This window comes from Leptospira weilii, from assembly GCF_006874765.1.
In the GTDB taxonomy this organism is placed as follows: Bacteria; Spirochaetota; Leptospiria; order Leptospirales; family Leptospiraceae; genus Leptospira; species Leptospira weilii.
The window spans coordinates 180,001-235,000 of the sequence record NZ_CP040840.1; the positions used below are offsets into that span (position 1 = coordinate 180,001).

A 55,000-nucleotide genomic window follows, 5' to 3' on the forward strand; every position below is an offset into this window, starting at 1 on the left:
ATCAGAAAATCATACTTCTCGCAAGTAAAAAGCCTCATTCTTGTCGGAACACTTGAAAAATATCAGTTTTTGATCTTTCTGATTCTAAAAACCTTTTCAATTTGTGGGTAACGTTATGGATAAATACAGAGTGCAAAAACAGAAGTTCATTTTTGTATGGAAGGAATGAGTTCTTATAAAAATCGGATAAAGGATTTCCGATTATGAGTTCTAAATCGGAAGAACGGCCAAAGATTGCAGTCATAGGAGGAGGGGCGGCGGGATTTTTCGGAGCGATTCAAATTGCTTCCGAAGGGAATTGCGATGTCACTCTTTTGGAAAAAGGAAAACAATTTCTTTCCAAGGTGAAAATTTCCGGCGGTGGAAGATGTAACGTTACGCATCATTGTTTTGATCCGGAAATCTTGAGTAAAAATTATCCTAGAGGTGAAAGAGAACTCCGTTGGGCTTTTGAAATTTTCGGGCCTGAAGACACGATCCGATGGTACGAACAACGGGGAGTCCTATTAAAACCCGAAGCCGACGGAAGAATGTTTCCGATCACGGATTCTTCAGAAACAGTAATTCAAGCGTTAATGCAAGAGGCAAGAAAGACTGGAGTAAAGCTGAAAATAGGGGTGGAGATCCATTCCGTGAAACCGGTACCCGATTCCAAATTTCAAATTAAACTCAAGAGCGAAGATACATTAGAATTTAATAAAATATTATTTGCGACCGGCTCCGGAAGAAAAGCGTGGAATTGGCTCCAGGCACTAGGACATACCATATCGGATCCGGTTCCTTCTTTGTTCACATTTAAGATCGTCGACTCCCGTCTCGAAGATTTGTCTGGGCTTACCTTTGAGAAAACGGAGTGTTCTCTTGTCGAATTCGGTTATTCTCAAATCGGTCCTTTGCTTATCACACACTGGGGAATCAGCGGGCCTGCGATCTTAAAACTTTCCGCAAAAGGCGCAAGGGAATTATTCAACAAAGAATACGAAACAATTCTAAAAGTCGACTTCGTTCCCGGAATGAAAAAAGACGAGGTTCGAAAAAGGATCGAAAAGGAAAAAAAACTTCATCCCTCCAAACTCATTTCGAGCACACCCGTTTTAGGAGTTCCAAGAAGGTATTGGGAAAGAATATTAAAAATTCATTCTATGGATCCGTCTAAAAAATGGTCCGACTTATCCTCTAGAGATTTACATGAAATCACCGAAGAGCTTACAGATGCAAGATTTAAGATTTTCGGAAAAGGGGAATTTAAGGAAGAGTTTGTGACTTGTGGAGGAGTCAGTCGTAAAGAAGTGAATTTTAAAACTATGGAGAGTAAGATCGTTCCTGGAATTTATTTTGCCGGAGAGGTTTTGGATGTGGATGGGGTTACAGGAGGGTTTAACTTTCAGAGCGCATGGACCACGTCTTATATTGCGGCTCGCGGAATTCTCGATTCCGTTTAAAACGGCCAAGGGTTCGGATAGGAAGAATATCCCAGAAGATTGCCGTCCGGGTCCTTAAAGTATTTTGTATATTCACTTTCTTGAATCCATTTCGGAAGATTTTTTAGATCTGTGGGTTTCAAACAAGAAGTGGAGAGAATCAAAGCCTTGGGACCTTTTGTGTTCGTATCGATTTCGATCATCAGAATCGTATCACCCGCCCGAAACCAAACCGAACGAAGAGACTGGTCCGAATTTTTATTCTCTCTTATTTTTTCCAAACCGGGAAGCGATTCGTAGAATTTTTCGAGAATGTTTATATTTGGAGAACCAATCGCGATATGATGTATCATCTTACGACCAGATCGTTATAATTCGGATGCCTATTTAAAAAAGTTACGATATACGGACAACTTGGAATGATTTTTTTATTCAGGGAACGAGCCTTATCCAAGGCGGTTCGTACAAGATCTGCGGCAAGACCTTTGCCGCGAAGCTCGGAGGGAACATAAGTCGAAACTAAGTCCCAAATATCGCCTTCTTCTTTGTATAATAGATAAGATTCACGATCGCCCAAAGAAGTGTAAAACTTGAATTCTAGCTCGGAATGAATGATTCTCGTATTCATTCTTCAACTCTAAGGATTTGAAAGGAATTCATCAAGCTGAAAGAAGAACAAAAATTAAAAATCAAGATTAAACGTTCCTTTCGGTTTGAAGATAACCTATTTTACTTTGAAAAAATCGATTCGAAGAATTTTGGCTTTTCATTTATGGGAAATAAAAGACTTTAAGCCACTAAAAAAACTTCGATAGGACTGACTGCCAATGAGTTTAGATTCGACTTTAAAAAGGAAAGAAATTCTTTACGACTACGATTATATCGTAGTCGGCTCAGGTTTTGGAGGAAGTGTCTCTGCACTTCGGCTTTCGCAAAAAGGATATAAAGTGGCCGTTTTAGAATCGGGTAAACGATGGAACAGCTCCGAATTTCCTAAAACTAACTGGAACTTACGCAAGTTCCTTTGGTTTCCTAAACTTTTTTGCTTTGGAATTCAGAGAATCAACTTTCTAAACGACGTAATGGTTTTGAGCGGCGCAGGAGTGGGCGGCGGAAGTCTTGTCTACGCAAATACGTTATATATTCCTCCCGAACCATTCTGGAAAAAAGAGATCGTCCAAAAAATGGGAGGAAAAAAAGGAATCCTTCCTTTCTACGAACTTGCGAAGAGGATGTTGGGCGTTGTGGAAAATCCGAAGACTTGGGAATCAGATCGATATATGCAGGAAACCGCAAAAACTTTCGGAATTGAGAATACGTTTAACAAAACTCCGGTAGGAGTTCACTTCGGTAAAAGCGGCATCGATCCTTTTTTCGGAGGAGAAGGGCCGGAGAGAAATTCCTGCAACGATTGCGGCGGTTGTATGGTCGGTTGTCGTTATAACGCAAAGAATACCCTTGATAAGAATTATCTTTATTTTGCGGAAAAAGCGGGAGCAATTGTTCTTCCGGAAACGAAAGTTTCCAAGCTGATACCGTTAGGTGAAGACGGTTCGGAAGGTTACGAAGTTTATACTGAGAGAACGACTTCTTTTTTTGGTTACCCCAAAAAAATCTATAGAGTAAAATCCGTTGTTCTTTCCGCCGGTGTCTTGGGGACCTTGGGTCTTCTTTTAAAGATGAAAGAGGAAGGAATTCTTCCTAAACTTTCCAAACAGCTGGGACAAGTCGTTCGAACCAACAGTGAATCGTTAATCGGAGTAACACTCAAAAATAAGAAAGCGGATCTATCTCACGGGATTGCGATCACTTCCAGCGTTTTTCCGGACGAACATACTCACATAGAGCCGGTTCGTTATTCGGACGGGGCCGACGCGATGAACAGTTTAGCCGCGGGGGTTCTCGTGGACGGAGGAGGGAGTATTCCGAGACAACTTCGATTTTTGATTGAAGTACTCAAACATCCGATTCATAGTATCAGTTTGTTGAATCCTATCGGGTTTGCAAGAAGGACAATCATTCTTCTTGTAATGCAAACGGTGGACAATGGTATCGAGATCGTTCGTAAGAGAAGATGGATCTGGCCGTTCAAGAGAACTCTTTCTTCCACTCAGGAAAGTGGGGAAAAAATTCCCACTTATATCCCGATTGCAAACGAGTTTGCGAGAAGATTGGCTAAAATTTCGGGAGGGATCGCGAGAAGTAGTATCAACGAAGCTTTGTTGGATATTCCCGCTACCGCACATATATTAGGGGGATGTAATATAGGAGAGACTTCCGAAACAGGTGTGATCGATCTTCAAAACAAGGTTTACGGCTACCAGAATCTTAGGATTTGTGATGGCTCCATGATTCCAGCCAATTTAGGCGTAAATCCGAGTCTTACGATCACGGCTCTTACAGAAAGAGCGATGTCCTTCGTGCCTCCGAAAGAGAAAGAGATATTCAACTTTAAATTCGAAAAAAAGTGGGGTGTTATCGGTCTTTTCGGTAAGGTAAAAAATGCTGCAACTACGACTGGGGCCCGTAAGAATAAACTGACCCCAAGAGCAAAAAGCAAAAAGTGATTAAAATATTCTAAAATTCAAATGTTTTCGGAAAGCCGTGGATTTGTTTTCCGCGGATTTCCAAAATAAATTCGGATCTTATTTGAGTTTCTCTTCGATTAGAGAATCCACGGAAGCTTTTCCGCCGCCCTTGATAAAAAGAACTACGGAAATTGCAATGTAAAGAAGGTGGAATTCGAATCCTTCTCCTTGTTGATTCGCGAACCAATTCATAAAGAATCCGTATGGCGAATGAATTACGGCCGCTCCTATCATGATAATTCCGATTCCGAACGCGGATAATCTTGTAAGAAAACCGAAGATCAGTCCGAGCGCTCCGAGAAATTCTCCGATGATTATGAGAAATGCGATCGGTGAAGGAATCCCTAACCCGACGAAAAAGCCCATAGTTCCGGTAAAACCAAAACCGCCAAACCAGCCTAAAAGTTTTTGTGCTCCGTGCGGGAACATTACAACTCCTGCAACTACTCTGAGAATCAGAGATCCGAGATCTGAATCTGTTTTAAAAAATTTTTGAAGCATTTGTTTCCTCCTAAATGATTCCAAAATGTTCATTCATTATTTTTTTTGATAGTGAATGACTGCAATTTACTGCATTGAAAACGGTTTTTACGCATCTGAATTTTCCAATGAGTTTGTTAAAATGTGAGGCTTCCTTTGGTAACTTTAGGTTGTATTTTGATGTTAAATAGTTTATATTCAAAGTATTGGCTTGAAAGAAAAAATTCATACTGCTTTCAATCCGACTTCCTTACAATAATCACCAAGGTCTAAAAGTTGATTTTCCGACAAAGAATCGAACTTGTGAATCAGAGAAACCAAAAGATCAGGAAATGCTTCTTGTACGAGTTTTCGTCCTTTGGGGGTTAAGTGAATGATGATATAACGTCTGTCTTCTTTGCTCCGAACTCTTTGAACGAGTTTTCTCTTTTCGAGATTATCAATTATTTGAGTGATGTTTCCTTCGCAGGAAAATAACTTTTGTCCAATTTCCTTTTGGCACATCGGACCTAAATGGATAAGCGTTTCCAAACAACCAAATTGCCCCGTTGTCAATCCGTATTTCGAGAAAACCTTTTCTTCCAACTGACGAATCGAGTCGGAACAACGGCTAAGCTTGATAAATGCATTCAGGACCGCCGTTTCCCGATTGTTTCCTTTGTAGTGGGTTCCCATAAATACTTTAAATTTAAACTACTATTTTAAAACGTGTCTTGTGGTCAATGAACTTTTTAATTCAAGATTTTTCTTGTGAGAAAGTTCCCATATTTTGAAGTTGTGACAAGTCATCCGTTGTGGCATAACGTTACCCACAAATAATGGGATCTCAAGATCAATTTGTCGGAATTCCGACAAATCCTCTGTGAAACTTAGTTCCCACAACGCGCCCCTTAGGAAGCGTTGTGCCTGAGTTTCCCTTATTTTTGGGTGGAGGCGGAAAGACTCGGGAGATTTTTCTCTATCAGAAAATCATACTTTTTGCAAGTAAAAAGTCTCATTCTTGTCGGAACACTTGAAAAATATCAGTTTTTGATCCTTATTATCCTAAAAATTTTCTTAATTTGTGAATAAGGTTATGGTTCTGTGGGTTTTTAGTTTATGATTTGAAACAGAATCCGGGAGATTTTCGAGTCGAGGAAATTTTCCGTTTCGGCTTTATATAAAAATCGGAAAAATGAACGATATTCCAACTTCATAAATCCGGTTGCTCTTTTGAAAATTTCTAAGGAATCTAAGGTTTTCTATCTCCGAGACTGCAGGTAAGAAGGATCGGCACACGGCAACTCTCAATATTTGTTGTAAAGTCCTAACCACTGATCTCTAGAACGTTCCCACATCCTAAAGTTTTAAGACGGGTTTTCATTAAAAGCTATCTCAAAAATATCTTAGAATCGGCGTTTTAAACAAAGATAAAGTATTTTTGAAATAGCTTCTACAGTTTTCGAATCATTACTCATCTACATAATAGAGTGTCCAAAATTCTCCGTCTAACGCGGGATTTGTGCTCAAATTAAAGATATTCTATTTTATCAGGATCAGTAATAGAGTTGTCGAAAAAATTCAATAGCCGATATGAACAAACTCCTTGGATCGCTATTTCAACGAAACAAAAACAAATGAGAATTAATTTTTCAAAAACTCTAATAGAAAACTTTGTTCTTGTATGCAAGATAAGTTTCGATCGCTAAACGACTTCGGAAGGATCCCAACAAGTTCTGAAATTTTCATTCAAAGAATTCAGAATTTTCATATCTTCTTCGGAAATTTTAAAGTCGAAAACTTTTGAGTTCTCAACAATTCTTTCTTTTTTTGCGGATTTTGGGATCACCACAATCTTTTGCTCAATTGCCCAGCGGATCAAAATCTGCGCCGACGTTTTGTGGTATTTTTTTGCGATTTCTACGATTTTCGGATCTTCGACTTTTTGTCCGTGAGCGAGGGGACTATAAGCCTCGAGTTGAATCTTATGCTTTTTACAATATTCAAATAGATCGGCCTGGTTTAAAAAAGGATGAAACTCCACTTGATTGACTGCGGGAGTGATCTGAGAATTTTTTAATAACTCCGTAAGATGAGAAATCGTGTAGTTACTAACTCCGATCGATTTACAGAGTTTATCGTGATACGCTTTTTCCAATTCTTTCCAAGAATCCATTCTTTGGGAAGTTACCGGAAAATGAATGAGATAAAGATCTATTTGATCGATTCCTAATTTTTCGAGACTGGTTTCAAGAGCTTTTCTTGTTTTGTCCGACCCTTGATCCGCATTCCAAAGTTTTGTAGTGATGAAAATCTCTTTTCTTGAAATTCCACTTTCTCGGATCGCTTTACCTACGTCTTCTTCGTTGGAATAAATTTTCGCAGTATCGATATGGCGATAACCCGCTTCCAAAGCATTTAAGACTGCCTCTCTGCATTCCTTACCGGATTTGGTTTTCCAAACTCCAAGTCCTAAGATGGGCATTGAAAGTCCATTGTTGAGTGTAACTGTTTGGTTTAACACATTTTGCATCGTAGAATTTCCCATGATATTAGGGCGATTCTGAAACTAAACCAAAACTTTTAAAGATAAAAACGACAAAATAATTCTATGATATCGTGAATAAAAGAATATTCTAAAGACTTGGAACTCTTGGCGGATTCTTCGAAAGTGTTGCACTTAGTTTTACTTATCTCTATATAATAGAATGTCTAAAATTCTGCGTCTAAACGTTGTATTTGTGCTCACATTAACGGTACTCTATTTTATAGGGATCAGTGACGAGATTACGTAAATTCATTTTGGATTATCCGAAGAAATCTCCTCGTAAATTCAATTCGATTGAAAGTGCATTATTTTTGTTTTATCTGATATCCTCTATAATTAAAACGAAGTTGTTATTTGCGGTGTTTTTGTTTCCGTCTTCTCATTCCTTTTTTAGTTCTTCAATTTTATATTTTGCATCTTTTTTAGGCTTATCGTATTCGGCTGGCGCGGTATCAATAAATTTCTGATAACTTTCAATCGCTTGCTTTTTATTTCCCATACGAGTATAAATAATTCCTAAATTAAAATATGCTTCTGTAATGGAGTTATCTATATTAACTGTCTTTAGATAGTTTTGAAGAGCTTTTTCATTGTTCTGCTGCTTTTGATGAACGACACCGAGGTTGTAAAAAGCTCTTGCATAAGAGGGATTTCTTTCGGTTGATTGCGTAAAATAAATGATTGCTTGATCTAATTTACCCTCATTCAAATAAGTAACGCCGATATTATTCATATATTCAGGATATTGGGGGTGTAGCTTCGAGGCTTTTTCGAAAAAAGAACGCGCTTGGATAAAATCTCCCTTACTCAGTAAGGCAATACCTTGTTGATTGAATTGAAATGCTTTTGACTGTTCTTCCATTGTCGGTAAGGCGTCTCCAAAGTAATTTGTGGAAATTCCGAAAATAACCACAAAAAGAATAATGAACTTTCTTTGATTCATAAATAATTTTTAATTTTCCTATTTAACCAACACTGTCGGAGGGATATTGATTTTCTAATCAATTTTTCAAAAAAATAATTTTATAAATTTAAGTCTTCTATAAATTTTTCGTTGAAATTTAAAATAAAAGTCGAACCGCAATCCATAGCGCATGAAATATTTTCCCTAAGTTGCAATATTTAACGTGAGCAGGGTCGTAAGAAAGTTTGAGCGAATAAGAAACTAAAGTGTTACTCTAACAGAATCAACCCCACAACGCGCCCCTTAGGAAGCGTTGTGTTGAGTTCCTTCAACGCGCCCCTTAGGAAGCGTTGTGTTGAGTTCCTTCAACGCGCCCCTTAGGAAGCGTTGTGTTGAGTTCCTTCAACGCGCCCCTTAGGAAGCGTTGTGTTGAGTTCCTTCAACGCGCCCCTTAGGAAGCGTTGTGCCTGAGCTCCTTCAACGCGCCCCTTAGGAAGCGTTGTGCCTGAGCTCCTTCAACGCGCCCCTTAGGAAGCGTTGTGCCTGAGCTCCTTCAACGCGCCCCTTAGGAAGCGTTGTGCCTGAGCTCCTTCAACGCGCCCCTTAGGAAGCGTTGTGCCTGAGTTCCTTCAACGCGCCCCTTAGGAAGCGTTGTGCCTGAGTTCCTTCAACGCGCCCCTTAGGAAGCGTTGTGCCTGAGTTCCTTCAACGCGCCCCTTAGGAAGCCATAACCTTACCCACAAGTACTTGGATCCGAAGATAAATCCGTCGGAATTCCGACAAATCCCGTGAAACTTAGTTCCCACCCTTATTTTTGGGTGGGGGTGGAGGCGGAAAGACTCGGGAAATTTTTCTCTATCAGAAAATCATATTTTTTGCAAGTAAAAAGCCTCATTCTTGTCGGAACACTTGAAAAATATCAGTTTTTGATCCTTATTATACCAAAAGCCCTCTTAATTTGTGGGTAAGGTGATGTTAGGAAGCGTTGTGCCTGAGTTTCCCTGATTTTTGGGAGGGGGTGGAAAGACTTCGGAGAATTTTTCTCTATCAGAAAATCATACTTTTTACAAGTACAAAGTATGATTCTTGTCGGAACACTTAAAAAATATCAGTTTTTGATCCTTATGATCCCAAGAGCCTTCTGCATTTGTGGGGTTGGTTACGGCTCTCTGTGGATCGCAACATAATAATCGCTTTCGCATTTGTTATACCGAATTCACGTTATTTAAGATGAAAATTGTAGTTTTGAGTCTTTCTTATAGTAGTAAATCTGAATTTTAGAACAAGTCGTAGGGATTTTTCTTCGCTTTAAACAATTTAAACGTTAAAGTGAATCAATTCTAATTTTCGGGAAAGAATAAAATCGGAGTGAAACGGGATAAAAAGACTTTGAAAAAAAAGTAGGAAAATCCCATTTATCCAATCGCATCTCTTTAATATCCAACATGGGAAAATAACGAACATGAAAAAGATCCGAACTCTCATACAAATACGAAAACTTGGGCCGATTTGTTTTGTCTTCATTCTTCTTGGTTTCAACTTCGGTTTACTGCAAGCCGAAGAGGAACAAGATACAAGATACGTTCTTACTTTGGAAGGAAAATTGGACGTAAGGGAAAAACCAATGGATGGAAAAGTGATCTTTCAATTGGAAAGAGGAGAATCCGTAATAGCCAAAGAAAACTCACAATTGGTAGGATGGCAGGAAGTAATCGCTAAGTCTGGTTCAAAAGGATTCGTGTCTTCGGAATTTTTAAGTAAAACGAAACCGGAAGATCTTGAAGACGTCAAGCTTTTCGGTTCCATATCGTCCAACACGGAAGGTTCCCGGTTCCGTTCTTTAGCGATTCGAATTCAAAACCAATGGCTTTCCGCAAACGATTATTTGGCGGAAGCGTATTATCTTGAAAAGAAAGTGCTACAAACAAAAGAAAAAGCCTTCGCCTATGAAAGAACGGATATCGCAGGAGAATTTTCCCCCGAAACAATAGAGGTCACCGGCTGCCAGGAAGTTAGAGTTGTTAAAGGGAGTTTAGCTGCATTCAAAAAAATAAATACTCTTCGAAATTCCGTTTTTGCGATTTTTGGTTCCAAAATCGGGAACAAAGTCCGATCGGATCTATACAACCCTTCCGAAAAAATTTCCCAATTATTGGATATTTCCACAAAATCCATTTTTAAGAAAAAACATTTTCAACAGCCCGAACTGAAATTTTTAAGCCGGGAAGACTTTTATACCATCAAGACTCCGGCAAAGGATTATCTGTTTATTCGATATGCGATCAAGGTTGGATCCGAAGAAAAATCCTATTATGTGGCGATTCGCGAATTTAACAACGAGGTCCTGGGAAAAACAATATTCGAAAAATTTGATATTCTTATGAACGAACAAGCGATTTACGGCGGACAATACTATTTTTTAGACGCTTTCGATTTGGATGAAAACGGAGCTCCGATTTTTATTTTCCACCACTACGGTCACGATGGGTACATAAACGAATTTGCAAGAATCAAAAACGGTCGTTTACAACCTATGTTTTTAACGCGTGGGGACGCTTGCTGATCCTGGCGTTTTCGTAAAAAAATCTGTTTTTGCCTTTCGATTCGAGACTTTTAAAAACGGATTTTGTAATTTAACGTGAGTTAACAAATGCAAAAGCGGTTTTAATGGAAATTCCGTTGGAACATTAGAGTTATTGAAAATTCCATGGTTCAGATTAGCAAAACCGCCTCAAACATCCATTTCAATGAAGCAGAAACGGATAAAGAATTCATTTTTCAACAACTCTATTACTACTCGGCCGCGTGAAAATGATACTCGAAAATAAGCGGTCGGTTTTGCAAAAGTACAGCGAGCGGTTCTCAAAAATTAAGTCAAATCGGGAAAACCCGCCTTTTTAGAGGAAGATTCCAATATTCTAATTTTCGAAATAAGTTTGTCATAGTATTTTATTCTTGCGTTCGAGTAGTATGTTATGATCATAGAAAACAACACTTTCATTTGAGAAACTGAGGTGAAACGCTTTTTACAAAAGCGTTTCAGATCTCGAAACTTAAATTCTCTGCTATCGAATATCCAAAAATCGCAAAACTAAAGCATCTTAGAAGAAAGAATTTGTTCTATGTGTTCCACAAAAGTTTCTGATATCGGCCTATAATTAAGCCCCAAATCCTTTTTGCTGTAAGAATGATCGATTTCAAAGGAAAACCCAACGTTACGCGAAATATACGGCCATGATAAACCGAAAAAAGGACCAATCAGATAAGTTAGGAATTTAGGAAGAGAGGTTTTGGGAGTCGGAAAACGATTTCCATATTTCTCTCGAATTATTTTTGCAACGTCCAAAAATTTTAACGCAATGGCCGAAACGATATGACGTCCTTTTGCCGAAGGAGTAAATCCCGCGAGTATATGAGCCTTTGCAACGTCTCGAACGTCCACAAAGCCGATCATTATATCCGGAACTCCGGGAGCATATTTTCCGTTAATCATAGAAAGCATAAAGTTTACGCTTGTTCCATCCGCTCTATCCGAAACGGAAGGTCCCATCACGAACGAAGGATTGATCGTAATAAGATCCCATTTGGATTGAGCGTTCGCGATTTTCCATGCTTCTTTTTCCGCAAGTGTTTTGGAATAGGGATATGGCTGATGAGTTAAACTGCTTGTTGTGTTCCAATTCTCTTCGGAAACACGATGATTCGGAATGGAAAGAGCTTCTACGTTATCTCCCATAATCGCCGCCACACTCGAAGTCAAAACGATCCTTTTAACGGAAGGACTCACATTTGCGGACTCAAGAACGTTTTTGGTTCCAAAAACTGCAGGTTCTACGAGTTCCTTTTGAGGATCTTTAATTCTGTCTATAAAAAAAGGAGACGCGGTATGAAGAATCAATTCCACTCCTCCTTTATCTTGAATCGCGCTTAAAAAAGATCCTTCCTTTAAAAGATCCGCTTCGTAAAGTTCCAATTTTCCGGGAAAACGTTCGGAAAGTCTGTGGAGATGAGATATTTTTTTAGAATCCGACTTATTCCTTACAGTAGCTCGAACCGGAATTCCGTCTTCGAGCAGATATTGAATGATCCAAGAAGCTATATAACCCCCGCCTCCCGTGACGAGAACCGGTTTAGAACGGTCGATTTCTTTCATAATTTTTTTCCAAAAGAGTTTTTGAATCGTTCAAGATTCATTAATTAGAATTTACTATTATACTTTGGTGTCCCGGATGCACTTGGATTTCCGGAAACTTTGAAACCAGATTTTTTAAAAAGTCCAAACTTATCCTGTTCATTTCCTGATCTTCCGTAAAATCCCCAGGAGTCACGTTGTTCTCCCATCCCCAACTCGTATGACAAGAATCCCCCAAAACAAGCTGATATCCTGATTCACTTTGGACTAAAAATGCAAGACTTCCTTTAGTATGGCCTTCCATGTGAAAAATCAATAAAGATTGGTCTCCGAAAAAATCAAGGGTACGGAAAGAGGGAGCTTCTTGACTTTCTTGAAAACTTAGTTCGTGGAGAGCCGGATTTTCACCTAACAGTTGATTGGTGGTTTTCTGAACGAATAAATTGAGAAACCTTTTATTGGTCGCCTCTTTAGGACCGATATACATAGGAACGTTAGGTTGAAAGTCCGCACTTCCTAGAATGTGATCCAAATGCAGATGAGTCATAAAAATGCCCTCCACTTTCTTCGGATTTTTATTCAACCATTCGTCCGCAGTCAGTCGAACCTTGAGAGCTTGGGTATTCATTAGGGACACAATGATCGCAGAGATTGGCCACTCTTTCGGATCTTTCCGAAAAACTTTTGCGATGCCGGTATCGATTAAATATCTCCCAAACTTGGGGTGATCAATCACATAAAAGTAGATTTGGATGGGTTCGTCTCCGGATTTTAGAACGGACGCCTTCGGGTCTTTCAAATTGATAAGTCCGCTTCGTTCCACAGCCCAGTCGGCAGCGATCATCTTCTGAAAAAGAATAGGGCCTTTTGAAACCTGATTTAGGTTTTGCAAATCAAAAGGTTTTCCCAATTTTACTATGCTGAAAGGGTGTGAAGTTACTGTACAAGAACTAAAAAGAAAAAAGCATAAAAGTTTAAATAAATATCTCATGTTTCATAAAATTTCAAAGAGATAGAAATCGGCAAGATCTATTTGAATCGGAGTACAAGAACTGGGCATGTTGCTGTTTCCTATTGTAATATAAGATTATTATATTGCGCCGGTAATGACTTCAGAGTTCAAATCTTTTATTTGAGAAGTTGAACATTGTTGGTTCCGAGAATGTCAGTTCGGATTGTTTCTTTCGGGAACTACCGAACAATTTAAAAATAATTCTCAACTTATGAAACGGGCTTTGGGAAAATTCCTTCGTAAAACGAACGACATAGAATAAATCTTTTCGAAAAAAAAATTTACAAAAAGTTCCTCTCAATTTCACTAACAAAATTCAAAAATATATCGGATACGAAACCGATCTAACACAGATTAAGGAGAATCTATGAAATCTGCCGCCGAAGTTACCAAAGAATTTTATGAAGCTTTTCAGAAAAAAGATGCCGCAAAAATGGGTTTACTCTATTCCGATTCCGTAATTTTCAACGATCCTGTTTTTTCCAATCTCAATGCGACCGAAGCCAGGGGAATGTGGCAGATGTTGGTTTCAAGAGGAAAGGATTTAGAGTTAAAATTTGGGGAAATTCAATCCGACGGAGATACCGGGAGAGTAACTTGGGAGGCGAACTATACTTTTTCGAAAACCGGCAGAAAGGTGCATAACGTAATTCGAGCGGAGCTTGTATGCAAAGACGGAAAGATCGTAAAACATACCGATCGATTTGGATTTTATCGTTGGTCGAGACAAGCTCTAGGCTTGCCGGGTTTATTTTTGGGATTTCTTCCTTTTCTTCGAAACAAAGTGAAAACGGAAGCCAGAAGAAATTTGGACCTACATCTTAAGAGACAGAAATAAATCAAAACTTTTACTAGGAAGCCATCTCAAAAATATCTTAGAATAATTTGGAATCGGTGTTTTAAGCAAGGATAAAGTATCTTTGAGATAGCTTCTAATGAAGAATGTGCTTCGTATGGGAAATTCGACATCATTCGATCGGCTCGATTTGTTTTATCCCGTTTTGTTCGTGTCTATACTTTGCAATCGCTTCATATGCAACTTTTCTAACGCGATTGATTCCTCCTAAGGGGCGATGTTCCGGTAAGGAATGCCAAGGATTCAACGAAAGATTTTCACAAAAACAATCCCTTTCCGGCGTCGCAAATTCCTGTATAGGAATTTCTAACTTAGCGACCGGAATAAACGGAGAATCGTTTTCGTTCCAGTGAACCGCAGGATCTTCGATTGGCATTGAAATCGGATTTTCCTGTTTTTGAATCATAAATTCGAAACAAGCGGATTTCTCTTTGAGATGAGAAATCATCGTTTGGCGCAGATAATCGTCCGCTGGATTTTCCGGAACCTCGGGGTTTTTTGTTTCGCAAGGTTTTACGGAATACTTTACTGCGTTGGAGTCTTTTCCCAAACGATACGGAGTTGTACTCCAATAACGGATTTCCAAAACATCTGGAATTTTTTTTCTTCGAATAGAAACAGCTTCTTTCAAGGCGGTCAATTTCCAGTTCCAAGGCATTCCGCCGAAAAAATAGGACATGGGTCGTTTTACAAACGCCGCTTTAAACAAGGCCAGATATTCGTCCGGCGCACCCGCGGGTAGAACGGGATGATTGATCAGTAAAAAATCTTGGGTTCGTCTTTCGTCTGTCGCCAATTTAGGGCCGTGGACCTCCAAGAGTTTGATTCCCATTCCTCGAATATCTCCTTCCTGATCCGGTTTTTTCGTAATGGAGCCGTTTGAAAAACGAATCCAAGCTGGATATGTTTTAGAAGAACTGAATATTCCAAATTTGAATTCTTCGGGAATAGAAGAGGATACAGTGAAACTCGCTTTGACACAACCGTGTGCAAACGGATGTGCGTCCCGTTTTGTTTCGCTACCTTGGGGATATTTTTCTTTGAGAGAGGAAATTAAAAGTGCGAGTGTGTCTTCTGTTGTTTTTTCCTCTCCCGGAAAAGTAAATTCCTCTCCTGGTTTTAGATCCCTCGGGATTTTAACTCTGGGTCCTTGTCCCACTCGATAGAGCAGCAGGAGTAAAAGGAAAACCCCAAGCGTTATATATCCGATTTTTTTTCCCATCATTACACTCCGATTAATCCAAAGATCGAATCATGAACTTTAGAAAAATTCTTCTCTTTTATTTTTGAGGAATGATAATCCAGCGTTTTTATTTTCTCAGAGAGGGAAGTTAGAAAGAAAAAAATCGGCTTTTTAGATTTAAAATTTGATAGAACGAGAATGAAAAGAAGGTAAAAATTGAAGATTTTTTCTTTCAAGGGACATAGGAAAAAGCTGAATTCTCAAAAAACGCGCCAAAAATCCGATTCAAATTTCGTTTTTTTGTTGAAAAACAAAATTCAAACAGCCACAGAAGTAACGGGACAACCATGGAAATAACCGTACAAGACGATATTCATATCATAAAAATTGCAGGATCCATTCTTCAATCAGACAGTGAAGAATTGGACCGAAACTTAAGTGAGCACAATTTCGATCCAAGTCCGAAAGTTATCATCGATTTGACGGAAGTGAATCACATCTGTTCTACCGCGCTAGGTATCATTGTTTCTTATAAAAAGAAATTTAAAAGTGCGGAAGGGGACATCATCATTGTAGTCAACGACGAGGACCTTTTACAGCTTTTTGAGATCACGATGTTGGATAAGGTTTTTAAAATAGTTCCTAATATCGAAGATGCATTCGACGAATTTAAGCTGAATCGCTGATCTTTTCTTGAAACAAATCGCCTTTGCCACAAACAATCAGCACAAGGTAAGGGAAGTTGGTTTCATCCTTTCCGAGTTAGGAATTCAGATCCTTACTCCTAATGATCTGAGAATTTCTTTTAACGTCGAAGAAACCGGTTTTACATTTGCGGAAAACGCTCTCATTAAAGCGAGAGAACTGTTTCGTTTGACGAAACTTCCTTCCATTGCGGACGATTCCGGAATCTGTGTCTCAGCGCTTGGAGGAGAACCGGGGATTTATTCCGCTAGATTCGGAGGCCCTAGTCTAAAAGACGAGGATCGTGCCCTTCTCCTTTTGGAAAAAATGAAAGAAAATTCGGACCGTAGGGCACATTACATTTGTGTTATCGCTTACGTAGACGAAACCACCGAACAAAGTTTTGAAGGCAGATGCGAAGGAATCATTTCGAAAGAATATGATAGAATCGGAATGTACGGTTTCGGATATGACCCTATTTTTATTTATCCTCCCTTTCAAAAGCCTTTTTCACAGGTTTCGGAAGCGGAAAAAAATTCGGTTTCCCATAGAAGAAAAGCTTTGGAAGGATTTTTAAAATTCTTAAAAACGAAATCGTAAAAACATCTTCCATAATTTATCCAAAAGATTTAAAGTCTGTCCCAAAAACCTGAAAAGAAATCAGTTACAATTATTCAGTGAGTTAGCTTTGTCCGCAAAGATTATAGGCTTTGTAAAATCTCTGTCAACTTTCCGCGAGGACCGGGCCGCCGGACAAACGTTTGTAGAATTCGGCGCCTTCTCTTTCCAAAAAGTCTTCGTAAGTTCCTTTGAAATCGCGGATTCCTTCGGTGGAAACTTCGATCACGCGAGTCGCGAGCGAGGACACAAATTCCCGGTCGTGTGAAACAAAAATTACGGTTCCTTCAAATATGGATAAGGCGTAGTTTAGCGCCTCAATCGTTTCCAAATCCAAGTGATTCGTGGGTTCGTCGAGAGCTAAAAGATTGTCTCCGGAGATAATCATTCTTCCGATGATCAGTCTGGACTTTTCCCCTCCGGAAAGAACATTCGTGGATTTTTTAGCCATATCTCCGCTAAATAACATTCTCCCTAAAATCGCACGGATCTCCTCCATCTCGGTTCCGGGATCGGCGTATCTGTAAAGCCATTCTACAAGCGTATCAGAATCTTCTAATATGCCTTCCCTGTGATCCTGTGGAAAAACCGAAGACGTAACCGAATCTCCCATCGAGACCTTTCCCGCATCGGGTTCGATCTGTTTCATTAGTGTTTTTAAGAGTGTCGTTTTTCCGACGCCGTTGGTCCCGATGATCGCAATCTTTTCGCCCTTGGTGATGTTGATCGTAAAATCCTTGAAGATGGGCCTATCGTAGGATTTTGAAATATTTTCCGCTATGATCACGTCCTTGCCGAGAGGTTTTTTCATCTTAAAACGAATGTAAGGAGAGACCCTGGATGAAGGTTTGATATCATCGAGTTTGATCTTTTCGATTTGTTTTTGCCGGGAGGTTGCCTGTTTCGACTTACTCGCATTCGCGCTGAAACGGTTTACGAAGTCTTGAAGTTCGGCGATTTTTTCTTTTTTACGTTTGTTTTCGTCGAGAAGTCTTTCACGAGCCATCGTGGAGGCTTCCATATAATCGTCGTAATTGCCAGGGTAAACCGTAAGAGATTGGTAATCCAAATCCGCGATATGAGTCGCGATCGAATTGATAAAGTGACGGTCGTGAGAAATTACGATAACAACTCCGCGATAGTTGGTTAAGAACTCCTCCAGCCAATGAATCGTCTTGATATCCAAGTGGTTGGTAGGCTCGTCTAAAAGAAGAACGTCCGGTTTTTGAAATAATACTTGAGCTAAAAGAACACGGAGTTTAAAACCTCCGGTTAAAAACGCAAGAGTTTGGGTATGACTCGTTGTGGGAATTCCTAGTCCTTCCAAAAGTTCTCCGGCAGTACTTTCCGCCTCGTAACCTCCGAGTTCTCCGTATTTTTCTTCGAGTTCGGAAACGCGCATTCCGTCTTCATCCGACATTTCCGGTTTTGAGTAAATTGCGTCTCTTTCTTGAGAAACTTCCCAAAGTTCCTTGTTTCCCATAATGACCGTATTGAGTACGGTTTCGTTTTCATATTCGAAGTGATCCTGTTTCAAGTACCCGACTTTTATTCCCGCATCGATCGAAACGGAACCGCTGGCGCCTTGTTCTATTCCCGCGAGAATTTTCATAAACGTTGACTTACCGGAACCATTCGCTCCGATCAGTCCGTATCTGCAATTTTCCTTAAACTTTACAGTAACGTTCTCAAAAAGAACTTTTTTACCAAAGTTTAGGGTCAATCCGGAAGTGCTGATCATTTGAGAATACCTGCCAGGGAAGAATCATGACCATGATTTTCAAGATAGGGTTTTTTGCCAATAAAAAGTAGAATTAAGAACTTTCGAAATTTTACCGAAGTTGAAAACATATGCGTTCTAAACTTCAATCCGTTCTCCCTTTGATTCTAAGTTTTCCATTTCTAACCGGTCTTCAGGCCGAGGATCAATTATGGATCGGAAAAATTCTTCAATTTGGAAAATTACTCAGTACGGAAAACGCATATATTCCAATCGAGTCCAATGAGATTACTTCGGAACTTTCAAAACTCAATGATAAAACCGTAAGAATTCTCTGCAGTATGAAAGGGTCCACCTGCAATCCGATTCGTTACGAGATCTATCCGTTTCTCAACTCGAAAGAAATCGAACCTTGGACGATTAAAAAAATTCCCGATTACGTAAATCGTAATATTTTCGCATTCAATCCGACCGTTTCTCCGGACGGGAAATACCTTTTCTGGACCGCTTATATCAAACGCGGCAAATCGGGAACTCAGAAGATCTGGTATTCGAAACTAGACGAGAAAGGATTTTGGGAAGACGGAAAAGAAATGAACGCACCTTTGAACAATGAAATGCCCTCGGCCGTCATTTCCGCGTTGCCGGGAGGAAACGAACTCTTCGTCTTCGGAACGTTCGGCGAAAAAGAACTTTTAGACGAACTTGGAAAAGACTTCGAAGCAAAGGGGGAATTGGCGGCTCGTTCGTCCAAAAACTCCAACGAATACAGAAAAAAGATCGAGGAACTTAGAGCCGAATACGATGAAAAAACGAAGCAGATTACAAGAAGGGTTCCTCTTTATAAAAGTTTTAAGGAAAAGGATTCCTGGTCTAAGCCAAGTATATTAAAGTTTCCTGATTTTTATAATCTCTACAGAAAGAAAAACGATTCAAGCCAGGAAGTTTTCGGGGGCTCCACTCTTTCTTCTTCGGGAAGAATTTTGATCTATTCTTCCCAACACAAAGATTCCAAGGGGAAATTAGATCTTTATGTGAGTAAAATGTTAAGCGACGGGACCTTTCCTTTGGGAACAAATTTAGGCGAAGTTATCAATACGGATCACGAAGAGATGGCTCCGTTTTTAGCAAGCGATGATAGAACTCTTTATTTTTCCAGCGACGGACACAAAGGGATTTCCATTTATATGACGAAAAGAATCGGAGACGCTTGGGATCAATGGACCAAACCAATCGAAGTTTCGGAAAACCTGAAAGGTGTGAATTTCTTTTCTATTCCCGCGAACAGCGACTGGGCTTATATCAGTAAGGACGGTCAGTTGTTTATGGCCTATCTTCCGAAGGAAATGCGTCCCGAAAAAGTAGTGGTTGTAAATGGAAAGGTGACTGACACAGATGGAAATCCTCTCTCTGCCGATATACATTACGAATCTCTAAAGTCTCACGAGAAAATTGGAAGTACAAAAAGCGATCCTTCCACCGGAAACTTCTCTATCATTCTTCCTTTCGGAGAAAATTACGGCTTTTACGCTCAGAAGAAGGGGTATCTTCCTGTATCACAAAATTTGAATTTAAGTTCCAAAAAGAATTTCTCCGAGAAAGTGGAGGTTCTTTTGCAACTTCCTCCGATTCAAGAACGCGGAACAATTCAAATTAATAATTTATTTTTCGAATCCAAAAGTTTTCGAATCGTCCCTGAATCGGAGCCGGAACTTAATCGCCTCGCCGAGATTATGAAAGAAAATCCAGATATTAAAATTCAAATCGAAGGTCATACGGACAACGTCGGAAAGAAAAAAGATAATCTTCTTCTTTCCGAAAAACGTGCGATAGCGATCGCCGAATATCTTTCTCAAAAGCATTCGATTCCTATGGAAAGAATTAAAACCCGAGGTTTCGGAGACAGTGTTCCTTTGAGCAAAAACGACTCCGAAGAAGGGCGTAGAAAAAATAGAAGGGTGAACTTTACCATTCTCAAAAGGAAATGAGAATACGTTAATTTACAAAGTATCCGAAAGTTTACTAGTGCGATTTTATTCCCTATTTCGTGATCGAACTCATGCGGATTTCTAAGACAAAATAGCGTCCTTTCTGAACATGAAAAACGTGGGTTAAATCAAGAAATGTATTAAGAGTCTCAGAATTGTCTTTTGTAAGAGCGACATTGCCGCGACACTGTATCAGTTCTCTGAATGTAGGGTTCCTACCATAACCTTACCCACAAGTACTTGGATCCGAAGATAAATCCGTCGGAATTCCGACAAATCCCCCGTGAAACTTAGTTCCCACCCTTATTTTTGGGTGGAGGCGGAAAGACTCGGGAAATTTTTCTCTATCAGAAAATCATACTTTTTGCAAGTAAAAAGCCTCATTCTTGTCGGAACACTTGAAAAATATCAGTTTTTGATCCTTATTATACCAAAAGCCCTCTTAATTTGTGGGTAAGGTGATGGGTTCCTACAGATCGCATTCGTATTGACAGTTTTTCCTGTCGTTTAAGATCGTAATAGCTTCAATTCCTTCGGAAATTTTAATCATAATCCGGCATATTCCATGGAAATTATACCGCAAAATAATACGGATCTTGTATTAATTTTGAATCAAGGAGGAATGATATCCTTCCGGGGTTTCATATCCCATTACGTCTAAAATTGTGGCCGCAACATTCGCAAGACCGGGATTGGGAAAATTCGAATTCAATCGGATTTTCCTTTCAGGATCCAGAACGGAAAAAGGAACCGGATTGAGCGTATGACTCGTTTTAGGAATTGGTTTCCCTTGAGAATTTTTTTCCACGTTTCCCTTTTTATCCAATTGATACATCTCGTCCGCGTTACCGTGATCAGCCGTAATCAATAAAACAATATTCTGTTTTTCGCATGCTTTCCAAAGGCGTTCCAAACAACCGTCCAGAAATTCCATCGCTCGAACTGTGGCCGGATAATTTCCGGTATGACCCACCATATCCCCATTGGCGTAATTAACTCGATAGAAGTCCTGCTTGTTTTCGTTCAGGGCTTTTTCCAAAGCTTCCGTGATCAGAGAAGCTTTCATTTCCGGACTTTGATCGAAGGGAATCACGTCGGATTGGATTTCGCGATATTCTTCTGACTTTTGATCGAAATAACCGCTTTTGTTTCCGTTCCAAAAATACGTTACATGTCCGTACTTTTGTGTTTCGGATAACGCATACTGCGCTATTTCCGAGTTGGCCATGTATTCCCCTAACGTTCGATCAATCGCAGGGGGAGCGACTAGAAAACGTTCCGGAAGTTTGAGATCTCCATCGTATTGCATAATTCCAGCATATACAATATTAGGAAGAGGGCCGCGATTGAATTTATCGAAGTCTTTTTCGGTGAACGCCAAAGAGATTTCGATCGCTCTATCTCCTCTGAAATTCGTAAAAACTACAGAATCACCGTCTTGAATTTTACCGACGGGATTTCCGTTTTCCGCAATTACAAAAGAAGGAAGATATTGATCGATTACTTTCGGATCTTCCGCGCGAAAGCTTTCTATCGCTTCTTTCGCGGAGGAGAATTTTCTGCCTTCTCCTCTTACGTGAATTGCCCAGCCTCTTTCTACCATGGACCAATCCGCTTCGTAACGGTCCATGGTAATCGTCATTCTCCCTCCTCCGGAAGCGATACGAATATCGGTACCATTTTTTCTAAGAGAATCCAACCAGGTTTCAAAAGGATTCAGATAATCTAATGCGGATTTTTCCGGAACATCTCTTCCGTCCAGAAGAATATGAAGTCTAATTTTCGTAACTTTTTCGGAGATCGCCTGCAAAATTAACGCTTTTGTATGATCGATGTGAGCATGAACGTTTCCGTCTGAAAAAAGACCTAATAAATGTAATGCGGATTTATTCTTCTTTGTGTTATCAATAATTTCTTTCCAAGCCTGACCTTGGAAAATATTTCCTGATGCGATCGAGTTGGAAACTAATTTGGCTCCTTGGTCGAAAATTCGTCCCGAACCGAGAACATTGTGTCCGACTTCCGAGTTTCCCATGTCCTCATCGGACGGCATACCTACGAATTTACCGTGAGCTTGGATGTGGAGAGTGGGAAATTGATTCCAGACTTGATTTAAAAATGGAAGCTTAGCATCCGCTATCGCGTTTCCGAACTCCGGACCTTTAGGGGAATAACCGACGCCGTCTAAGATAACGAGCAAAACCTTTCTAGACCGAAAGGTATATTTCTTTGAAAGCTTCATATTAGATTCATGGAATCAGTTGAATATATGGAAAGTCAAGAGATTCAAATATGAAAAAAACTTGGAAATTTGCTTTTCTTTCCTAAATCGGATGAAAAATAAGAACTCATTCTAAGGCTGGTTTTCAGTGAGACTTATCCATTGAATTCGAAGTTCAAATTTTACAGTCTTGGGTCGATTTTGTTGTGGAAAACTTGAGTTTGGAACGAGTTGTAAAATTTTTTCATCTGAAAAGCTTTTTGAAAAATCTGGAAATAATTTTAATAGTTTAAACAGTGGAGAAGCGATGAGCAAACCAGTTTTAAATCAGGCGTTTGGTGGCGGAAATCAAACGCAAAACTTTTTAAAAGTTAAAAAAATCAATGAAGTAGTTAGCTATTATTTAAACGACCGACTTACACACTCCGTTTATAAGGCGATTGTTTCCCAGACGACTCATAAGAACGTTAAATCTCAAAATTTATTTCAAGTAGAATCTAGAGTTCCCGAGGCTTCCGAACTTACGACTGCGGAAGTGGTGTTTCACATCAAACGATTATTGGAAGACGAAGTCGTTCTTCAATTCGCGTACTTTTACATAGACCCTGCCACATCCGACTTAAAATTAAAACCTTGTTACGTCGCTTATACGGATGCAGAGCCCGGTGATCTCACGCGTATTTATCTTTCTTTGATTGATCTTTCCATCAATTCGATTTTATCGTATTTGGAAAGCAGACCGCCGCTTGGAAAAGAAGTTTTATGGGAAGATTTGGAAACGGATTTTAAAGGCGAGAATATACAAAAATTGAAACTTTTCTTTAATCCTGAAAGTTTTTTCCAAGCACCGAATATTAGCATTCCCTTAAATCCCGAATATGTAAAAGATATGTTGATTGAGATCACGGACGGATTGATTAAAAAAGGGAGAATTAGGGAAATACCGGAATTTGGATATTTGGTCGTAAAAATCAAAGAACTTCAGATGTTATTTGAACTCGTGGATGAATTCCATTTTAAAAAAGTATTTCCTAAATACAAATGGGCTTTGTCGGATTCGTTTGCCGCGATTTCTCATGAAGAAAGGATGCATACGAACGATCCATCCGCAACTCCGACGACACTCTTCGGTAAAAAAAGGGCCAAAGCGATTGGGAAAGTTATAGAATCCGATCCGGAAAGAAAATCGAAACGTAAATTTATAGGAGTCGAACTGATACAAAGTTTAAGTGAAGAGATAGAAAGTTCTCTCAAAGTTTCATATCAAGAACAGATTCGAGACCGCTTTCACGAGATGACCGATCATCTTTCCAAACAAACCGGACGTTGGGACAAACTTGTGTTATTCATACCCGATGAAGAATTTAAAACCTATCCCGCCGGATTGAAAAAACTTTTTACGGAAGATTCGCATATCGCTTATTCGCCTTGGGAAACAAAGGGAATTACGATGCATTCTTTTATGAGAATCGACGTGGAAACCGTTAAATCTGTCATAAAATCATTAACAATGGCGGCTCATGTGGATGCGTGGAAAGTATTAAGTATTCGTAATTTGATCGAACTGAACGAGGATGCCATACAAACCGTTTTTAAGGACGAAGAATTTGTAAAGAATTACGGAAAGGTTCTTCGAAAAGGATACGTAAAGTATTTTCCGTGGTATTTTGGTATTTTGGATTTTGTGGGAGTTGCAAAACTTATTCAGGATGTTTTCTTTCAAGCGGCTAAAGAAAAAATTCGATCGGAGCAATCATTTTTCAAATCAAAAAACCGGGATATGGCTTTCAAATTGGAGCAAAAGGAAATCCAGGAAAAATTAAAAGAAGATGAAAAAATCAAATCTTTGGAACAAAAATCAAAACTTTCGGAAGCTCTCAACCAGTATTATTTTGAAAGAAATATTCCGCCGATGTTGAAGGATATTCTTTACGAAGTTCCTGGATATTCCCCTGAATTGATTCATCAGATTATAGAGCGTGATAAATTCATTTTGATACCGGACTCCGATCCTGCAAAAGACAAAACGGATTCGATTTTGATTTATCCGGACGATGAGTCCTTTCGTTTCAGGGCGAAAGAGATCCATAAAGTTTTATCGGAAAAAAAGAAGAATTTAGAATTTAAGTTGAGTAATAAAGAGGAAGATTCTCAAAAGGAAAAAATTATCAAAACTTTAAAGTATTTGGATTCTTGGTTTTCTTCCAAGCCGGAAATTTCTAAAGGTACTAAAAGTGGCGCTTCCGTAAATTCAAACGAGGACCCTTATGAAAATTTTCGAAAGGAAATTATAAAAATCAAAGGAAAAGAGAAAATTTCCCTATAATTCTGCTGATCCCTAAAAATAGAGTACCGTTAATTTGAGCGCAAATCCGCGTTTAGACGCGGAATTTTGGACACTCTATTTTGTAGGGATTAGTAATTGATCATTTCAAGAAGTTATTTCAAAGATAACTTATGATATTGTTCAATTAGGGTTGTTGAAAAATTCCATGATTCAGATTAGTAAAACCCCACTTCAGACATCCATTTCAACGAAGCAGAAACGGATAGAGAATTAATTTTTCAACAACTCTAATGATCCTTTAAAACAAAGCAAAGAATACTTTTGGACGAATCTATCGTTTAACGTGAATTCGGCGGTTGAAAATGAGAAAGAATTTTCTAAAAGTAGAAGTCCTTACTTTTAGAATTTGCTCGTAAAATTGCGATTTGTTGTAGTTCCCACATTTTAAGAATAGATTTACAAAGTTCAAATTCCGATTTCCTACAAAAAAAAATCGTGAATTTCTTACGTCGAACTCACGTTAGTTTATGTGTTTTCGTTCGATTTGATAAAAAAAGAAAAATATTTACAATTTATCTTTTCTCGGAACAAGATCTTTTAAGAAAATTAAAATTTAATCGTGTAAACAGCGGTAGGTGTGATTTCCGTGAATCCGTTGATTGGGTTTTTTACGGTAACGGCTGAAAATTTCCATCCTTCGGGATTTAAATCGAAAAGTAAGGTTTGTATCTTTTCGTAATCCTTAGCAAATAAAAATGCGTGAATCAATTGTAACCCGTAAACCGCGCCTAACAGCCATTGTGCTTGATTGTACTGAGATGTCGCGCGGTCATAGTTGCTGAAATAAGGATTGGTTGCTGTGGCCGTGGTCAAAATTCTTCTAACTAAGATGGTTGTGCGAACTGTTTCGTCGGAACTATCCGAGTTTAAATTTGGATCCATAAATGCGGCAATCGTGATCGCAGTGGAGTTGAATTTATAGTTGTTTTCTTCCGCCGAGGCTTTTTCTTTACAGTTATTGGTGTATAACACTGTGCCAGCAAACAACAAAAAGCTGATCACTGCCCATTTTTTTTGCCCTATTTTCCATTGACCCCAACCAGGAAGAATTGCGGATCTACCGGATATGGTCCATTCCGTTTCCTTCCAAGAGGACGAGATCGTTGTTTGTTCGGTTTTGTCGTTGGTTTTGGGTGGTAGTTTCGCAGTGACTTTTTTGGGTTCATCCTTTTTAGGGTCTTTCAAATTGATCTCGGAAATTTCGGCTTTGGGAATGATCTGCGTTTTTCCGTTAATTTCTATGTGAACTTCGGTTCTTGATTGGTTTACGATTTTACCCTGAAGGGTTTTTCCGTTTTTAAGAACGATCGTGCTTGCTGATAACGGTAAAGAAATCAGAATTATTAAAGCGAAAATTCCTGAAGAAGATATAAGAACCCGTCGAGCGTCAATAGAAGTGAGGCGTTGAGTTACCAGCTTGGTCTTTCTGACAAAGTCAGCCGGGTTTTTAGGACGCGCTATAAATTTAGATATTCGAGACATCGGATTGTGAGTGTTTTTTGTTGAGTCTAAAAATGAAAGTCGGTTAGGTGAAATTCCCGTTCAAATTACAATTGATGGGCTTTAGCGGGTTTAAATTCATTGAATAGAAAGAATTATTATGATTCTTAATCGCGAAATTTTAGAATCTATCTTTTTATACAACAAATTATCTTTTTGCTTGAAAAAACAAGTACGAATCAGCGATCCTTCATTACTGTGGCACACACTTCCGAGTTAGAAAAACTCTATAACCACAATAAAGATGATTTATTTCATTATATAAAAAAATCGTTCTACGACGAAAATTCTGCGCAAGATATTTTGCACGATTCGTTTCTAAATTTTTTTCGATATTATGAAAGTAAAAGCATTCCTGATCCGACTTCTTGTAGGATGATTCTTTTTAGAATCGCGAGAAATTTAATGATTAACCATGCGAAGTCCTATTATCAGCGGAATGTATCTTTGGTAGGCGAAGATGTGAGCAGTAATTTTACGTCTAAAACGCCAAGTCCTGAATTTTCCGTATTGGAAAAAATTGACCAATCGGATGTTAAACATATCATCGATTCTCTTTTAGATACGATTTCCCCAGAATATAAGGAAGCTTTACTTTTAAGATATCAGCAGGATTTAAAGCTAGAAGAGATTTCTAAAATTCTTGGGATGAGTATATCGGGCGTATCTAGACTCATTGAAAGGGCTGAAAAATCTTTGGCTCAAGAAGGTAAAAAAATAGGTTTCCAACCTGGAAATTACATATAGGATATTTTTTTATTACGTCCTATATTTTAAAAGAGAAAGAATTCGGAACTGTTGGTGATAAAAAAATCAGAAATGGAAAAAAAAGCTCAAATTGATTTCTTTTAGTTTGTTTAGCAAACAGGAAGCAGGATAGAATGAATCGTAGACCCGGGAAACGTAAATATGGAAAATAAAACGGATACTCCCGAATTTGAAGGATACGCAAAATTCCTTAGGGAAAAGGGAGCCGTATCTCAACTTCCGGCTTTCGATCCGAATTGGGTCGGAATGAAACCTCGCTTTAACGTAGAAGATAAAATCATAAGTATTCCAACAAATACAAATATTCTTCGTTTTCCGAAGACAATTTGGTTAACGGCCGCAGCAGCCGTTTTATTGCTTATGATTGGCGTTTGGTTTCGTTTTTGGACTCCGAAAACGAAACCTGAAATTGTTCAAGGAACTCCTCTTAACGCAGTAGTAGTTTTTGTAAAAGGTCAAGCTTCTGTTATGAGAGATGTTCAGACAAAGCTACATCGTGGCGACCTTTTGAATGAGTCCGATATTATTCTTACCAATGCCGGAGGAGCGGTGGATATCGGCTTAACCGATTCAAGTGTAATTCGCGTAAAAGAAAATAGCAGATTGATTTTGAAGGAATTGAGAGAAAACAACGGCTCTCAGATCAGAATAGATTTAACCGCAGGTAGATTGTTAAACGTAGTCGAAAAAGAAAAAAAAGGAAGCAATTTCTATGTGGAAACTCCTTCCACGGTTGCGGGTGTGAGAGGAACTTCTTTCGAAGTAAGTACGTCCAAGAACGAATCCGTGGTGTTTGTAGTGGAAGGGGCGGTGGAAGTGATTTCTTTAAATACTGCCGGGAAAATATATACTTTAGAAGCGACTAAACTTATAACCTTAAATAAAGACGGAGAAATTGAATCGATCGATCTCCCTAAGCTGAACTCTACTCTCCCGGAATATAAAGATATGAGAAAGAATCTTGAAAATCTGGATAGAGAACTTCTTTTAGATTTGCGGAATTTGAAGTCCGCGAAAACTGAAGAGGAATTGAGTAGAATTTATGACCTTAACATCGAACATATCATTATGAAAGATGGAAGAGAATTGAGAGGTGTCGTTGTTTCTCAGAAAAAGGGAAAGCTAGTGATCCAAACTCTGAAGGGTTCCTATATTCTGGACGAAAAAGCCGTAGATAAGATCAAGTACTGATTCGATTCCAAACTTTCTATCTCTAAATAAAATAAGCCGTTTGGTATAAATTTCAAGCGGCTTTTTTTATTTCCAAAAACGATAAAATAAAACGGAGCAATCCGGAAATTCGAAACCTTTTTGAACGTGCTCTAAGACTGTCCCAAAACGTAGGAACAATTGCAGCATTCCGCGGAGATTTTGATAACATAGAATCGTTTTGGAACAAACTTGAAAATTTTCTCATACGTTTAAGAGTGAATAAAAAAGTTCAACTTTGCGATTCAGTTTAAAATTCTCGGGTAATTTCGGCCGAGTTTTGGTATATTCGTATTTTCTAATTAGGAATCGATGTGATCGTAGATCCAGGAATCTAAAGACCAGGCACCGCCTCCGAGAAGAAAAAGTGCGATTCCCATGGAAACTGTGAGAATGTGATATTCAAATCCTTCCCCGCCTTGATTACCAAACCAATTCATAAAAAAGCCGATTTCTTTATGAGTCCATCCTGCTATTCCCAAGGTACATGTGATTCCAAACGCCGCTAATCTCGTGCAAAGTCCCAATAGGAGGGCAATGGATCCGAAAAATTCCGATAAAATTGCTAATATGGCCAAAATAGTTGGAAATTCGGCAGTATTTACCAGATAATCCATAGAAGCTTCGTAACCTACGCCTCCAAACCAGCCTAAAAGTTTTTGAGCACCGTGAGGGAAGATACAAATTGCAAGGCCGAATCGAAGAAAAAGAGTAGAGAAAAATTCTTGGGTTGAAAAGAAACTTTGAATCATGATGTGCTCCGAGAACTGCATTCTTTATGAATTTTTGAAGGAAGGAAAGAAATAAAAAATTCAAGAAAAAATCATTTGTAGGAACTCCTGTTTCTTACAAACGTTTAGTTGTTGATAGATAAGGATTTGGAAATTTATTGAAAAATAGGAGTTCCTATATTTCAGGAATCGATGAAAATATCCTGAACATCTATTTGATACTCTTAAAGTCTGTCTCAGAACCTCAAAAAAATCAACGCTATCATTCTGCAAGTTTGTAACAAACGTAAGAGTTTCCATGTTTTAGTCATAACCCACAAATACTTGGATCCGAAAATAAATCTGTCGGAATTCTGACAGTGAAACTTACCCACAACGCGACCCTTAGGAAGCGTTGTGCCTGAGTTTCCCTGATTTTTAAGTGGTGGGCGAAAGGCTCGGGAGATTTTTCTCTATCAGAAAATCATACTTCTTGCAAGTAAAAAGTATCATTCTTGTCGGAACACACTTGAAAAATGTGCGGTTTTGATCTTTATGATTCCAAAAATCTTCTTAATTGTGGGTATTTTACTCATCCCTACATAATAGAGTGTCCAAAATTCTGCATCTAAACGAGGGATTTGTGCTCAAAGTAACGGATTCTATTTTATAGTGATCAGTAGTAGGCTACACTGACATTTAAATTAGACGCGGGAGCGGAAAAAAGATATATGGGAAATCCTTTTCCAAACTTTGTCAAAAACCGATTCTCCAAAAAGCGCTCCCTTTGAGTCCATAAGATTGAGTTAGTTTTTTATATTTTTCTAATGTATTTAAATCGGAGATATAGCCGGTTCCATTTTTGTTTTTAAGAACGGTAAAACCGTCCTCGTTTGGAATAATTTCCGAATTCTCCTTAAGATTTCGAAAGTCATTTTGTGTGAGGATTTTTACCTTACCGTTTTGATTCCAAAAATATCCATAGAGAGGAAGTCCGAGCCAGAGTTTGGAACTTGGAATTTGTTTTAGCAGGAATTCCAAATTTTTCTTTGTCAGTGAAATGGAAGTGACGGGTCCCGGATTCGTTTTGGGAGAATGAAAATCATAACTCATCAAAACAAATTCATCGATGGATTCTTCTTGAAGCAAATCGGAATGAATGATCAAATTTCGATTCGGGAATTCTAATTGCGGGAACATTGCGATTGTAAGAACTTTTTCTTTGGGCAGTCTTTGCTTCAGCATTTGTATGAATTTCTTATAGTTCGGAATTTCCGATTTTGAGAGAGATTCTATATCCAAATGCAAACCGGCAATTTCTGGGTTTTGTTTCAAAAAATGAATTAAGTTTTGAATCCCAATTTTGATGCTTATGTTTGATTTTAGAAAACTAGAATTATTCTTAGAGATAGTACTGATTAACGGAATTAGTCTGATTTTATAATTCTTACTCAGATCCACGAAATTTTTCGGAAGCGCTGAAGGCTTAAAATCACCATTTGATAAAATGACGGCCCCTGTATAACAGATCGTATGTGATTTTGAAAAGATATCCATCCAATCTGATGTTGAGTACCTCTCAATGGATGCGGTTAAAGCGTAATTCCAATATAAAAATCGATCCGTTCCCCAGAGCGCATTTCCAACGAACAATGATAATACGGTAAAAAATTTTAAGATGTTCACGTCTTATGAATTATAGAATCAATTCATAAATTTCAATCAATCCGGGGACTTTTCAGACCGATTTTTTACTTACATGAAAAGAACCGGAATCATTCGGGAGGAAGTGAATTTTTGGTTATTAAAATGGATTTAAAAGAGGCAATCTGCGATGGCTTGCACAAACTTGGGATTTTAAATCCCGGGCACAGACCCAAGGTGACCTTTCATTCTTCCAGTCTTAACGAAATTTATCTCGCTACTGTTCCCCATCATTCCTTTGGAGTGAAAGTCATCTCAAATAAGGAAATGGCTGAAACTGAAAAAGAATCCTTGGAAGAACTATTTAGAATCGGGGTTCGCGTTCCCGAATGTTATGGAGTTGTACAGGCCGAAAATTTCTCGCTTTTAGTAATGGATTACATTGAATCCGGATCGACCTCGGGAGCTCGAGAAGATTTGATTCGAAATCTAAAATTGCTTTATCGCAAGGATTCGAATTCTTGGGGATGGAAACGAAATAATTTTATCGGAACTCTTTCCCAAAAAAATCGATGGTATTCCACCTTTGAAAAATTCTTCTGGGAAAGTCGCTTATCAACCCAATTGGATTTAGCTTTTTCACGTAAGCTGATTGCGGGCAAGGACGTAGAAAATGTAAAATACGTCTTTCAAAAATTTACGGAAGAATGGTCTCTCAATCGAAGTAATCCGAGGTTGATACACGGAGATCTTTGGTCTGGAAACATTCTTACTGGGAAGAACGGACATTCCTATTTGATCGACCCTTCGATTTCATTTTCACATCCCGAACAAGATCTCTCTATGTTGAATTTGTTCGGTAGCTCTTTAAATTTAGAAGAAATGCAACAGATTCTTTCTTTTTGCGGAATCGAAAACCCGGAACATTTCAAAGATAGAATTCCGTTTTGGCAGATGTATCCCGTTTTGGTTCATATTAATCTCTTCGGTTCTTCTTATTTATCTTCGCTTCGACAGATCCTACGTTATTACGGTAAAAGTTAATTCCGTTCGAAAAATATGTATTTGTCATTGTTGAGATTTAGGAAACGATTCCAAATGATGCAATATCAGCAAACTGAAACTAAAATATAAAAGAGTCTTACTTGAACGGGAATACAAAATCATTTTCGGAAAATAGTTTGATAGATGTTCGAAACGTCGTAAAACGTTTTAAGAATACGATCGCCGTGGACAATCTTAGTCTCCAAATTCAAAAAGGGGAATTTGTCGCTTTGCTCGGGCCGAACGGGGCCGGCAAAACCACTTTGATCGAAATGTTGGAAGGAATCCAAAAACCCGACGCGGGATCTATATCGATTCTTGGAACTACTTGGAAGGAAAACGAAACCTTCCTTAGATCTAAGGTCGGCCTAGCTCTCCAAGAAACCCGATTCATGGATCGGATTACGGTTCGAGAAACTTTGAATCTTTTCGGAACTTTTTATAAAAGTAAAAAACAGAGGTTGAGCGAAATTCTCGAGTTGATCGATCTGGGAGAGAAACAAAACACTTATGTAAGCAATCTTTCGGGAGGTCAAAGACAAAGATTGGCTCTCGGGGTTTCTATATTAAATTATCCTGAAATTCTTTTTTTGGACGAACCTACGACTGGATTGGATCCTGGAGCAAGAAGGGACGTTTGGAAAATTTTGAATCGTCTCCGGCAGAATAAAACCACAATGATTCTTACCACGCATTATATGGAAGAAGCGGAAATTCTCTGCGAAAAAATCATCATCATGGATCATGGAAGAATCTTAGATCAAGGAACTCTGACGGATCTTCTTGGAAGAACCGGTAGCGGCGAAATGATTCGATTTTCTATGGAGGATGGATCCAATCCCGAAAATTTAATTCCATTAGAGGGAATGTATAAGTTCTTTTGGGATTCCGCGAAGTCCGAAGCGAGAATTCACGTTTCCGCAATTACGGATTATCTTCCGGAATTGATACGAACGATTTCCGCTTCCGGAAAAAAGCTAAGTACATTAGAATGCCATAAAAAAACCTTAGATGATCTTTTTCTTAGTATGACCGGAAGAGGATTGGGAGAATGAAACAAGCATTCCAGCTGATAAATATACAACTTAAAGAATTTTACAGAGAACCTGCGATTCTTTTCTGGGCTTTTGTATTTCCGATCGCGATGGCAGGAATCCTTGGGATTGCGTTTAAAAATCGGGGATCAGAAGAAGTTAAAATTGCAATATTAGAAAATTCTTATCAACTTGAAGAACTTAAGAAAATCTTGGATTCCACTCGTGATAAAAACGAAAAATCGAAAGAAAAAACCCTCGCTTCTGATTCCGATAAACTTCCTTCCTTGAAGTTTTTGGTTCTTTCTAAAAATGAAGCGATTCGAGATCTTAAAAGAGGGAAACTCAACGTAATCGTCGAAAGGACACAGGGTGGAAAAATTCGTTTCTTTTTCGATACGGACAATCCGAACGGTCAGAGAGATTATCTTTTGATCTTGGCCAAAATCCGTTCGCGTTATACGGATTTTGAATTGCAGGTGGATCGTTTGGATTCGAAGGGGGTGAGATACATCGACTATTTAGTTCCCGGAATGCTTGCGATGGGCGTGATGAATTCCTGTCTTTGGGGAGTCGGTTGGAATCTGATCGAAATGAGGATGAAAAAACTTTTACGGAGAATGTCCGCGACTCCGATGAGTAAGTTGTCTTTTCTTATTTCCTTCTTTTTTACAAGATTGATCGTAACGACAATCGAATCGGTAATCCTGCTCGGATTTACTTTGTTTACGTTTGAGAACGCGTTGGAAGGTTCTTTCGGAGCCATAATTATGATTTTTCTTTCCGGAAATTTCGCATTTTCCTGTATTGGAATATTCGTCGGATCAAGGGCGGCGAATTCTCAAGTCGGAAATGGGCTCATAAATGCGGTTACGTTTCCTATGATGATTCTTTCCGGAGTTTTTTTCTCTTATCAAAATTTTCCCGAAATTGTACTTCCGATCATCAAAAATCTTCCTTTGACGTTGATGGCGGATTCTTTAAGGACGGTTTTTATCGAAGGGGCGGGTTTCATTTCGGTGATTCCCGCCGTGGTTGGGTTATTTGTTTACGGAATCGTATTTCTTTTTGTAGGAAATAAAATTTTTCGCTGGTCTTGATCGGCACGGATTCAATAGTTTTAGAGATGTTTTCCTCGACTTTGAAACAAGCCGCATATTCGACTTTTTTGAAACCGTTTTTTCTCTCTTTGGATCCGGAGACAGCGCACGAACTTGCAAAAAACTTACTTAACATCAGCGCAAAGTTTCCTGGAATCTTAACGTTAGTAGAATCGATGACATCTTATCGAAGTGATCGTTTGAAAACGAGAGTTGCCGGAATCGAATTCGAAAATCCTTTGGGAATGGGCGCGGGCTTTGATAAAACGGGAGAACTTTACCCTTTTCTTTCTCGAATGGGTTTCGGTCATATCGAAGTAGGAACGATCACAGGACAGTCGCAACCGGGAAATCTCAAACCCAGAGTGTTTCGCTATCCTGAAGATCAAGCTTTGATCAATCGTATGGGTTTTAATAATCCGGGCGCCGATTCGGCGGAGAGAATCATTGCTTCCCAAAAAAAGAGAAAGATTCGCGGGATCAACGCGGGTAAAACAAAAATCATTTCCGAAGAAAAAGCAGTCGAAGATTACGTTTATACTCTCAAGAAGCTTTCACCTTATGCGGATTACGCGGTTATCAATATTAGCTCTCCGAATACTCCGGGATTGAGAGATTTCCAAAAACAGGAAAATTTCGCGTCCCTGATTCAAGGAATTAAAAACGGGCTTGGAAAGAATTTTACAATTCCGTTATTCGTAAAATTTGCTCCCGATATGGAAATAAAAGATCTTGAGGCTTTGCTTGAGACCTCTTTGAGCTTGAAAGTCGACGGCGTCGTTTTAACCAATACCACCATTGATAAGTCTTCTTTGAAAGCGTATCCGAACGTGGAAAAGGAAGGAGGACTTTCCGGAACGCCTTTGAAAAATCGTTCCACTGGATTTGTACGAGTCGCATATCGGATTTTAAAACGAAGAATTCCGATTATCGGAGTCGGGGGAATCGATTCCGAAAAATCGGCCCTAGAAAAAATTCTTGCGGGAGCTGATTTAATTCAAATTTACACTGGTTATATCTATCAAGGACCTTTTTTACCTCTGAAGATTTTGGAGTTTTTGGATCGGTTCTTAAAAAAACAAAATCTAAAAACCGTGTCGGATTTGGTGGGAAAGGAAAAGGAAATTAAATACGATCCGAAATAGTTTAGAATCTTTTTAGAAAAACGAATTCGGATCGGACAAGCTAAAAATAAAAAGTGTTTAAGAAAACCGTATGTTTTAGAATATTAAGATAATATAAAATATGAACTAGGAATTGACAACTATGTTGAAAAGGTCATTGATTCTGATTTTGATTCTTTGTTTTTTTGTATGGGGATGTCCTATAAATCGAGGAAAGGATAAGAACTCAAAAAATTTGGAACTTCTTTTGGGATTGTATTTGCTCAACGAGGTGAATTATTATTGTGAACCGGAAGAAAACGTTCGAACCAGCGGAAGCGCGCCGAATTTCAGCGTATCGAATTCCAATCTAAGTCGGGTTCTTTTAACGGAAAGCGGAGGATATCAAGACGGCGGAACGGCTTATCTTGTCGGAACGGTGGAATTCTCCGGAATCGGAAGAAACAATCCGATGGGAATCGTTTATGCTGAACAGAATCATCAGTTTTCTTCCAACTTGAACCGTTTTATTTATCCGCTTTGGACAAACTCTTCGGGAGATTTGATTCAAGATAGCGGAAAAAGCGAATCTTTAGGTTATAGATCCGTTACGACTGCTTTTCCTATAGGTGCCACTCCGGGATATTACGCGCCTAGTTCGAATTATAACAATTTCAACAACAACCTCTTGGGGGCAAATTTTATCGTGCCGACCGCGCCGGGGCCGTTAGTCACTACGCGGAAAGTCACGAATAACACGGCTCAAACTTGCGAAGAATATAAATTTCGTGCGGAACAGAGCGGATTATTGGGGAGTTCCTCTTCGGGTTTGAAAAAGGTCTGGCAATCCAGAAAAAAATTGAATATCAACTTGATTTTTATTCAGAATGCCGTAGCGACTCCCACCACAGCCGGAATGGCGACGATGATACAAACTTTAAAGGATATTTATGCGCAAGATACGGTTAAAATCGACGTAACGGTCACAGCTTCCTTGATACCCGCTGCTGCTGGAGCTCCTTACTTAACAATCGCAAATATTTCAGATGATTATGGGGATGTGGTAGGCTCTTTAGGATCTCTTTATAGGAATAACCCATCTAATGTACAGGATTCGAATTCTTTGAACATTTACATCACAAGGGATTATCAGATTTCGAGCAGCGCGCCTGCTGGGATTTTAGGGATTTCATCTGGCATACCCGGAATTCCAATTACCGGTACTCCGAAATCGGGTATGATCGTATTTATCGAAAATCATAGAACGTCTTCCGGATGCGGAGTGCAAGGGCAGGACTTAATCTGCGAGTCAGATCAGGTTTTTCTTGCTAAGACAATCGCTCATGAAGCCGGTCACTATTTAGGTCTTTACCATTTAGTAGAGAAAGACGTCGTCAAAGGGCGTTATTCTTTGGACCCGCTTCCCGAAACTCCGGAATGTAAGGACCAAAACGGAAATAACATTGTAGGTTTATGGGAATGTCTGGGCGAAGGGTTTTATGATAGTGGGGGACTTAATCTGATGTTTTGGGCCGGAAACCCTAAGATAAATCAAACTCAATTGACGGGAGAACAGGGCTGGGTGCTTCGCTCGCATCCTCTTGTATATTAAGAAAATGGAATTAAATAAATCTATGATAAATATCAAAATAAGCTTCTACGGTATAATCGTTGCATTTTTATTTGGGATTTCTTTTGGAATCCAAGCTCAGGTTTTGGATCAGAGTCAATATCAAAAAATCAAAGCCGTGGTCATACAAACGGGTCACATTGAAAAAGAAACTTTGATGCGAGAAATTTATGCGATCGATCCTAATCCTCAGGAATATCTGGTCGCCATCGCAAAAGATCCGGAGTTGAGAGTATATGCAATTTCCCAACTTAACGAACTAATTGCGGATTTTGGAGGGAATTCCGCAAGGGATTATTTGGAATCCACCATCTCCAACGAGGGTGCACATCCTTCTATTCGAAACTCCGCCGTCTTCTCTTATGGAAAAACGTTCTATTTTTCGGATAGAAATCATGCGGAGAATTTTCTAAAGCGTTTCTCTTCTCATGATCGAATCGGAACTTTTGTACAAAACACTTTAAAAGAATTGCGAATGGGAAAAATCAGTTCGACTCGATTTTCGGAAAAATTGAAAAAAGAAAACATGGATCGCATTAGAAATAGGAATTTGAGAAAGTCGGATCCATCGATCAAAAACCCGTAAAGTAATTTGGTCCGCTATCTGAGAACCGATTTTATTTAAAAAGACGATTCCGGATATCCGATATGAGATGAGTTTCTTTAGATCGAACTTACGCTGAAATAAAAACCATTCGAATTTATCAGAATCTCCGCGGATCTCTGGAATTGTTCTTACGCTTCGGGCCAAGCTCTTATCTTAAAAAGAACTCGTAATTCCCCAAAATGACACTTCAAAATGGAATGAAAATTCTCAAGGATTATGCGAGAAATCTCAACTACGGACGGACTACTGAAATTTTATCACATTAAACAAGCATGCTTTCAGCAATGAGACATATAGAAATTATAGTCTTCAATTCGAAATGAATTTGAAAATAAAAATGAACCAGACAAAAAAGAGTCACATTTTTGGAATTAGGATGGATTTTGTCAGGGGTAAAAATATACTAAACATATATATAGTCTACTTGTTGGAGCAAAAATTTGGAGACCATAGAAAATTTACGCGAAACTCTTTACTGGAAAATGGAAAGGACTTTAAAAAAATTCGAGTACGACTTTCAAGTTTCTCCGAAACCGATTCAGGTTCTTAGACATACGTATTCACAAGAAATCGTAAATTTCATATTCGAATCTTTGGAAAAAAAGTAATCACTTCTTCTTTCGAAATTTTTCTATGATAAGGCTAAGAGCTTCCAATTCCGAATCCGGAACTTCCAAAAGACTTTCCAACAAGGCTTCAATCTGCGGACGGTTTCGAATCTTTTTAAGAATCGCCCGATAACGATCCGTTTCAAAATCCGTTTTTATTTCAATCTCAGTGATTAGCATTTCGCCTTCACCCGCAATGAGCCAAAGAGGGTTTACATTGTGTATGGTTCGAAGCCTGAGTAAGGATTCTTGTGAAAAGCTCTTTGCCCTTTCATTAATAAGATCACTGATAAATGCAGGTTTAAGATCGATGGATCTTGCAAATTCGGCCTGAGAAAATCCTAAGGTTTCAATAAGCCTTTTTAAACGATCTGAGAATTTTTTATTCACTTTATACATTTTAAACGTATTAAATCATTGACAAAAATACATTTTAGACGTATGATTATTTAACGCGAGGAGAAACTCGTCAAAATCGATTTCGGTCTTTTGCACGACCAAAACTCGCAAATGGAAGTGAAATCGCAATCACAAAAAGGAGATTCAATGATCATCATTAACGGAAACGAATGCAAGGATTTCATTTGTATCACATTAGAAATGAAAACCCTCTCTAAGTTCGCAAAGGAAGCGGAAGCGGAAGCGGAAGTGAATTACGATCACCTTTCGAAAAGTTTAAACGGACAACAGTCTTATGCAGAAATCAGAGAAGTATTCCAAAAATGGAATGTTCCGTATCGTACTATTCGCTCAACGCGTTTCTGCGATAAACGAAAAAACGGGGGAATTTCATTATGAAACAGAACAATCTTGCTAAGATTACCAATAAAAATCCGATCCCAAACAGGGATAATTTGTGCCCGATTGTTCTTTCCGAAATAGAAAGAAAAGCGGTCGTTCAAATCGCCGAATATGCAAGAGAACAATTTACGACATTCGATTGGAGATGGAACGATCATTCCAAAATGCAAGATAATGAAGTTACCTTTCTTTTTCTTGTAAAAAACGACATTATCCGAATCTGCGAAAGAAAACCGAACAAGATCAAAGAGTTTATTAATATTCTTGAGTATATCTTGGAAGAAGAATTTAGCGAATAATTCAAACTAAAAAATTATTAAGGGGAACTTTACTATGATGACCAACTTATGTATTCAATGCAACCGAAAAGAGTCAATGCGTCAAACTGACCTTTGCGAGGAATGTCTGATCGAAAATTTCAAGCCTTTAATCCTTCTTTCAAATGAGATTCGTTACCTTAATTCGAAAGACACAAGCAATGCAACGTCAGAAGAACCCAAAACATCAGGATAAAATTAGAATTATGCACTCTGAAAAAATTAAAAGGTTTATTATAAACGACGAAGTCGTTCACAACGGAAAATTTTGGAAAAGAGGAAGAAGACTTTCTCAAAGATTGAAACAAATCGTTATTGAATCTCAACTCAATCTCAAAGACATAGCGTTTAAATATTCCCAAAACCTCTACGAGGAGCATACCGCTCCTCTTTACCGCGAACACCTTGCAGACGTCATCAAAGGGACTCGTAATACCGTACGTTATGTAAAGGCAATCGAAGAATCTTGGAAACTCCCAATCGAAACGGTCCGTTCCATTTATCGAGAAGACATAGAAAGAAAATCGGAAAAGTTAGATCCAGATTCCCTTCGAGACTTTATAAATTGGTATAGGGAAATTCTGCATTCCAAAAAAGAAATTCCGAACGATCCACAAATATAAAATGCAAGAGGACTCGCAATCTGAAAGCAAAATCGAAAAGTTAATCTGGGGGATTTAAAATGACAAAACAAAAATCGATAAAAGTAAACGTTCAAAATAGTAAGAAAAAATCCCTACGAAGAAAATTGTTTCCGTTACGATTCTTTCTTTTTCGCCTAACGGAATCTCTGTGGACACAACCCTAAAAAGATCGAAATAGGAAGAACAGTGTCGAAATCAAAGGATACGCTTAACAAAGCCGGCTCAACCAACTTGCCGAATCATGTAGATATGGGCAAACTATTCACCTCTATAATGTAGAGATGAATAGTTTTCGGTTATACTTTCTTTTGGGCGCTTCCGATTTGGGTTTTTAATTGGTACTTTGATATGCCTTTGGCATTCATTGCAATTTTTCGAGAAAAGAAACAGAACCAATCGAAAAGTACATTGATTTAGTGTAGGTTCGGCGTGATTCATTTTTCCGTAGGAAATTTGAAACGTTCGAATGAATGACTTGGGGATTATTGTTATGATTGTATGTTTACTGGAACCGCGATTTTACTTTAAGAAGCAACTTTACGATTCGGGTTTAAAAATATTCGAAATTAACAATCGAACAAAAAAGCACGAAATAAGATTAGATGATTTTTGCCCTGATACTGTAATCGATTAGAAAACAGCATCAGGGAAATTTATTTGAGATTATTGTTGTGGAGCGGAAGTCGCAAAACGGAAAGTGACCCTTCTGTTTTTAGCGTCTTTTGCATCGAGTCCGGAAACAGGTTCTGAGGAGCCTGAACCTTTCGTAACAATACGATTTGCGGGGATTCCTTGTTTGATCAAAGCCTGTTTAACGGCATTTGCACGAAGTTCGGAATAAAAGATATTTCCCTTTTTAGCTCCTTCGGCTTGTTCAGGTCCGACAGCATCGGTGTGTCCGGTAATTTCAAGAGCGTAGCTGTCGGGAAGTTTTCCAAGACCTTCTTTAATTACCGGAACGTTTGCCTTAGACCATCCGCTGAAATCGCCCGGATTGACATCCGCTTTTTTGTAGCTGAATCCTGGGCGAGTGATTCCGTCAGGATATCTAAAGTCTTTCAATTTTTCGTTTAAGGAATCGGCAATCGCTTCCGGAGAGTTAACGTCGACACTTCTATTTGCAGCAGCGGATTGCTCTTGGGCTGACGGCTCAGGAGCTGCAGGTTCCTCTTTTTTTTCAGCAGAGGAGCAAAGAGTGAATGAAAATGCAATTGCACCGAGCAGAATCAGATTCAAAATTTTTTTGACCATGTTTCTTTCCTTCCTTCCTTAGAATCTTCAGGGGTTTTGGTTTCAATGTGTCACACTAAGGTTTAGGAAGGAAAATGGAAACTTTTTTTTTAGAATGCTAAAAACGTGCGGAATAAAAATCTGGAATCCTTTTTCATTTTCGATGAACTTAGAACTGAAAGCAGAAGTATTGGAAGAATTTTCCGGAAATCGATTGGATCGATTTTTAAAATTTTCTTTCGGGGATGAAATGTCCCGAGCCACAATTCAAAAATGGATTGAGTGCGGGTATGTTCGCAATCAGGACCGAAAAATTTGCGATAAAAGTTCCTGGAAAGTAAAAACGGGAGAACAATACTTTCTCTCTATCCCTCCAAGGCCACCCCTTAACTTGGAGCCGATTCCGATGGTATTACCTGTTGTTTTAGAAAGAGAAGATTATCTCATCATTCACAAGCCGCCCGGGATTGCAAGTCATAGTGGACCGGGGGATCGTTCTCCAAGTCTGGTCAACGGGCTTCTTCATCATTTCAAAGAATTGTCAAAGGTCGGAGGAGAAACAAGGCCGGGAATCGTCCATAGATTGGATAAGCCCACGGAGGGATTGATGCTCATCGCTAAAAACGATCGGGCGCACGGAAAACTTTCCGAACTTTTTAGAAAAAGAGAAATCGAAAAAAAATATTATGCTTGGGTTCAAGGACATTTTCCCGCAGAGACGGGGACGATCGATCTTCCGATTGCGAGGCATCCGATCGAAAGATTAAAGATGACCGTTTCTCCCAAAGGAAGGAAATCCGTAACTCATTACAAAGTTCTAAAATACGTCAACTCCCGTTCCGGAAGAAAATTCAGCTTTGTCGAAGTGGGTTTGGAAACGGGAAGGACTCATCAAATCAGAATTCATTTTCAAAGCCAACGGTGCCCTGTTGTCGGAGACTTATTGTACTCGAGGGCTGGTTCTCAGTTTGAATCGTACGGATTGCAACTTTTATCTTATTATCTCAAATTCAAAGACCCGTTTACGGGGGAGATCATTGAAGCGACTCTTGCCCTCAGTGAAAGGTTTCTTAGATTTGAGAAGAATGCTCCGCTGTTCTGACCCGAATCAAACTTTGGTCCTTGCGATCGGCGAGAACCGGGAAATTCTCCCTATAATCCAGAATCGATTTTTTACGAGCATTATAGAATAGGACGGTTTCTATTCCCTCACCTGCGTCCATAAAATCTCCGTTAGGCGCTACGGCGAGAGAATGGCCGTTGTGACGAATGCTTTTGTTATATCCTGCGATTCCGATCCGATTGATTCCAAAAACGTAAGCCTGATTTTCAATCGCCCTCGTTTTTAGGATCAATTCCCAGTGATGGATTCTCGGAGTCGGCCAGTTTGCGTGAACGGTAAAAATATCCGTTTCTCCCGCCAGTCTTCGAAAAATTTCCGGAAAACGGATATCGTAACAGATAAAGGGGGTAATCCTAAAGCCGTTGAGATCATAACTGACAATTTCCGAGCCGGGGCTGTAATGACGATCTTCGCCCCCGAAAGTAAATGGATGAATTTTAGAATAACGTAATATAATTTCTCCTTTTGGGCTTACGACGCTTACGGTATTAAAGGGTTTTCCTTCCGGGTTTTTTCGAATCCAACCGCCGCAGATCGTTGCTTTGGTGTCTTTTGCTATTTCCTTTAAGAACGTTTCGGTTGGACCTTTATCCCGTTCTGCGATTCTTTCCGATCTCATCGTAAATCCGGTCGCAAAAGTTTCCGGAAGCAAAATCAAATCAGGAGTTTCGTCCGACTTTTTTTCAAGAGCGGAATGGATTAGTTCACGAACGTGTTCGTAGTTTGTTTCCTGGTTTTCCCAGGAAAGATCGCATTGTACAAGAGCAATATTCAATTCACCTGGATTCAATTTTGTTTTTCCTCCTCGAGCAATTTCATTCTTCCGAAGGAGCGTTTCGGATTTGATTCTTTCGAACAAAAGGTTTTTTCGAAACTCGATGGTACTTAGGGCGAATCGTAATTTCGGTAAAACCCAAATTCTCCGGGCTTGAAAGAGCATATCCGAAGGCGCTCAAAATTTCGGAAACGTTCAAATAAGAATTCGGATCGGAATCTTTTTCGAAATCCAGAAGATTGTAAAACTCGGTATCCGAGATATCGGGGTTGATGCTCATAAATTTGACTCCCGATTTTCGAGTTTCTTCGAATAAATTTAATCCGAAATGTCTCAGACCGGCCTTGGTTCCCGCGTAAGCCGCCCCTCGAACCGATTCTTTCAATGCCGCGATCGAATGAATTTGAATGATCCAACCTCCGTTCTTCTTTAGATCTTTTAGAAATAATTTAGTGATTAGAATCGGGGAAACAAAATTGACGATGAGCATTTTTTCCAATTCTTCGAAAGGGATTTCTTCATGCGGAGAAAAATTGCCAAAGCCGGCGTTGTTTACTAGAATTTTCAAAGGAGGTTCTTCCTTGAGAATATTTGATAATCGAAGTCCGATCTCCTTCGTATTCGAAAGATCAAGCGTAACGTGGCGATACAAAGGGGAATTTTCCAAAAGAACGGATTTCGGTTTCGTTCTGGAGATCCCAATCACTCTATAACCTTCGGAAATTAAAAATTCTGAAATCGCTTTTCCGATCCCTTTGGAGGAACCTGTGACGACCGCCGACGAGCTGTTTGGTTCCGAGTTTGTTTTCATTTGGATTCCGTTTGATCGGCGACAAGCCTGTGGATTCTTTCTCGAGGGAAAAATGTTTCCAATTCTTTTTCAAGGACTGTAAACATTTCTTTTTCTAATACTTCCGAATACGATTTTATTCCCCCGTGAGTATTCATCGGAAGGTAAAACAAATAAGAATCCGGTCTTCGTTTTTTGGAATTCTTAAAATAGTCCGAATTCATCCGAAATATGCCGAGACTGATGTCTCTCAGTTTTTCTCCTGGAATTTCCTCGAAAATTTTCCGAACGAATTCCGAATAAACGGATTTCCAATTCGGGACGTTTAAGATCGGATCGAAACAAAGTCGGACCTGCCAGCCCGCGTTCAAAGCGTCTTTGATATTTTTCAATCGGGAGGAAAGTTTCGGAGTCAGAGGTTCGTGTTCCTCGATTACGGAATCCGGCGAAAGAGTCCAAGCAAGAATTGTATTCGAAGTCGGCTTAAGATCGGCGATAGATTTGAAATTGGCGCTTTTGGTTCTGATTTCGACGATCAAGTCGGGATTGGAACCCGCAAACAGAATCCATTCTTTACAATACCCTAATATATTTTCCAGGGCCAAAAGATCCGTATCGTAGGAAATACAAAGATAAAGGGATTTAGAAAGTTTGAGTTGTTCCCGGGTTTTTTGGATATATTCTTCGTTGTTTACAAAAATCACAATATTAGCCGAAGGATACATTCCTTGAAGATAGCAGTAGGAACAGTTGTAAAGGCAGTTTAGTACAAGGGCGTTGTAATAGAAGAATTGATATCCGAAGTTCGGAGCGATTCCCGAACCTGGATATAAGAATTGTTCTTTTCGTTTTGCTAATATAAGTTTTGGGCTTCGTTTCTGGGCTTGGAAACTTTGAGCGGATGGATTGAATACTTCCTTGTAAGAATCGATGGGGATTGTGTGGGATTCGGGAAACTTGGAAAGAATTTCCGAAGTTTTCGGATGATACTTCGCGGATTCTTCCACGTAGATATGAGAGAATCTTTTAGGACTGATAAAATTGTCTGAGCGCATACAATCCTTTTCTCCCTTCTTCTCTTGTCCTAACTCCGGTGTCTTTCAAGTTTAAAATTCCGTTTGTACTTTTCAAAATACTAAGACCTTGTTCGGAAGAATTTCCGGTTCTGATTTTATAGCCGATCATCCAATCTTTCAGTTGAATCCTTTCGGTTTCCGATAAACGTAAAAATTCGGTTATAAATGAAAGAGCGGCGATTTCGTTTTGTTGAAGCTCGACTTCGTTTCCTTTTGAAACCGGGATTGACAAAATCGAAAGGATGTCCGGAAGAGCCTCTTTAATTCTAAAAGAAATCGTATCGACGATTCCGATTTCTTTTTCAGATTCCAATTTCGTAAAATGATCCGAAATCGTTTTAACAATCCGAATTTTATCCGAAGAAAAGAATTTTCTCGAAGCTTGAAAAAAACCGAAAGCCTCCATGTCGACTAACGTGTTCGGAAGTTCGGAAATTTCGTTTCGAAATACGGGTTTATCAACCGTCAATAAAACCGACTCTGGAATTGGGGATTTAAAAAGAATATCCGGATAAACGCTTTTTGACGATCCTTCGTCTTTGATTTTATGGATTAAAAACGATTTGCCGATTTTGAAGGATTCTTTCGGGGCGCCGCAGATTCCGAAGTTCAAAATCCAGGATGAATCCACCACGGAATTCTTAAATTCGTTTAACAAAAATACAACAGACATCGCCGAAAAAATTTTGCCCGCTCCGGAAACGACCAAGATATATTTTTCGTTTCGATAAATCGGAAAAGGGGTTTTGTCCCGGAGAATTTTCAAACCCAACGTTTCGATCAAAGGTTTTGCTTCCGGGAAAAGTGCGGCGGAGATAAAAATCATCTTTCTTTCTTGATATCTTGGCCTGGAATTGGGGACAAGAGAGAAATCGTCTCTAAGGAAAGAAAAGGAGCCTTTTATGGATCTGATTGAAAAAGTAAAAAGGGAATTTTGGCCGAAGTTAAAATCCGTAATGTTCAAGATTCCGTTTACGGGGGATCTTGTGGCACTTTATTATTCCATGATGGATCCAGAAACTCCACTTCGAACCAAGCTCATTATTGCGGGCGCACTGGCTTATTTTATTTTTCCTTTGGATGCTGTTCCTGATTTTATTCCGGGCGCGGGATTTCTGGATGACGCGGGAGTAATTGCAGCGGTACTGGCAAGTGTACAATCGGCGATTCGAGAAGAACATAGAGAAATGGCCCGAAAATTTTTGGAGAAAAAATGAATTTAGACAACGAAATCAAAATTAGATACGAACACTTCCTAAACTTTGTTCCAAAAGTAATGGAATTTTTGACGATAACTCAGGAAGAGGCAGATCTCGACATCGCTTACAAAGGAGAAACCGATCTCGTTACAAAAGCGGACAAAGGCTCCGAAGAGAGGATCATCGACGAAATCGAGAGAATGTTTCCTTCGGATAGTATTTTAGGCGAAGAAGGAACCGATAAAAAAGGAAGTTCCGTATTCAAATGGATCATTGATCCTCTTGATGGAACTGTCAATTATTCTCATAGACTTCCTTTGTATTGCGCTTGTATCGGTTTGGAGAATCAGGAAAACAAGGAAGTTGTTATGGGAATTGTCCCCTTTCCTGCAATGAATGAGGTTTATCACGCACGTAAAGGCCAAGGTGCGTTTAAAAATCAAAAACCGATTTCCGTTTCAAAAACGAAAGATCTGAAACAGTCTTTACTTTGTACAGGTTTCCCTTACGATCGGGAAAAGAAAATCGATCGACTCACGTTTTTTCATAAAAACTTTTTATTGAAGGCGAGAGGGGTTCGAAGGATCGGAGCGGCCGGACTCGATCTTTGTTGGGTTGCCGAAGGACGTTTTGACGCGTTTTGGGAAGAAGATTTAAAACCTTGGGACATGGCCGCCCCGTCCGTGATACTCGCCGAAGCGGGCGGAAGGATGTCGACTTACGATGGTAGTGCGTTTTCTTCCTACGTTCCTAATTTGATCGCAAGCAACGGATTCCTTCACGAAAAGATGGTGGAAAGAATGGGGGATTATCGTTATGACTTGAATTAACGTGAGGGTCGTAAGAAAGTTTGAGCAAATAAGAAACTAAAGCGCAACGACTCCCTATGGATCGTTTTTTCGGTCTGCGGAAAAACGAGAAGTATCTTACGAACTTGCGTATTTTTTTTGAATCGTCTTATCGATCAATCGGAGTAATTTTTCCCTCACTGTTTTTGGGTTGAAATTTTGTTCCACGTATTTTTTTCCGTTTCTGCCCATTTCGAACGATTCTTTCGGATGGTTCAAAATGAAGTCCAAGGTCGCAAAAAAACTCTTTCGATCGAAATAAAAAAGCCCGCCGTTACTTCTGAGACAATGACCTTTGAGGACGTCTGATCTTCCGTTGACGAGCGCCGGTTTTCCTTTTAACCAAGCCTCCATCAGAACGATGGAGAAACTTTCCAAAGGGGAAGAATTTATCAAACACGCGCAATTTTGAATAAGTTCAAATTTGATCTGTTCTTCGACGAATCCCAAAAATTCTATATTTTTATCCTCTGATATTCTGTTTGGAATTTTAGAGGCGATTTTTCCGGCGATTTTGAGTTTGTGGGGAAGTTTTGAATTTTTTTTCCATTCCAAGAACCATTCTGCCATTTCCAGAAAGCCCTTTCCTTGGTCTACTCTACCTACGTAAAGTAGGAAGGGTGTTTCTTCTCTGTTTGAATTTTTTTCAAGAGAGGACTTATGATAATCCGCGTAGATATTTTCCGAGGGGTCACTCGGACATTGATCTAAATTAAGGTTCATCCCGATTATGGAATACGTGCTCGGCTTATATCCGAGAACGTTTCGAAAAACATTCAATTCTTCTGGAGTGTTAAAAGAATAAGAACTTTGATCCGTTAGAATTTCTTTATATATTGGAAGATAGGCGGGAGGTTCGTCGTGAAACGTGGGAATGATAATCGACTTTTCCGCTACCAAAGGCATTCCGAAAACCAAAGGATAGTAGAGGTAACTCACGAAGAAAAAAATATCATATTCGCTTTTTCTGGATTCAATAAATTGAATCAATTCCGGAGTGTAAGGGCCTTGTTCTATAAGCCAATGATTGATGTTTTCTTTGTTTTGAAGAGAGGGCCTTTCCAAAATTTTTTTGGAAAGGCGGCTGAACCGTTCCATGTTTCTTTGTTTTTCAACGGTAAACTGAAGAACCTTATACTTTCCGCCTAAGGAAGAAGTTTTTTCTTCGAACCGGATCGGTTTGGAATGATTTGTTCCTTCGTAAAAAAAATTCTTTCTTCGAATCGGAATCGAATTTTTCCAAGTGATATAATCCAAACTGCGAGTCGTTAAAACTGTGATCTCAAAATCCGTAGCCAATAATTCCACGAGTTGAAAGATGAGTTTTTCCGATCCTCCAGAAACCTTGTCCGAAAAAATCGGAGAAACGACCGCGATTTTTTTAAGAGAGGGTTTCAATAGTTGTCCTAAGAACGGATCTAAAATCCGTTTTTTTGAATTCTTCTAAACGAAGGTCTTGATTCGTTAAAATTCGATTTTTAAAAGGGATATCCGTCAAAATTTTATTGAGTAAGATTGCTAAATCCGGAAATTTTTTTTCCTTAAAAAGAATTCCTGCGCCGTTTAAGGTTTCGGGAACCGCGCCGCCGGAATATGCGAGAATCGGAATTCTATGAATCATTGCCTCGATCAAAGGGACACAGAAACCTTCATGCTCGCTCATGGAAACAAAAACGTCTGCTTCTTGATAGAGATTTTCCAGTTCAATATCGGAAAGAAAACCGGTGATCAAAATATTTTTTCTAAGATCGTAAAAATCCAGCATTCTTTCCAACTCTTCCCGATAGAGATGCAATTCTTTCGAACTAAAACCGGCGAGATAAAATTCAAATTGATCGGAAATCATCGACTTATATGCGTATGCAAGTCGGATTAAATCGTCTTGTCTTTTGTTCGGAGTGATTCTTCCAACAAAAAGAATTTTCTTGATCGGAGAATCCGTCTTTTCGGGTTTCGCAAAATTTTTAGTCAACTGATACGTGATGGGAAGAATTCCAACATTCTGAAAACCTAATTCTTCTAACTCTTTCTGATTGAACTTGGAAACGGCCAAAACGAGATCGAATCTATCTATCATCTCCTTCAATTTTTCTCTTCCTTTTTTTAAAAGATAACTCATCTTTAAGTCGTAGGATTCGAAAAAGTGATGGGGAGTCACATTATGGTAAATCAGGATTCTGGGAGATCGGAAGCTTTTTAAAAAATCGAACACGCCCGAATGAATCGAATGGTGATAAAATAAAATGTCTTTTGAGGATTTACCGTAGGTTTTGTATTTTTTTACGAAGGGTAATTTGGACGCGCCTATGTTTTCGGAAAAAATATCTCCTTTATATTCCAAATCTTTTAAATGATTGCGAATCTCCAACATTTGATTGCTGATGGCGTCGCCCGGATTGAAGCCCGCGGAAAATTGTTGAATCTGTCTCATTTCAGAATTTTGTCTCTAAAAAAAATCTCGAACGGAAAGGAATTGTATTCTTTAGCGATTTCCTGCTCCTTTTTCGAGATTTGCCCGCGTAAGGAATTTTTTTCCAAAATGTTATCGATCAAACCTGTGAGTAAACTCATGGATAGAGAAGATCTGTCTTTGAAAAGAATTCCTCCGGTTTTCATCGTTTCCGGGGTTGCCCCGGCATAGTAAGAGATTACGGGAATCCCTGCCCCGAACGCGTCCAAAATGGGAATGTTAAATCCTTCATGTTGGCTCATACAAACGTATAAATCCATGGAATTTAAAAAGGATATCATTTCAGAGTCGTTCGCATTCAAGCGAATTTGGACGTTTCCCGTAAGTCGCTTTCGTAAAATGAGCTTCTTAAGAAAATTATAATATTCTTCAAAAATCTGCGGAACGTTTCCACAAATCAAAAGTTGGACGTTTTGTCTGAATTTTAAAATCGATTCAAGCAATTCCAAAAGATCCTCTATTTTCTTATTGGGAGAAACTCTTCCGATAAAACCGATCGTATATTCCCTTTTATCCTTAATGACGATTTCCCGAATCGAATATTTTTTTACGATGGGAAGGACTAGGATGTTTGTTGCGCCAAGAAATCGCAGAAAATTCGCATTAAATTCGGAGGATGGTAAAAACAAATCCGTTTCGTTCTTAAGGGAATACAATTCCAGCAAAGAGCGTTTTTCGTCCAACTGAAGGGTGTTGTAAATTTCAGGACTTACGAAATTCTTAAAATAAATCGCAGGGGTAAAACTTTGATAGCGAACGATTTTTTTTCCGGGGAGATTTCGAAACCAATTTAAAGGATAGCCGCAGCCTCCGTAGTTCAATATATGTATGTCGTTCCGAGAAAAACGGGAAATGATCGACGAATGGGTTTCTATTGGAAATGATTCTTTGGAAAAATTTTTGATACAAATGACGGAGTTAGAAACGCTTAAACTTTCGAGAACGTTTCGAATCCCTTTGATGTCGTTTCCGATTCCGTCCCCGTCTCGGAATTCAGTGACGTGCTGATAGACTTTCATTTTCGAAACGAAAGAACGGTAAAACCGTCTTCCGATTTTTTTTCTATAATGTTTCTAAAGCCGAGTTGCTTGAGATAATTTCGAATCAACGGTTCCTGAATTTTCGTAAGTCTTAAGGGCAAAAATGGGGAGGGGTAATTGGAGTTTTCGTTTGAAAATCGAAAACGGATTTCCGTACCGGAAGATACGCCGAGGCTAAGAGCTCGGAGGGTTTTTTCGATCAGCCAGTGCGGATGAATCGATAAATTTTCATATATTATAATTTTAGAATATTGGGAGCAATCTTTCGGAATTGCTCCCGGTTCTTCTAGATAAATGTTCGTGGTTATTGAATTTCCGATAAATTCCGAGCAGGATTTATTCCAACTGACCGAATCGAATTTGGAACCTAATTTTAAAAGTTGTTTGAGTATCTTTCCCCAACCCGGCGATAGGACTAAAACCTTTTCGGAAGGATCGATGGATTCCAGCAGAAAGTTTTCGCTTTCTTCAACAGTATTTTCCGAGTAAAGATCTTCATTCGCCCAAAGAAATTCGGGTCTGATTTCTTTTCCGATGGCTTGATTCCATTCTAAAAATTCGGAATAAAAAGACTCCATCTTTCTTTTTAGATTTTGATTTTCGCAGCGGATGAGAATCAATTCGTGTAACACGCTGTAGAATGCGCGGGTTCTGTTTTCTGAAAGTTTCTTATCTAAAAACGAATAGAATTCTGCAAAACGAATCAAAAGCCATTTGAGAGGTCCCCGGACAAACCGAAGTTTGGGATTGGAGAATTTAGGAGGAGAGATTCCTTTTTCGAAAAGATGAGCAATTTCAGCGGGGTCAAAATCCCGGTAACCTTCCGGGCTCGGAGGGGAAAATTTCCAATGAGTGAATTTCTCGACGTCTTCTTTTGTGGAAGGGTTTTTTTTGAGTTTGGATTCGATTTCTTCCATGATTTCTCGTACATTGATCCGAGAATCTCTGATTTCGAATAGTTCCTGAAATTTGTCTTCCATACTCAAAAGGGGAAAGAATTTTATTCGATTGTTTTTTATTCATTTTCTAAAACAACAGTATTTTTACGGAAAAGTAAGAATTCTATGAAATGCCTTATTACGGGAGCGGCGGGATTTGTAGGCAGTTACCTATTGAAGGAACTGAAAGAATCCTATACCGATTTTTTAGGAATTGGAATTCAACCGGGCCCCGATATCGGAAATGATCCTGAACTTCCTCAATCGTATCAATTCGTCGTCTGCGATATACGAAATGTAGACCAAGTTCATTCCGTAATTCATGAGTTTTCACCAAACACAGTTTTTCATCTTGCTGCGCAACCCTTTGTTCCTAGAGCGGTAGAGGATCCGGGTGAAACGTTGGAAATCAACGTGCAAGGAACGTTGAATCTATTAGAATCTTTGCGTTCCTTGAAAAAGAGAGTTCGTTTTATTTACATTTCCTCTTCCGATGTGTATGGAAACGTTCCGGAATCTTGTCTTCCCGTTCAAGAGTCCGTTGTTCCGGCTCCGCTGAATCCGTATTCTTCCTCTAAGTTTTGTGCGGAAATTTATTGCCTGCAATATCATCGATGGATTCCCGAACTTGAAGTTGTGATTGCCAGACCATTTAATCATACGGGTCCAAAACAAAATCCTAATTTTGTGGTTCCTAATTTTTGTTTTCAGGTTTTAGAAGCTCTGAAACGTCCTGAATCCGAAAGAAAAATCTTAGTCGGGGATTTGTCGTCTACAAGAGATTTTTTGGATGTAAGAGACGTTGTGCGTGCTTATCGAATCCTTTCCGAAAAAGGAAAACCAGGAGAAATTTACAATATCTGTTCCGGTAAAGAAATTGTAATTCGAGACGTTTTGGATAAGGTTATTTCCGCTGCCGGTGGGAAGATTCCTGTGGAAGTGGATTCTTCTCGTTTTCGTCCTGTGGAAATGAAACGCCTTTTTGGAAACAAAGACAAACTTCAAAAACTAGGTTGGGTGCCTAATTTCGATTTATCGGATACGATTCGAGACGTTTATCATTGGTACCGAACGGTTTGAAGTCTGCCAGAGGCATTTCACTGAGTTAGTTTGTAAATTGAATTTATAGTTATTAAGCCAAATTCTCTATTTACTTCTGCGTTTTGTTTTATACCCAAAGTCTGTTCCAAAACCTTAAAGAACTCCGCTATAATCATTCAATAAGTTCGTGATAAACGATAAACACAGGACAAGATCCTGCCTCTAAAGAGGAATCTGCGCTAAAGTTAACGGTGTAGGTATCAGTAAGCGATTAAAACCTATCTCAAAAATACTTTATTTTTATTTAAAACGCCGATTCCGATCATTCTCAGATAATTTTAACGTGAGTTCGACCTAAGAAAAATTGGGCGAATAAGAAACTAAAGTGTCGCCCTTCCTAAGGGCACCCATAAATACTTAGATCCGAAGAAAAATCTGTCGGAATTCCGACAAATCCTCTGTGAAACTTATGTGCCTGAGTTCCTTCAAAGCGCCCTTAGAAAGCGTTGTGTCTGAACTTCCCTGATTTTGGTGATTGAAGTATATCGAACTCACGTTAATTTTAAGATAACTTCTAATATTTTGAGACACTGGATAACCATTCATAAAATCTAAATCGAAAATCGAATTATAGAATTTTAAAGTACTGAGCCTTTCCAAGTTTTAAGACCACTTTCTTCGATTGGAAACGGATTACCCAGATATTTCGGATTCGTCTTGAATAAATTCATGTCGATCCAGGCAAGGCTTCTTGCGAAAAATTCCCTGAATCTACTGAAAGGTCCGCTTGTGTAAATTTTTCGATCCGATTCGAAAGCTTGAAATCTAAGACCGATTTTATTCGCAAGAAAAGCGGCCCGAGGTTGATATACTTTCTGACTGACAAAGATCAGATCTTTTATCTGAAAAATTTCTTTTGCGCGAATCAATGTGTCTAACGTTCTAAATCCTGCATGATCGACAAATATATCCTTTTCGTTCACTTCGTTTTTAAGAATGTAAAGCAACATCGGTTTTACTTCATTATAGTAAATCGAACCGTTATCCCCCGAGAGGAGGATCTTTTTTACTTTTCCCTGATGATACAATTCCAGAGCACAGTCCAACCGGTCTTTTAAAATGGCGGAAGGTTCGTTTTTGTAGACCGAAGCCCCGGGAACTATGGCTACTGTGGCGAATCTTGCGGATCTGTAATTCTGAAATTTCTCCGTGCGAAAATATAACTCTTCGAAACTGAAATCGATCGCGATCGGAGGTACTGCAATGACGCAAAAGACGAAAAAACTTCGGATATAAAATTTAGATTTTTTGAGAAAACTTAAGTCAAACACGGGATTGAAAATTTGGCAAAATCAAGAAGCTTTTTTGATAGGCTACAAGACAAATTTCAAAGGAGAAAATTCTTTTTTTCTTTTCAACGGACTTTGAGCGGAAAAAATCTTCGAAATAGGAAATAAACTTTTGAACCACGGGTCCTACCGATTGAGTGGAAATTTCATGAAATTTCTGAATTCGTTTGTCAAAATTAGCGTTGCCGGTTGTTTTTTCGCTCCTATGGTCATTTTTTCCCAGGAATTGATGGGGCTTCGTTCCGGTGTGGATTCTAATCTTCCTCCGGGCCGACAATTGGCGCCGATTCGTCAATTGAGAAGCTTCGGTTTGGTGTTCGGAAACGTAGACACGATGAGAGAAAGGTTTGCTCTTTCCGAAAATCAATTGGATGAGATCTCTAAGATTAATGAGAAATACAAACAAGAACATTTTAAATGGCTTCAAAAAATTTCACCGATTGAAATCGAGCTTGAAGGACTTTTAATGGAGTCTAACGTTGATCTTACGAAAATTAGAAAGCTTCTCGTAGAGATCGGAAAATATACCGCTGAAATTCGGATCAATCAAATTTCGCATCGTCTTGCTATCGAAAAAGTACTCACTCAGGATCAAAAATCCAAAATCAAAGAGCCTTTTACTCGTCCGGAGCCCGGGTTTCCCGTGAATCTTTTTTCTCCGGAGAGAATTATCCTTCCCATTCAGGGGATCTTACATTGAGGTATTCATGGACCAAAAAGAATTTATCGAGTTAATCGATTCGACCAAACATATCGTACTTTCGGCGATTAAAAAGAATTTATTCGGCGAATTTCATGATTCCATCGACGACGTAGTGCAGGAAACTTATTTTCGCGCGTATAAAAGTCTTTCCGCAAATAAATTCCGTGGAGATTCTTCCGTAAGCACTTGGCTTTATACGATCGCAAGAAACGAGTCTTTGAGGATGAATCAAAAAAGATCGAGACAAACTGCACTTGCGAGCAAGTTGAAAGAGAAAGTGATCCTGGACAATTCCAATCAGGAAAAAGAAGCCGTGTCGATCGGCTTTACCGATTTTGAATTAAAAGATCTTTTAGCCATACTTCCATGGAAGTATAAATCGGTGTTGAGTCTTGTAGGTGAAGGATATAAGGAACAACAGATCGCCGAAAAACTAAGTATCCCCGAAGGAACGGTTAAATCTCGAGCGTTTCGTGGAAAACAGATACTGAAAAAAATTTTCGTAGATAAGTAGGATAAGTCAGCATGGAATCGAACAGATTCGAAAAAGAAATTTCGGACAGACTTTGTAGTAAGGTTTGGAATTCTAGAATCTGCGACGCGGTTTACAAAAAACGCCGTTGGAAAATGATCCAATTGGCGTTGATTGCATTTTTGTCTGCTTTCTTTTCCAGCTCTATGGTTTGGTTGATTTTTTTTGAAAATCAAAAAACTGGGCTCGCTCGTAACGAACTTCATACTTGGATTCAAGAGCAAATTTATGGGGCGACTGTAGAAGCCGAATCTAAGGTGCAGAGTACAATCTATAAAGAAGAAAATACTGCGAGAAACGGCCCCGTTTTCTTGGATGTGGACACGTTGATTGAGGCTTCGTTGGACCGAAGATGATCAATTAGAAAATTTGAATATAAATTGAATACTCAAAACTCAGATAAGGATTCTGTTCCCAAACCTCAAAACTCCACGAGAATTCTGATAAAGCCTGTTTGAAGTTTATGGAATCATCAAAAAGGATGTG

At 39.0% G+C, this 55,000-nt stretch carries 53 protein-coding genes and 1 pseudogene; 29 read left to right on the top strand and 25 right to left on the bottom strand.

Going from position 1 to position 55,000, the window contains the following annotated elements:
* Positions 1–203: 203 nt before the first annotated feature.
* Positions 204–1,442: a BaiN/RdsA family NAD(P)/FAD-dependent oxidoreductase gene (locus FHG67_RS00850; RefSeq protein WP_004500593.1), complete on the top strand. Its 1,239-nt coding sequence runs from the start codon at positions 204–206 to the stop codon at positions 1,440–1,442.
* On the opposite strand, the gene FHG67_RS00855 is transcribed toward FHG67_RS00850, so the two are convergent.
* Entirely contained in the window at positions 1,439–1,774 is a 336-nt protein-coding gene (locus FHG67_RS00855; protein WP_004496318.1) for a VOC family protein, read from the bottom strand. The genes FHG67_RS00850 and FHG67_RS00855 overlap by 4 nt on opposite strands.
* Positions 1,771–2,049 (bottom strand): GNAT family N-acetyltransferase, encoded by a 279-nt coding sequence (locus FHG67_RS00860; RefSeq protein ID WP_004496347.1) that lies wholly within the window; start codon positions 2,047–2,049, stop codon positions 1,771–1,773. The genes FHG67_RS00855 and FHG67_RS00860 overlap by 4 nt, the downstream gene beginning before the upstream one ends.
* A 199-nt stretch (positions 2,050–2,248) precedes the next feature.
* On the opposite strand from FHG67_RS00860, the gene FHG67_RS00865 reads away from it, so the two are divergent.
* Positions 2,249–3,988 carry a GMC oxidoreductase gene (locus tag FHG67_RS00865; RefSeq protein WP_004496312.1) on the top strand — a complete coding sequence of 580 codons (1,740 nt, stop codon included), beginning with the start codon at positions 2,249–2,251 and terminating at the stop codon, positions 3,986–3,988.
* A 78-nt stretch (positions 3,989–4,066) separates the two neighbouring features.
* On the opposite strand, the gene FHG67_RS00870 is transcribed toward FHG67_RS00865, so the two are convergent.
* The gene (locus FHG67_RS00870; RefSeq protein ID WP_004496317.1) at positions 4,067–4,510 is read right to left on the bottom strand and encodes a DoxX family protein; all 444 of its coding nucleotides are present in this window, start codon (positions 4,508–4,510) and stop codon (positions 4,067–4,069) included.
* Positions 4,511–4,714: 204 nt separating this feature from the next.
* Positions 4,715–5,164: a MarR family winged helix-turn-helix transcriptional regulator gene (locus FHG67_RS00875; protein WP_002619650.1), complete on the bottom strand. Its 450-nt coding sequence runs from the start codon at positions 5,162–5,164 to the stop codon at positions 4,715–4,717.
* 392 nt (positions 5,165–5,556) lie between these two features.
* On the opposite strand from FHG67_RS00875, the pseudogene FHG67_RS00880 reads away from it, so the two are divergent.
* Positions 5,557–5,774: pseudogene (locus FHG67_RS00880) on the top strand (tRNA pseudouridine(13) synthase TruD); the annotation flags it as partial.
* 399 nt (positions 5,775–6,173) lie between these two features.
* On the opposite strand, the gene FHG67_RS00885 reads toward FHG67_RS00880, so the two are convergent.
* A complete protein-coding gene (locus FHG67_RS00885; protein ID WP_002556370.1) occupies positions 6,174–7,001 on the bottom strand; it encodes an aldo/keto reductase in 828 nt (275 codons plus the stop codon).
* Positions 7,002–7,395: 394 nt separating this feature from the next.
* Positions 7,396–7,959, bottom strand: a complete 564-nt coding sequence (locus FHG67_RS00890; protein WP_004496345.1) for a tetratricopeptide repeat protein — start codon at positions 7,957–7,959, stop codon at positions 7,396–7,398.
* A gap of 1,423 nt (positions 7,960–9,382) precedes the next feature.
* Here FHG67_RS00890 and FHG67_RS00895 point away from each other — a divergent pair.
* On the top strand, positions 9,383–10,483 hold the full coding sequence (locus FHG67_RS00895; protein WP_142499600.1) for an SH3 domain-containing protein: 1,101 nt from the start codon (positions 9,383–9,385) through the stop codon (positions 10,481–10,483).
* A 528-nt stretch (positions 10,484–11,011) separates the two neighbouring features.
* On the opposite strand, the gene FHG67_RS00905 is transcribed toward FHG67_RS00895, so the two are convergent.
* Both FHG67_RS00905 and FHG67_RS00910 read right to left on the bottom strand, forming a co-directional pair.
* Positions 11,012–12,073, bottom strand: a complete 1,062-nt coding sequence (locus FHG67_RS00905) for an NAD-dependent epimerase/dehydratase family protein (protein ID WP_004495316.1) — start codon at positions 12,071–12,073, stop codon at positions 11,012–11,014.
* A gap of 40 nt (positions 12,074–12,113) precedes the next feature.
* A complete protein-coding gene (locus FHG67_RS00910; RefSeq protein ID WP_004498406.1) occupies positions 12,114–12,944 on the bottom strand; it encodes an MBL fold metallo-hydrolase in 831 nt (276 codons plus the stop codon).
* 487 nt (positions 12,945–13,431) lie between these two features.
* Between FHG67_RS00910 and FHG67_RS00920 the strand changes: the two genes are divergently transcribed.
* Entirely contained in the window at positions 13,432–13,902 is a 471-nt protein-coding gene (locus tag FHG67_RS00920) for a nuclear transport factor 2 family protein (RefSeq protein ID WP_002634781.1), read from the top strand.
* A 130-nt stretch (positions 13,903–14,032) separates the two neighbouring features.
* Here the strand turns inward: FHG67_RS00920 and FHG67_RS00925 are convergent, their stop codons facing one another.
* Entirely contained in the window at positions 14,033–15,142 is a 1,110-nt protein-coding gene (locus FHG67_RS00925) for a catalase family protein (RefSeq protein ID WP_004498410.1), read from the bottom strand.
* A gap of 308 nt (positions 15,143–15,450) precedes the next feature.
* On the opposite strand from FHG67_RS00925, the gene FHG67_RS00935 reads away from it, so the two are divergent.
* Both FHG67_RS00935 and rdgB read left to right on the top strand, forming a co-directional pair.
* On the top strand, positions 15,451–15,789 hold the full coding sequence (locus tag FHG67_RS00935; protein ID WP_004495355.1) for an STAS domain-containing protein: 339 nt from the start codon (positions 15,451–15,453) through the stop codon (positions 15,787–15,789).
* A 7-nt stretch (positions 15,790–15,796) separates the two neighbouring features.
* Positions 15,797–16,387, top strand: coding sequence for an RdgB/HAM1 family non-canonical purine NTP pyrophosphatase (rdgB, locus tag FHG67_RS00940; protein ID WP_004498396.1), 591 nt, complete (start codon positions 15,797–15,799; stop codon positions 16,385–16,387).
* 124 nt (positions 16,388–16,511) lie between these two features.
* Here rdgB and FHG67_RS00945 read toward each other — a convergent pair whose 3' ends face one another.
* A complete protein-coding gene (locus FHG67_RS00945) occupies positions 16,512–18,146 on the bottom strand; it encodes an ABC-F family ATPase (RefSeq protein ID WP_002634774.1) in 1,635 nt (544 codons plus the stop codon).
* Between the two features lie 110 nt (positions 18,147–18,256).
* On the opposite strand from FHG67_RS00945, the gene FHG67_RS00950 reads away from it, so the two are divergent.
* The gene (locus FHG67_RS00950; RefSeq protein ID WP_004495276.1) at positions 18,257–20,113 is read left to right on the top strand and encodes an OmpA family protein; all 1,857 of its coding nucleotides are present in this window, start codon (positions 18,257–18,259) and stop codon (positions 20,111–20,113) included.
* 601 nt (positions 20,114–20,714) lie between these two features.
* On the opposite strand, the gene gpmI is transcribed toward FHG67_RS00950, so the two are convergent.
* On the bottom strand, positions 20,715–22,355 hold the full coding sequence (gpmI, locus tag FHG67_RS00955) for a 2,3-bisphosphoglycerate-independent phosphoglycerate mutase (protein WP_004502626.1): 1,641 nt from the start codon (positions 22,353–22,355) through the stop codon (positions 20,715–20,717).
* A gap of 286 nt (positions 22,356–22,641) precedes the next feature.
* Here gpmI and FHG67_RS00960 point away from each other — a divergent pair, with 286 nt between their 5' ends.
* Positions 22,642–24,660, top strand: coding sequence for a hypothetical protein (locus FHG67_RS00960; protein WP_026054240.1), 2,019 nt, complete (start codon positions 22,642–22,644; stop codon positions 24,658–24,660).
* A 567-nt stretch (positions 24,661–25,227) separates the two neighbouring features.
* On the opposite strand, the gene FHG67_RS00965 is transcribed toward FHG67_RS00960, so the two are convergent.
* Entirely contained in the window at positions 25,228–26,163 is a 936-nt protein-coding gene (locus FHG67_RS00965; protein WP_004495292.1) for an LA_0442/LA_0875 N-terminal domain-containing protein, read from the bottom strand.
* A 216-nt stretch (positions 26,164–26,379) separates the two neighbouring features.
* Here FHG67_RS00965 and FHG67_RS00970 point away from each other — a divergent pair, with 216 nt between their 5' ends.
* On the top strand, positions 26,380–26,928 hold the full coding sequence (locus FHG67_RS00970) for an RNA polymerase sigma factor (protein WP_002634742.1): 549 nt from the start codon (positions 26,380–26,382) through the stop codon (positions 26,926–26,928).
* A gap of 162 nt (positions 26,929–27,090) precedes the next feature.
* On the top strand, positions 27,091–28,140 hold the full coding sequence (locus FHG67_RS00975; protein WP_004495281.1) for a FecR family protein: 1,050 nt from the start codon (positions 27,091–27,093) through the stop codon (positions 28,138–28,140).
* Positions 28,141–28,460: 320 nt separating this feature from the next.
* On the opposite strand, the gene FHG67_RS00980 is transcribed toward FHG67_RS00975, so the two are convergent.
* Both FHG67_RS00980 and FHG67_RS00985 read right to left on the bottom strand, forming a co-directional pair.
* Positions 28,461–28,910, bottom strand: a complete 450-nt coding sequence (locus FHG67_RS00980) for a DoxX family protein (protein WP_002634734.1) — start codon at positions 28,908–28,910, stop codon at positions 28,461–28,463.
* A 714-nt stretch (positions 28,911–29,624) separates the two neighbouring features.
* Positions 29,625–30,554, bottom strand: coding sequence for a glycosyl hydrolase family 18 protein (locus FHG67_RS00985; RefSeq protein ID WP_036075012.1), 930 nt, complete (start codon positions 30,552–30,554; stop codon positions 29,625–29,627).
* A 111-nt stretch (positions 30,555–30,665) separates the two neighbouring features.
* On the opposite strand from FHG67_RS00985, the gene FHG67_RS00990 reads away from it, so the two are divergent.
* The 7 genes from FHG67_RS00990 to FHG67_RS21585 all read left to right on the top strand — a co-directional run bounded on the left by FHG67_RS00990 (position 30,666) and on the right by FHG67_RS21585 (position 37,638).
* Positions 30,666–31,556, top strand: coding sequence for a fructosamine kinase family protein (locus FHG67_RS00990; RefSeq protein WP_002634811.1), 891 nt, complete (start codon positions 30,666–30,668; stop codon positions 31,554–31,556).
* A gap of 101 nt (positions 31,557–31,657) precedes the next feature.
* Positions 31,658–32,611, top strand: coding sequence for an ABC transporter ATP-binding protein (locus FHG67_RS00995; RefSeq protein ID WP_016758634.1), 954 nt, complete (start codon positions 31,658–31,660; stop codon positions 32,609–32,611).
* A complete protein-coding gene (locus tag FHG67_RS01000; protein ID WP_004495283.1) occupies positions 32,608–33,690 on the top strand; it encodes an ABC transporter permease in 1,083 nt (360 codons plus the stop codon). Before FHG67_RS00995 ends, FHG67_RS01000 begins: the two co-directional genes overlap by 4 nt.
* Positions 33,691–33,716: 26 nt before the next feature.
* Positions 33,717–34,835, top strand: a complete 1,119-nt coding sequence (locus FHG67_RS01005) for a quinone-dependent dihydroorotate dehydrogenase (RefSeq protein WP_004501167.1) — start codon at positions 33,717–33,719, stop codon at positions 34,833–34,835.
* A gap of 121 nt (positions 34,836–34,956) precedes the next feature.
* A complete protein-coding gene (locus FHG67_RS01010) occupies positions 34,957–36,405 on the top strand; it encodes a M43 family metalopeptidase leptolysin (protein WP_004495269.1) in 1,449 nt (482 codons plus the stop codon).
* A gap of 22 nt (positions 36,406–36,427) precedes the next feature.
* Positions 36,428–37,009: a hypothetical protein gene (locus FHG67_RS01015; protein ID WP_004495315.1), complete on the top strand. Its 582-nt coding sequence runs from the start codon at positions 36,428–36,430 to the stop codon at positions 37,007–37,009.
* A gap of 461 nt (positions 37,010–37,470) precedes the next feature.
* Complete coding sequence (locus FHG67_RS21585; RefSeq protein WP_004495301.1) at positions 37,471–37,638, top strand: hypothetical protein; 168 nt, start codon at positions 37,471–37,473, stop codon at positions 37,636–37,638.
* Here FHG67_RS21585 and FHG67_RS01020 read toward each other — a convergent pair whose 3' ends face one another.
* A complete protein-coding gene (locus FHG67_RS01020; RefSeq protein ID WP_004495343.1) occupies positions 37,639–38,037 on the bottom strand; it encodes a helix-turn-helix domain-containing protein in 399 nt (132 codons plus the stop codon).
* 111 nt (positions 38,038–38,148) lie between these two features.
* On the opposite strand from FHG67_RS01020, the gene FHG67_RS01025 reads away from it, so the two are divergent.
* From FHG67_RS01025 to FHG67_RS01035, 4 genes are read left to right on the top strand one after another with little or no spacing between them, the layout of a single operon-like run.
* A complete protein-coding gene (locus tag FHG67_RS01025) occupies positions 38,149–38,436 on the top strand; it encodes a hypothetical protein (protein WP_142499601.1) in 288 nt (95 codons plus the stop codon).
* A complete protein-coding gene (locus FHG67_RS01030; RefSeq protein ID WP_004501158.1) occupies positions 38,433–38,738 on the top strand; it encodes an LIC13344 family protein in 306 nt (101 codons plus the stop codon). Before FHG67_RS01025 ends, FHG67_RS01030 begins: the two co-directional genes overlap by 4 nt.
* Positions 38,739–38,772: 34 nt before the next feature.
* The gene (locus FHG67_RS21590) at positions 38,773–38,952 is read left to right on the top strand and encodes a hypothetical protein (protein ID WP_080597078.1); all 180 of its coding nucleotides are present in this window, start codon (positions 38,773–38,775) and stop codon (positions 38,950–38,952) included.
* Positions 38,953–38,962: 10 nt separating this feature from the next.
* Positions 38,963–39,379, top strand: a complete 417-nt coding sequence (locus FHG67_RS01035; protein ID WP_004501143.1) for a hypothetical protein — start codon at positions 38,963–38,965, stop codon at positions 39,377–39,379.
* 684 nt (positions 39,380–40,063) lie between these two features.
* Here FHG67_RS01035 and loa22 read toward each other — a convergent pair.
* On the bottom strand, positions 40,064–40,651 hold the full coding sequence (gene loa22, locus FHG67_RS01040) for an OmpA family outer membrane lipoprotein Loa22 (RefSeq protein ID WP_002634744.1): 588 nt from the start codon (positions 40,649–40,651) through the stop codon (positions 40,064–40,066).
* 142 nt (positions 40,652–40,793) lie between these two features.
* Between loa22 and FHG67_RS01045 the strand changes: the two genes are divergently transcribed.
* Complete coding sequence (locus FHG67_RS01045) at positions 40,794–41,732, top strand: RluA family pseudouridine synthase (protein WP_036075031.1); 939 nt, start codon at positions 40,794–40,796, stop codon at positions 41,730–41,732.
* On the opposite strand, the gene FHG67_RS01050 is transcribed toward FHG67_RS01045, so the two are convergent.
* Genes FHG67_RS01050 through FHG67_RS01065 form a run of 4 tightly spaced genes read right to left on the bottom strand, consistent with a single transcriptional unit; the run spans position 41,701 to position 45,220 of the window.
* On the bottom strand, positions 41,701–42,543 hold the full coding sequence (locus FHG67_RS01050) for a carbon-nitrogen family hydrolase (protein ID WP_004498355.1): 843 nt from the start codon (positions 42,541–42,543) through the stop codon (positions 41,701–41,703). The two genes, FHG67_RS01045 and FHG67_RS01050, sit on opposite strands and share 32 nt — an antisense overlap.
* Positions 42,544–42,568: 25 nt before the next feature.
* Positions 42,569–43,339 (bottom strand): SDR family NAD(P)-dependent oxidoreductase, encoded by a 771-nt coding sequence (locus FHG67_RS01055; RefSeq protein WP_004495273.1) that lies wholly within the window; start codon positions 43,337–43,339, stop codon positions 42,569–42,571.
* Complete coding sequence (locus FHG67_RS01060) at positions 43,336–44,373, bottom strand: SPL family radical SAM protein (RefSeq protein WP_004498411.1); 1,038 nt, start codon at positions 44,371–44,373, stop codon at positions 43,336–43,338. Before FHG67_RS01060 ends, FHG67_RS01055 begins: the two co-directional genes overlap by 4 nt.
* Positions 44,345–45,220, bottom strand: coding sequence for a 5'-methylthioadenosine/S-adenosylhomocysteine nucleosidase family protein (locus FHG67_RS01065; protein WP_004498362.1), 876 nt, complete (start codon positions 45,218–45,220; stop codon positions 44,345–44,347). Before FHG67_RS01065 ends, FHG67_RS01060 begins: the two co-directional genes overlap by 29 nt.
* A gap of 76 nt (positions 45,221–45,296) precedes the next feature.
* On the opposite strand from FHG67_RS01065, the gene FHG67_RS01070 reads away from it, so the two are divergent.
* Positions 45,297–45,611, top strand: a complete 315-nt coding sequence (locus FHG67_RS01070; protein WP_004495290.1) for a YkvA family protein — start codon at positions 45,297–45,299, stop codon at positions 45,609–45,611.
* Positions 45,608–46,423, top strand: a complete 816-nt coding sequence (locus FHG67_RS01075; protein WP_002634754.1) for an inositol monophosphatase family protein — start codon at positions 45,608–45,610, stop codon at positions 46,421–46,423. Before FHG67_RS01070 ends, FHG67_RS01075 begins: the two co-directional genes overlap by 4 nt.
* A 96-nt stretch (positions 46,424–46,519) precedes the next feature.
* Here FHG67_RS01075 and FHG67_RS01080 read toward each other — a convergent pair whose 3' ends face one another.
* The 4 genes from FHG67_RS01080 to FHG67_RS01095 are packed head-to-tail and all read right to left on the bottom strand — an operon-like array spanning position 46,520 to position 50,931.
* On the bottom strand, positions 46,520–47,839 hold the full coding sequence (locus FHG67_RS01080) for a glycosyltransferase family 4 protein (protein ID WP_004498357.1): 1,320 nt from the start codon (positions 47,837–47,839) through the stop codon (positions 46,520–46,522).
* Complete coding sequence (locus FHG67_RS01085; protein ID WP_004495324.1) at positions 47,823–48,872, bottom strand: glycosyltransferase family 4 protein; 1,050 nt, start codon at positions 48,870–48,872, stop codon at positions 47,823–47,825. Before FHG67_RS01085 ends, FHG67_RS01080 begins: the two co-directional genes overlap by 17 nt.
* The gene (locus tag FHG67_RS01090; RefSeq protein WP_004498382.1) at positions 48,869–49,930 is read right to left on the bottom strand and encodes a glycosyltransferase family 4 protein; all 1,062 of its coding nucleotides are present in this window, start codon (positions 49,928–49,930) and stop codon (positions 48,869–48,871) included. The genes FHG67_RS01085 and FHG67_RS01090 overlap by 4 nt, the downstream gene beginning before the upstream one ends.
* Positions 49,927–50,931 (bottom strand): LIC_10202 family protein, encoded by a 1,005-nt coding sequence (locus tag FHG67_RS01095; protein WP_004495313.1) that lies wholly within the window; start codon positions 50,929–50,931, stop codon positions 49,927–49,929. The genes FHG67_RS01090 and FHG67_RS01095 overlap by 4 nt, the downstream gene beginning before the upstream one ends.
* A gap of 84 nt (positions 50,932–51,015) precedes the next feature.
* Between FHG67_RS01095 and FHG67_RS01100 the strand changes: the two genes are divergently transcribed.
* Entirely contained in the window at positions 51,016–51,969 is a 954-nt protein-coding gene (locus FHG67_RS01100; RefSeq protein ID WP_004498401.1) for a GDP-mannose 4,6-dehydratase, read from the top strand.
* A 599-nt stretch (positions 51,970–52,568) separates the two neighbouring features.
* On the opposite strand, the gene FHG67_RS01110 is transcribed toward FHG67_RS01100, so the two are convergent.
* Positions 52,569–53,261, bottom strand: coding sequence for a SanA/YdcF family protein (locus FHG67_RS01110; protein ID WP_002624854.1), 693 nt, complete (start codon positions 53,259–53,261; stop codon positions 52,569–52,571).
* A 166-nt stretch (positions 53,262–53,427) separates the two neighbouring features.
* Here FHG67_RS01110 and FHG67_RS01115 point away from each other — a divergent pair, with 166 nt between their 5' ends.
* From FHG67_RS01115 to FHG67_RS01125, 3 genes are read left to right on the top strand one after another with little or no spacing between them, the layout of a single operon-like run.
* Positions 53,428–53,979: a Spy/CpxP family protein refolding chaperone gene (locus FHG67_RS01115; RefSeq protein ID WP_004495302.1), complete on the top strand. Its 552-nt coding sequence runs from the start codon at positions 53,428–53,430 to the stop codon at positions 53,977–53,979.
* Between the two features lie 7 nt (positions 53,980–53,986).
* Positions 53,987–54,496 (top strand): RNA polymerase sigma factor, encoded by a 510-nt coding sequence (locus FHG67_RS01120; protein WP_004495282.1) that lies wholly within the window; start codon positions 53,987–53,989, stop codon positions 54,494–54,496.
* A gap of 11 nt (positions 54,497–54,507) precedes the next feature.
* Entirely contained in the window at positions 54,508–54,870 is a 363-nt protein-coding gene (locus FHG67_RS01125; protein WP_002624846.1) for a hypothetical protein, read from the top strand.
* The last annotated feature ends 130 nt before the right edge of the window (positions 54,871–55,000 follow it).

What these genes read in the sequence shown, in the direction of transcription:
- FHG67_RS00850 (WP_004500593.1), top strand. Translation starts at nt 204, where the DNA reads ATGAGTTCTAAATCGGAAGAACGGCCAAAGATTGCAGTCATAGGAGGA.
- FHG67_RS00855 (WP_004496318.1), bottom strand. Translation starts at nt 1,774, where the DNA reads ATGATACATCATATCGCGATTGGTTCTCCAAATATAAACATTCTCGAA.
- FHG67_RS00860 (WP_004496347.1), bottom strand. Translation starts at nt 2,049, where the DNA reads ATGAATACGAGAATCATTCATTCCGAGCTAGAATTCAAGTTTTACACT.
- FHG67_RS00865 (WP_004496312.1), top strand. Translation starts at nt 2,249, where the DNA reads ATGAGTTTAGATTCGACTTTAAAAAGGAAAGAAATTCTTTACGACTAC.
- FHG67_RS00870 (WP_004496317.1), bottom strand. Translation starts at nt 4,510, where the DNA reads ATGCTTCAAAAATTTTTTAAAACAGATTCAGATCTCGGATCTCTGATT.
- FHG67_RS00875 (WP_002619650.1), bottom strand. Translation starts at nt 5,164, where the DNA reads ATGGGAACCCACTACAAAGGAAACAATCGGGAAACGGCGGTCCTGAAT.
- FHG67_RS00885 (WP_002556370.1), bottom strand. Translation starts at nt 7,001, where the DNA reads ATGCAAAATGTGTTAAACCAAACAGTTACACTCAACAATGGACTTTCA.
- FHG67_RS00890 (WP_004496345.1), bottom strand. Translation starts at nt 7,959, where the DNA reads ATGAATCAAAGAAAGTTCATTATTCTTTTTGTGGTTATTTTCGGAATT.
- FHG67_RS00895 (WP_142499600.1), top strand. Translation starts at nt 9,383, where the DNA reads ATGAAAAAGATCCGAACTCTCATACAAATACGAAAACTTGGGCCGATT.
- FHG67_RS00905 (WP_004495316.1), bottom strand. Translation starts at nt 12,073, where the DNA reads ATGAAAGAAATCGACCGTTCTAAACCGGTTCTCGTCACGGGAGGCGGG.
- FHG67_RS00920 (WP_002634781.1), top strand. Translation starts at nt 13,432, where the DNA reads ATGAAATCTGCCGCCGAAGTTACCAAAGAATTTTATGAAGCTTTTCAG.
- FHG67_RS00925 (WP_004498410.1), bottom strand. Translation starts at nt 15,142, where the DNA reads ATGGGAAAAAAAATCGGATATATAACGCTTGGGGTTTTCCTTTTACTC.
- FHG67_RS00935 (WP_004495355.1), top strand. Translation starts at nt 15,451, where the DNA reads ATGGAAATAACCGTACAAGACGATATTCATATCATAAAAATTGCAGGA.
- FHG67_RS00945 (WP_002634774.1), bottom strand. Translation starts at nt 18,146, where the DNA reads ATGATCAGCACTTCCGGATTGACCCTAAACTTTGGTAAAAAAGTTCTT.
- FHG67_RS00950 (WP_004495276.1), top strand. Translation starts at nt 18,257, where the DNA reads ATGCGTTCTAAACTTCAATCCGTTCTCCCTTTGATTCTAAGTTTTCCA.
- gpmI (WP_004502626.1), bottom strand. Translation starts at nt 22,355, where the DNA reads ATGAAGCTTTCAAAGAAATATACCTTTCGGTCTAGAAAGGTTTTGCTC.
- FHG67_RS00960 (WP_026054240.1), top strand. Translation starts at nt 22,642, where the DNA reads ATGAGCAAACCAGTTTTAAATCAGGCGTTTGGTGGCGGAAATCAAACG.
- FHG67_RS00965 (WP_004495292.1), bottom strand. Translation starts at nt 26,163, where the DNA reads ATGTCTCGAATATCTAAATTTATAGCGCGTCCTAAAAACCCGGCTGAC.
- FHG67_RS00975 (WP_004495281.1), top strand. Translation starts at nt 27,091, where the DNA reads ATGGAAAATAAAACGGATACTCCCGAATTTGAAGGATACGCAAAATTC.
- FHG67_RS00980 (WP_002634734.1), bottom strand. Translation starts at nt 28,910, where the DNA reads ATGATTCAAAGTTTCTTTTCAACCCAAGAATTTTTCTCTACTCTTTTT.
- FHG67_RS01000 (WP_004495283.1), top strand. Translation starts at nt 32,608, where the DNA reads ATGAAACAAGCATTCCAGCTGATAAATATACAACTTAAAGAATTTTAC.
- FHG67_RS01005 (WP_004501167.1), top strand. Translation starts at nt 33,717, where the DNA reads ATGTTTTCCTCGACTTTGAAACAAGCCGCATATTCGACTTTTTTGAAA.
- FHG67_RS01010 (WP_004495269.1), top strand. Translation starts at nt 34,957, where the DNA reads ATGTTGAAAAGGTCATTGATTCTGATTTTGATTCTTTGTTTTTTTGTA.
- FHG67_RS01015 (WP_004495315.1), top strand. Translation starts at nt 36,428, where the DNA reads ATGATAAATATCAAAATAAGCTTCTACGGTATAATCGTTGCATTTTTA.
- FHG67_RS01020 (WP_004495343.1), bottom strand. Translation starts at nt 38,037, where the DNA reads ATGTATAAAGTGAATAAAAAATTCTCAGATCGTTTAAAAAGGCTTATT.
- FHG67_RS01025 (WP_142499601.1), top strand. Translation starts at nt 38,149, where the DNA reads ATGGAAGTGAAATCGCAATCACAAAAAGGAGATTCAATGATCATCATT.
- FHG67_RS01030 (WP_004501158.1), top strand. Translation starts at nt 38,433, where the DNA reads ATGAAACAGAACAATCTTGCTAAGATTACCAATAAAAATCCGATCCCA.
- FHG67_RS21590 (WP_080597078.1), top strand. Translation starts at nt 38,773, where the DNA reads ATGATGACCAACTTATGTATTCAATGCAACCGAAAAGAGTCAATGCGT.
- FHG67_RS01035 (WP_004501143.1), top strand. Translation starts at nt 38,963, where the DNA reads ATGCACTCTGAAAAAATTAAAAGGTTTATTATAAACGACGAAGTCGTT.
- loa22 (WP_002634744.1), bottom strand. Translation starts at nt 40,651, where the DNA reads ATGGTCAAAAAAATTTTGAATCTGATTCTGCTCGGTGCAATTGCATTT.
- FHG67_RS01045 (WP_036075031.1), top strand. Translation starts at nt 40,794, where the DNA reads ATGAACTTAGAACTGAAAGCAGAAGTATTGGAAGAATTTTCCGGAAAT.
- FHG67_RS01055 (WP_004495273.1), bottom strand. Translation starts at nt 43,339, where the DNA reads ATGAAAACAAACTCGGAACCAAACAGCTCGTCGGCGGTCGTCACAGGT.
- FHG67_RS01060 (WP_004498411.1), bottom strand. Translation starts at nt 44,373, where the DNA reads ATGCGCTCAGACAATTTTATCAGTCCTAAAAGATTCTCTCATATCTAC.
- FHG67_RS01065 (WP_004498362.1), bottom strand. Translation starts at nt 45,220, where the DNA reads ATGATTTTTATCTCCGCCGCACTTTTCCCGGAAGCAAAACCTTTGATC.
- FHG67_RS01070 (WP_004495290.1), top strand. Translation starts at nt 45,297, where the DNA reads ATGGATCTGATTGAAAAAGTAAAAAGGGAATTTTGGCCGAAGTTAAAA.
- FHG67_RS01075 (WP_002634754.1), top strand. Translation starts at nt 45,608, where the DNA reads ATGAATTTAGACAACGAAATCAAAATTAGATACGAACACTTCCTAAAC.
- FHG67_RS01085 (WP_004495324.1), bottom strand. Translation starts at nt 48,872, where the DNA reads ATGAGACAGATTCAACAATTTTCCGCGGGCTTCAATCCGGGCGACGCC.
- FHG67_RS01090 (WP_004498382.1), bottom strand. Translation starts at nt 49,930, where the DNA reads ATGAAAGTCTATCAGCACGTCACTGAATTCCGAGACGGGGACGGAATC.
- FHG67_RS01095 (WP_004495313.1), bottom strand. Translation starts at nt 50,931, where the DNA reads ATGGAAGACAAATTTCAGGAACTATTCGAAATCAGAGATTCTCGGATC.
- FHG67_RS01100 (WP_004498401.1), top strand. Translation starts at nt 51,016, where the DNA reads ATGAAATGCCTTATTACGGGAGCGGCGGGATTTGTAGGCAGTTACCTA.
- FHG67_RS01115 (WP_004495302.1), top strand. Translation starts at nt 53,428, where the DNA reads ATGAAATTTCTGAATTCGTTTGTCAAAATTAGCGTTGCCGGTTGTTTT.
- FHG67_RS01120 (WP_004495282.1), top strand. Translation starts at nt 53,987, where the DNA reads ATGGACCAAAAAGAATTTATCGAGTTAATCGATTCGACCAAACATATC.
- FHG67_RS01125 (WP_002624846.1), top strand. Translation starts at nt 54,508, where the DNA reads ATGGAATCGAACAGATTCGAAAAAGAAATTTCGGACAGACTTTGTAGT.